The following is a 56,117-nucleotide window of genomic DNA, read 5'->3' on the forward strand; positions in this document are numbered from 1 at the left end:
GCAGCGGCGCCGGCATTCTCGCCCGCCACCAGCACATGCACGTCGCCGCCGCAGGCCAGGGCCGCAGTGACGGTGTTGAGCGTGGCGCTCTTGATGGAAGCGTTGTCGTGTTCTGCAATAACGAGGGATGTCATGTCTGCGAATTCCTTTAGATGACCTTGGCTTCGTTCTTGAGCTTGCTGACCAGGGTCGCCACATCGGGCACCTTCACGCCAGCGCCGCGCTTGGCGGGCTCGGCCACCTTGAGCGTCTTCAGGCGCGGGGCGACATCGACGCCCAGCTCTTCAGGCTTGACCGTGTCCAGCTGCTTTTTCTTGGCCTTCATGATGTTGGGCAGCGTGACGTAGCGCGGCTCGTTCAGGCGCAGGTCGGTGGTGATGACGGCCGGCAGGCTCAGGGCCAGGGTTTCCAGGCCGCCGTCCACTTCACGGGTCACGTTGACCTTGTCGCCAGCGACTTCGACCTTGGAGGCGAAGGTGGCCTGGGGCAGGTCGGCCAGGGCCGCCAGCATCTGGCCGGTCTGGTTGGCATCGTCGTCGATGGCCTGCTTGCCCAGGATGATCAGGCCGGGCTGCTCCTTGTCGACCAGGGCCTTGAGCAGCTTGGCGACGGCCAGGGGCTGCAGTTCCTCGGTGGTCTCCACCAGGATGCCGCGGTCGGCACCGATGGCCATGGCCGTGCGCAGGGTTTCCTGGCACTGGGCCACGCCGCAGGAGACGGCGATGACTTCGGTGGCCACGCCCTTTTCCTTGAGGCGAACGGCTTCTTCGACGGCGATTTCGTCAAAGGGGTTCATGCTCATCTTGACGTTGGCGATGTCCACGCCCGTGCCGTCCGACTTCACGCGGACCTTCACGTTGTAGTCCACGACACGTTTGACGGGTACAAGGATTTTCATGAGAAAGCTCTTTCCTGGTTTTTGAAGTAAGACCTACGCAAGAAGGAACAAGGCAAGCGGCTTGCCATGGGGCGCAGCACGTTGTCGCATCCTGTTTGCGTAAGTCCTGTGAAGATGGGCGGTCAGCGGGCCAGGCCGGCCAACCGCTCGTTGATCAGTGCATGGGCCTGGTCCATGATGCCGGAGATCAGCTGCTGGACCGTGGGCACGTCGTGGATCAGGCCGGCCACCATGCCACAGGACCAGACGCCTGCGTCCATGTCGCCGTCATGCATGATGCGCGGATAGACGCCGGCCACCTCGGGCGCGATGTCGGCAAAGGTGATGGCCGCTCCCAGCTCGCGCTCCTTTTGCAGCAGGCGCTCGGTGGCCGGGTTGGTCAGCACGCGCTCGGTGTTGCGCAGCGGACGCATGACCAGGCGCGTGTCCAGCTCGCTGGCCGCGACGATGGCCTGCTTGACGTTGTCGTGCACGGGCGCTTCCTGGGTGGCGATGAAGCGCGTGCCCATGTTGATGCCCTCGGCGCCCAGCGCCAGCGCAGCCACCAGCGAGCGGCCGTCGGCCATGCCGCCCGAGGCGACGAAGGGAATCTTCAGTTCTTCGGCCGCGCGCGGCAGCAGGATGAAATTGGGGATGTCGTCCTCGCCCGGATGGCCGCCGCATTCGAAGCCGTCCACGCTGATGGCGTCGCAGCCGATGGCCTCGGCCTTGAGCGCATGGCGCACCGAGGTGCACTTGTGGATGACCTTGATGCCGGCTTCCTTGAGCGCGGGCAGCCATTTCTGCGGGTTGTTGCCCGCCGTCTCCACGACCTTGACGCCGCCTTCGATGATGGCCTTGACGTAGCCCGGGTAGTCGGGCGGGTTGACCGAGGGCAGGAAGGTCAGGTTGACGCCGAAGGGCTTGTCCGTCATCTCGCGGCAGCGCGCGATCTCGCGCGCCAGCAGCTCGGGCGTGCGCTGGGTCAGGCCCGTGATCAGCCCCAGGCCACCCGCGTTGGAGACAGCGGCGGCCAGTTCGGCCAGGCCCACATGGTGCATGCCCCCCTGGATGATGGGGTGCTCTATGCCAAAGAGTTCGGTGATGCGTGTCTTCATGTCGATGTCACTCCACTGCAATGCCCTTGTCGCGGATCAGCTGGCCCCAGCGTGTGTAGTCCTGCTGGATGCGCTGGCCCAGCTGGGCGGGGTTCTGGTAGGCGGCGATGGCGCCTGCGTTGAGCAGCTTGTCCTGGATGTCCTTGTCGGCAAGGATCTGCTGAACTTCGCTGGCGATGCGGTCGACCACGGCCTTGGGGCTACCCTTGGGCGCCAGCAGGCCGCCCCAGGAGACGGCGTCGTAGCCCTTGATGCCCTGCTCGGCAATGGTCTTGGTGTCGGGCAGCATGGCCACGCGCTGGGGCGAGCCCACGGCGATGGCGCGCAGCTTGCCGGCCTGGATGTGGGGCAGCGCGGCCACGAGGTCGGCATACATGATGGGCACCTGGCCGCCGATGGTGTCGGTGATGGCGGGCACGCCGCCCTTGTAGGGCACGTGCTGCATGTCGAAGCCGGCCATCTGCTTGAGCAGCTCCATGCTCAGGTGGCCGAAGCTGCCGGCGCCCGAGCTGGTGTAGTTGAGCGCGACCTTCTGCGCCTTGGCGTGGGCGATCAGGCTCTTGAGGTCGGTGACGTCGGGCAGCAGCGTGGGGTTGACCACGATGACGATGGGCAGGTCATAGACCGTGGCCACGGGCGTGAAGTCCTTGACGGTGTCGTAGCCGGCCTTCTTGTACAGGTGCGGCGCCAGCAGCGTGGGCGTGGCCAGCATCATCAGCGTGTAGCCGTCGGCCGGGCTCTTGGCGACCTGCACGGCCGCGATGGAGCCGGAGGCGCCGGGGCGGTTTTCCACCACCACGGTCTGCTTCAGACGCTCGCCCAGCTTCTGGCCCACGATGCGCGATGCCGTGTCGGTGGGGCCGCCCGCCGGGAAGGGCACGACCAGCCGCAGCATCTTGCTGGGCCAGCCGGTCTCGGCCAGGGCGCCGCCGGCCAGGCCGGCCAGCAGCGGGGCTGCGGCCAGGGCCAGAACGCTGCGCCGCGTGGGGCGTGCCGGGGATGCGGGATTGCGCGTGTACATGAAGTCTCCTCTCAAAGCTGTCTCAGCAGTCGTCGGTGGCGGCCCGCTGCCGCGGGCCGGAAAAATCAATCAAGCTTCGCGCCGGCTTCTTCCACCAGCGCCTTCCAGATCGGCATGTCGCGCTGGTAGTTCTCGCGGAAGGCCTGCGGGCTGTTCATCAGCGGCATGAAACCTGCGCCCACGGTGCGCTCCAGCACCTTGGGGTCCTTGGCGATTTCGCGCAGGTGGCCGTAGAGCTGGTCCACGATCTCCTTGGGCACGCCGGCCGGCGCGCCCATGGCCACCCAGCCGTAGATGGCGTAGGCGTCGTCGGTGACGCCCTGTTCATGGATGGTGGGCAGCTTGGGCAGGATTTCCATGCGCTCCTTGCCGGTGACGCCGATGGCCTTGAGCTTGCCCGAGTCGATGAAGGGCTTGGTGTTGAGCGCGCTGGAAAAGCACATCTGCAGCTGGCCGCCGATCAGCTCCTGGATCATGGGCGCCTCGCCCTTGTAGGCGGCGTGGGTCATGTCGGCGTCCATGGTCTTGCTCATGTAGGCACCGGCCAGGTGGGCATACGAGCCCACGCCCCAGGAGCCGTACGAGAGCTTGCCCTTGTTGGCCTTCACGTAGGCCAGCAGTTCCTTCATGTTGTTGGCCGGCACCGAGGGATGGACCACCAGGGTGACGGGCGCCGCCGCGATCTGGGTGACCAGGGCGATGTCCTTTTGCGGGTTGTAGGGCAGCTTGGTGTAGAGGAACTGGTTGATCAGCATGGAGGTGCTGAGCGAGACCAGCAGGGTGTGGCCGTCGGCGGGCGCCTTGACCACGGCGTCCGTGCCCAGGATGCCGGCCGCGCCCGCGCGGTTGTCGATGACCACGGGCTGGCCCACGCGCCTGGCCAGGGCCTCGCCGATAGTGCGCGCAATGATGTCGGTGGCGCCGCCCGCGTTGAAGGGCACGACCACGCGGATGGGCTTGGTGGGCCACGCGGCCGGCTTGCCGGCCTGTGCGAGGGCGCTGGTGGCGCCCGTGGCCAGCAGGCTGGTGCCGCCGATGGCGGCCAGCCCTTGAAGAATGTCGCGGCGTGTGACTTGGTTGCTCATGGCTTTGTCTCCTGGGTGTTGCTGTCTATGGGTGCCGTCTTGGTGCGGCATGCAAACCTGGCGGGTCGGGAGCCGGGCATCAATGGCCCCCGTGGAATCAGTCGCGTGATCGGTCTTCTTATCCCTGTTGCGCGGGGGTCTCGGGCAGGGTCAGCACGCCCTTGGACTGCAGCTGCTGCAGCTGCTCGTCGCTCATGCTCAGCAGCCGGTGCAGCACCTCGCGCGTGCCCTCGCCCAGCGTGGGCGGTGCATGGCGTATGGGCAGGCGCTGGCCGTCCAGGCGGTAGGGCGGCGCGAACACGGGCGTGGTGCCGACCACGGGGTGGGGCATGTCACGCAGCAGGCCGCCACGGCGCGTGCGCTCGCTGGTCAGGGCCTCGTGCAGGCCGGCCACACGGCCGCAGGGGATGCCGGCGGCCGTCAGGCGCTCCAGCAGCAGATCGCGCGGGAAGGAGCGGATCAGTTCCTTGAGCATGGGGCCCAGCTCCAGGCGGTTCTTGGCGCGGTTGACGTTGGTGGAGAACCGCTCGTCCTCGACGATGTCGGGGCGCATCACCACCTGGCGGCAGAACTTGTCGAACTGGGCGTTGTTGCCCACGGCGATGATCAGCGGGCCGTCGGCCGCCTCGTACATGCCGTAGGGAACGATGGAGGGGTGGGCATTGCCGTAGCGCTCGGGGTCATGGCCCAGCTGCATGGCATCCAGGCCGTAGTAGCCGGTGATCATGATGCCGCTGTCGTACAGCGCCATCTCGATGAGGCGGCCCTTGCCCGTGCGCTCGCGGCGGAACAGCGCGGCCAGGATGGCCTGGGCCGCATACATGCCGGTCATGAGATCGACCACGGCCACGCCGAACTTGAGCGGCGGCGTGCCGGCCTCGCCGTTGAGCGCCATGAGGCCGGCCTCGCCCTGGATGACCAGGTCGTAGCCGGGGCGCTTGGCCTCGGGCCCGCTGCTGTCATAGCCGGCCACGGCGCAGTAGATGATGCCGGGCTTGATGGCCTTGAGCTGTTCGTAGCCCAGGCCCAGCTTCTCGGCGCCGCCGGTCTTGAAGTTGTGGATGACCACGTCGAACTGGGGCAGCAGGTCGTGGACGATCTTCACGCCCTCGGGGGTCTGCAGGTCCAGCGTGATGGACCGCTTGTTGCGGTTCATGCTGTTGTAGTAGGTGGTCTCGGTCTTGCCGATGCGCAGGCCCCAGTCGCGCGTGTCGTCGCCGCGGCCCGGGTGCTCGACCTTGACCACTTCGGCGCCGAAGTCGGCCAGCACCATGCCGCACAGCGGCCCCGCGAACACGCGCGAGAGGTCGAGCACGCGCACACCCTCCAGCGGGAAGTCGATGTCCTGGTTCTGATCGTTGTGGCTGTCGGCCATGTGCGTTGTCTCCTTGGAAAGTCTTTTAGGTCTTGAACGGTGTCAGCTGCGCAATTTCGTGAAGTCGGCGCTGCGCTTTTCGAGGAAGGCACCAATGCCTTCGCGCGATTCCTCGCTCTCCTGCGAGCGCACCATGTACTGCGCCTCCAGCTCCAGCTGCTCTTCCAGCGTGTTGCGCGGCGCCTGGCGGCACAGGTCCTTGATCAGGGCCATGGCCTGGTCGGGGCCGGTGGCCACCTGGGCGGCCAGCGCCACGGCGTCGGCCTGGGCCTGGCCCGGTTCGGACAGGCGGTTGACGGGGCCCAGGGCATGCAGGCGCTCGCCGCTGATGCGCTCGCCGGTCAGGCACAGCTCGGTCAGCACCTGGCGCGAGACGAACTCGGCCAGGAAGGCGGTGGCGCCGCCATCGGGCGTGAGGCCGACCTTGACGTAGGCGACCGAGAACACGGCGTTCTTCGCCGCCACCAGCATGTCGCAGGCCAGGGCCAGCGACAGGCCCGCGCCGGCCGCCGCGCCTTCGACAGCGGCGATCACGGGCTTGGGAAAGTCGCGCACGCTGCGGATCAGGTCATGCAGGCCTTCGAGCTTGGCGCGTCGCTCCTGCACCGGCAGCTCGCGGCGCTTGGCCAGCTGGCGCAGGTCGCCGCCCGCGCAGAAGTGGCCGCCCTCGCCCGTGAGCACCACGGCGCCCACGGTGGGGTCGGTCGCCGCGCTCTTGAGCGCCGCCGAGACGGCCGCGTAGAACTCGGGCGACAGCGCATTGCGCGCGGCCACGTTGTTGTTGGACAGCACCAGCACGGCGCCTTCGCGGCGGGTCAGCAGGACTTGGTTCGCTTCGGTCATGGCGGCTTTCCTTGGCTCAGTGTTGCGAGCCGAGTGCGATGTAACGCGACAGATGGTGGTCCTCGTCGCCGAACTGGTGGTCGATCATGACCAGGCGCTTGGCGTAGTGGGCCAGGGGCAGCTCCCAGGTCATGCCGATGCCGCCATGCATCTGGATGCTTTCCTCGGCCACCAGGGTGCCGATGCGGCCGATGCTGTACTTGGCGGCCGACAGGGCCTTCTCGCGCGCCACGCGGTCTTCGTCCGCAATGGCGGCGGCCGCGTTGATCACGGCCGAGCGCGCCTGCTCCACTTCCAGCAGCAGGTCGGCCATGCGGTGCTGCAGGGCCTGGAAGCTGCCGATGGGCACGCCGAACTGCTTGCGCGTGCGCAGGTACTCCAGCGTCTGGTCCTTGGCCACGTCCATGGCACCCACGGCCTCGGCGGTCAGCGCCAGCACGGCGTAGCCGCTGATGCGTTCCAGCAGGGACAGGCCCTGGCCTTCGGCGCCCAGCAGGGCGTCTGCGCCGACCTGCACCTTGTCCAGCACCAGCTCGGCCGCGCGGCCGCCCTCGATGCGGTTGTAGCCGCGCTTTTGGATGCCTGCGGCATTGCCGGGGACCAGGAACAGGCTGATGCCGGCCTCGTCGTACTGGCTGCCCGAGGTGCGGGCCGAGACCAGCAGCAGGTCGGCCTTCTCGCCGAAGGCGACCACGCCCTTGGCGCCGTTCAGCACCCAGCCGTCGCCGCTGCGCACGGCCGTGGTGGCGACGTTGTTGAGCTCGTAGTGGCTGCCGGGCTCGTCATGGGCCAGGGCCGCAATGGACGTGCCGCCGATGATGGCTGCCAGCTGTTCCTTTTGCGCATCGCTGCCGGCCGCGATCAGGGCCTGGCCCACGACCAGGGCGCCCAGCAGCGGCTCGGCCACCAGGCCGCGGCCCAGGCATTCGAAGACCACGCTGATGTCGAAGCCCTGGCCGCCGAAGCCGCCAGCGTCTTCCGGGAACAGCGCGCCGATGGCGCCGATGTCCGCGAACTGCCCGTACAGCAGCGGGCTGTGGCCTTCCTCGCCATAGGCGACGTGGTTGCGCGCCTCGATGGCGTACTGCTCGGAGACGAAGCGGTTGAGGCTGTCCGCCAGCATGCGGCGGTCTTCGGTGTGTTCGAAGTTCATGTTCCGTTTTCCTTGCCGGATCAGAGGCCCAAGATCATCTTGGAGATGATGTTCTTCTGGATTTCGTTGGAGCCGCCGAAGATCGACAGCTTGCGGTAGTTGAAGTACGCGGCGGCGGCCGTGGCGGCAGCCGCGTCGCCGATGGCGGGCTGGTCGTAGCCGGCCTGCAGGGCCTCTTCGATGAAGGGCGCGGCGTAGGGTCCCATGGCGCGGCGCACCAGGGACAGGATTTCCTGGCGGATCTCGGTGCCGCGGATCTTGAGCATGGAGCTTTCGGCGCCCGGCACGCCGCCGCCGGCCACGGCGGCGATCACGCGCAGGTTGGTGGTCTTCATGTTCTCCAGGTCGATCTCGACCTTGGCCAGGCGGGCCGCGAACAGCGGGTCCTGCGTCAGCGGCTTGCCGTTGCGCAGCATGCGGCCGGCGACGGCCTTGAGCTTTTCCAGGCCGGCCACCGAGAAGCCCACGCCCGCGATGTTGGTGCGCTCGTAGGTCAGCAGGTACTTGGCGTAGGTCCAGCCCTTGTTCTCCTCGCCGACCAGGTTCTCCACGGGCACCTTGACGTCGGTGAAGAAGACTTCGTTGACCTCGTGCTCGCCGTCCAGCGTGATGATGGGGCGCACTTCCACGCCGGGCGAGTTCATGTCCACCAGCAGGAAGCTGATGCCCTGCTGCGCCTTGGCCTCGCGGTTGGTGCGCACCAGGCAGAAGATCATGTTGGCGTGCTGGCCCAGCGTGGTCCAGGTCTTCTGGCCGTTGACGATGTAGTGATCTCCATCGCGCACGGCCGACGTCTTGACCGAGGCCAGGTCCGAACCCGAACCCGGCTCCGAATAGCCCTGGCACCACCAGTCGGCGCCATTGAGGATGCGCGGCAGCCAGTGGGCCTTCTGCGCCTCGTTGCCGTACTTGATCAGGACGGGGCCCAGCATGCTCAGCCCGAAGGGCACGATGCGCGGCGTGCCCGCCAGCGCGCATTCATGCTCGAAGATGAATTTCTGCACCGCGCTCCAGCCCGGGCCGCCGTGCTGCTCGGGCCAGTGGTTGGCCAGCCAGCCGCGCTCGTTGAGGATGGCGTGCCAGCGCTCCATGTCCTGCTTGGTCAGCTGCAGGCCGTTCTTGACCTTGTGCGACAGGTCCTCGGGCAGCTTGTCCTTGAGGAAGCCGCGAACCTCGTCGCGGAAGGCCAGTTCTTCAGTCGTAAATTGCAAATCCATTGCTATTCCTCAGTAATCCTTGGCGTCGTATGCCGTTCGCAGCCCCTGAAATTGGCATGCCCCACGCGGGGGACGCCGAGCAAGGGCCGCCCCGCAGCGAAGGTGTCGTTCCCCTCCCGCGAAGCGAGAGAGGGCGCCGTGCAACGGGGGAAGCGGCGCCAGCCGCTCAGGGGGTGCTTATTCAATAAATTTCGAACAGGCCTGCGGCGCCCATGCCACCAGCGATGCACATGGTGACCACGCCCCACTTGACTGACGCGTCCCGGGCCTTGCGGCGCCGGCCTTCCAGCAGGATGTGGCCGGCCAGGCGCGCACCCGTCATGCCGAAGGGGTGGCCGATGGAGATGGCGCCGCCGTTGACGTTCAGGCGCTCGTTGGGAATGCCCAGCTTGCGCTGGCAGTACAGGGCCTGTGAGGCGAAGGCCTCGTTGAGTTCCCACAGGTCGATGTCCTCGACCTTGAGGCCGTGGCGTGCCAGCAGCTTGGGGACCGCGAAGACGGGGCCGATGCCCATTTCGTCAGGCTCGCAGCCGGCCACGGCAAAGCCGCGGAAGGCGCCCAGCGGGGACAGGCCCAGGCGCTCGGCCTGCCTGGCTTCCATCAGCACACAGGCCGACGATCCATCGGACAGCTGCGAGGCATTGCCGGCCGTGATGAACTGGTCCGGGCCCTTGACGGGTTCCAGCTTGGCCAGGCCTTCCAACGTGGTGGAGGCGCGGTTGCAGTTGTCCTTGGTGGCGACCACGTCGCGGTAGGTGATCTCGCCCGTGTCCTTGTTCTTCTCGGCCATGCGCGTGGCGCAGGCAATGATTTCGTCCTTGAACAGGTCGGCGGCCTGGGCGGCGGCCGTGCGCTGCTGGCTTTGCAGCGAGAAGGCGTCCTGGTCCTCGCGGCTGATGCCGTAGCGGCGCGCCACGATGTCGGCCGTGTCGATCATGGCCATGTACAGCGCGGGCTTGTGCTCGACCAGCCAGGGGTCCATGTCGGTGGGCAGGTTGTTGCCGGGACGGATGCCCGAGATGGTCTCGATGCCGCCGGCCAGCATGGCGTCCACGCCCTCGGCCACGATGCGGCCCGCCGCGATGGCGATGGACTGCAGGCCCGAGGCGCAAAAGCGCGTGATGGTCGTGCCCGCGATGGACAGGGGCAGCTCGGCGCGCAGCACGGTCTGGCGGCCCAGGTTGCGGCCCTGGAAGCCGTCGGGGTTGCCGCAGCCCAGGATCAGGTCCTCGATCATGGCCGGGTCGATGCCCGAGCGCTCGACCGCGGCCTTGACCGAGAAGGCCGCCAGCTGGGCGGCGGGCGTGAGGTTGAACTCGCCGCGGTGCGACTTGGTCAGGGGCGTGCGGGCAGTGGAAACGATGACGGCTTCGCGCATGGTCGGTCCTTGCTTGTCTCTTGGGAATTTCTATTGCTTGTTGTCGGCGCGGCCCAGTCGGGGACACCGAGGAAGGGCCTACGCCGGCCGCGCCGCCCCGCACCGAGGGTGTCGTCCCCCTCCCGCGTAGCGAGAGAGGGCGTCGTGCACACGGGGGAAGCCGCGCAGCGGCTCAGGGGGTGATCAGTTACGCCGCCTTGTTCAGGCTTTCGAAATCGCGGCCTTCGGCGACCAGCTTTTCGAGCAGGGGAGCGGGCTTCCAGAACAGCGCGTCTTCCTTGGCGAATTCGCGGATGTCGGCCAGCACCTTGTCCAGACCTTGCATGTCGGCCCACTTCATGGGGCCGCCACGAAAGCGCGGGAAGCCGTAGCCGGACAGGAAGGTCACGTCCACGTCCAGCGGGCGCAGGGCAATGCCCTCTTCCACCACCTTGGCGCCTTCGTTGACCATGGCGGCCATGTAGCGGCGCATGATTTCCTCAGGGGTGAATTGGCGCGGCGTCACGCCCTTCTTGGCGCGCTCGGCATCGACGATGGCCAGCACTTCGGGGTCGGGCTGGCCGACGCGCGCGCCCTGCGGGTAGAGGTAGAAGCCACGGCCCGTCTTCTGGCCGAACCAGCCGCGCTCGCAGACGCGGTCGGCCACTTCGACGTAGCGGGCCTTGGGATCGCGCGTGGCAGCGCGCCGCTTGCGCGTGGCCCAGCCGATGTCGCCGCCGGCCAGGTCGGTGACCTGGAACGGGCCCATCGGGTAGCCGAAGCCGCGCACGGCCTCGTCGATCTCGTAGGGGCTGGCGCCGTCTTCCATGATGTAGTCGGCCGCCTGCTTGTAGACGGCCAGGATGCGGTTGCCGATGAAGCCGTCGCAGACGCCGGCGCGCACGGGCACCTTCTTCATGCGCTTGGCCAGCTCGAAGGCCGTGGTCACCACGTCGGGCGCCACCTTGGCGGGCACCACGATCTCCAGCAGCTTCATGATGTTGGCGGGGCTGAAGAAGTGCAGGCCGATCACGTCCTGCGGGCGCGAGGTGGCGGCGGCAATGGCGTCGATGTCCAGGTAGGAGGTGTTGGTAGCCAGCACGGCGCCGGGCTTGCAGACGCGGTCCAGTTCCTTGAACACGGCCTTCTTGACTTCGAGGTCCTCGAACACGGCCTCGATCACCAGGTCCACATCGCGGATTGCGTCATAGGAGGTGCTGGGCGTGTAGCGCGCCATGACGGCGGCCTTGGCCTCCTCGGTCATGCGGCCCTTGGCGATCAGGCCGTTGTAGACCTTCTCCACATTGGCCTGGCCGCGCGCGATGGACTCGGCGTCGCGCTCGATCATGGTCACGGTGAGGCCCGCGTCCAGCGCGGACACCGTGATGCCGGCGCCCATGGTGCCGCCGCCGATGACGGCGATCTTGGCAAAGTGGCGCGGCGCAGCGGCCTTGGCTTCGGGAATCTTGGCGGTTTCGCGCTCGGCGAAGAAGGCGTGGATCAGGCCGGCGCGCTGCGGGCTGTTCAGGCACTCCACGAACAGGGCGCGCTCCTTGGCGATGCCTTCGTCGAAGGGCAGCTCCACGGCGGCGCGCACGCATTCCACGATCTTCAGCGGCGAGAACAGGCCGCGGCTCTTCTTGGCGGTGTCGGCGGCCAGCGCGTCGAGTTCGGCCAGCGCGGCGGCCTTGTCGGCAATCTCGATGTCACGCGTGCGGCGCGGCGCGGTATTGGTTGCCAGCAGCTCGTTGGCGTAGGCCAGGCCTGCGGCCGTGGCGTCGGTGCCGTCCACCAGCTTGTCCACCAGGCCGGCAGCGAGCGCGGCCTTGGCCGACAGGTGCTTGCCGCTGAGCATGAGGTCGGCGGCCGCCTTCACGCCCATCAGGCGCGGTGCGCGCTGCGTGCCGCCAGCGCCGGGCAGCAGGCCCAGGTTGACTTCGGGCAGGCCGAGCTTGGCAGCCGGCAAAGCCAGGCGGTAGTGGGCCGACATGGCCACTTCCAGGCCGCCGCCCAGGGCCGGGCCATGGATGGCGGCGACCACGATCTTGTCGGAGGCTTCGAGACGATTGAGCACCTCGGGCAGCGAGGGCGGCATGGCGGGCTTGCCGAATTCGCGGATGTCTGCTCCGGCGATGAAGGCCTTGCCCTCACCCACGATGAGCACGGCCTTGACGGCGGCATCCGATTCGGCCTGCTCCACGGCGGCCAGCAGGCCGGCGCGCACGGCCTGGCCCAGGGCATTCACGGGGGGGTTGTTGATGCTGACCACCAGCACGGCGCCGTCAAGGCGGGTCTGGACCACGGAAGCCTGGGCTTGTTCGCTCATCTGCATGTCTCCGAACTTGGGTTTTCCACTCAAAACATCCATTCTTGCCACGACAATGGTTCTTTACAATCCCATGAATGATTGACAGACTGTAAAAACGTATTTGACAGTGTTGAACACCCCCTGAGGCGCTTGCGCGCCTTCCCCCTCTCTGCTTGCTTCGCAAGGGAGGGGGACGACAGCCTCGGTGCGGGGCGGCGCGGCCGGCGTAGGCCCTTCCTCGCTGCCCCTGGCTTTGGAGCGCGCCAGTTTCATAGGCTGTGGGCGAAGCAAAGTATCTGGACATACCTATGGATCTGAACTCGCTGACCCTGCTGGTGGAAATCATCGATAGCGGCAATCTGAGCCAGGCGGCGCGCAAGCTGAAGATGACGCGGGCCAATGTGAGCTATCACCTGACGCAGCTCGAAAAATCGGTGGGGGTGCAGCTGGTGCGGCGCACCACGCGGCGCGTGGAGCCGACCGAGGTGGGGATGCGGATGTACGAGCATGGCCGCGCAATCCAGAACGAGATGATGTCGGCGCGCGAGACGATCACGTCGCTGGGCCAGGGGATGGCAGGGCGCGTGGGGCTGAGCGTGCCCAGCGGCTATGGACAGATCGTGATGAGCGACTGGCTGATCGAGTTCAAGCGGCTGTATCCGGCCATCGTGCTGGATGTGCTGTTCGAGAACCGGGCCGACCATTTGCGCGACGAGGTGGACATCGCCATCCGCGTGATCCAGGAGCCGCCGCTGTCGGTGATTGCGCGCAGCCTGGGCAATGTGCACTACGTGGCCTGCGCCTCACGCGAGTATGCGCAGCAGCACGGCCTGCCCGCCACGCTCTACGAGCTGCGCAACAGCCCGCTGATCACGGCCGGCGTGATGGGCCGCCAGCTGCGCCTGTCGGCCTACCAGGGAACGGACCGCCAGGAGGTGCTGCTGGCGCCGACCATGATCTCCGAGCACTTCCCCTTCCTGCGTCAGGGCATTCTGGCGGGCCTGGGCGTGGGCCTGGTGCCCGACTACGTGGTGCAGGACAAGGTGGCCAGCGGCGAGGTGGTGCTGACCCTGCAGGAGTACCGCCTGAGCATCTTCGGCACCCACATGTACCTGCTGTACCTGCCCGACCGCCACCAGACGCGGGCCGTGCGCACCTGCATCGACTTCCTGCTGGCCAAGGCCGGCCAGGGTGGCAGCGGCAGCGCCGATGCCGCCGCCACCTGACTCAGCGGCGATACCAGCCGCCGGGACGCTGGTACCAGCCGCGCGGCCCATGGTCCCAGCGGTGCGGGCGCCAGGCATAGCCGGGATGCGGCGGCGCCGCCCAATAACCAGGACGCCAGGCATAACGGCCGCCACCCCAGCCCCAGGAGCCGCCGATCCAGACATGGACCGGCGAGGGAGCGACCGGAATGACCTCGGTCTGCACCGGCGGCGGCGCCATGGGCGCATAGACCACCTCGCCCGAAGGACCTACGGGATAGGCAGGCGCCACCACGCAGCCGGTCAATGCCACCGCGGCGGCAGCCAGGACCAGGGCCGGAACCAGGCGACGGCCCGGCGTTTGAATGAATACAGGCTTCACGATGCACTCCTGGCCGCGCTTAGTACGGCCATGCAGATACAACGAAAAAGCCCCTGCCGGTTGTTGACAGGGGCTTGTGAAGCCTGGGTAAAGATCAAGTCTGGCTGTACGTGGGGTTGAGACGGGCCCTACATCCAAGGGTTCAAGACGCGCACTCCATGAACATGGAAGGGCTCGAAATCCTTGATGTTGCGGGTGACCACGCACAAGCCATGCACCTTCGCCGTGGCCGCGATCAGGCTGTCGGCCAGCGGCCGCGGCGCAGGCACGTGGTAGGCCGCGTTTTCCATGGCCACCATCGCATCCACTGGCAGTACACGCCCCTGAAAGGCCGTGAACACGCGCTCCACCAGCCAGCGGCGCAGCACCTGCCCGGCAATCGGGTCTTGCCGGGCTTTCAACTGCACGCCTTTCTCCAGCTCCATCAGCGTGATCGCGCTGATGAAAAGGGACTCGGCCGCGACCGATTGCGCCCAGGCCACAACGCCATCGTTCGCGCGGCCCGACGATGCCTTGCGCAGTTCGGAAACGACGTTGGAGTCCACCAGATACATCAGGACAGGTCCACGGCGCGCGGCAAATCCTTCGCGCGCTCAATGTCGAAATCGATATCGGCGGCCTCGGGCATGGCCAGCAATTGAAGAATGTTCCGGGTCTGCCCCGACAGTTCACGGAATTTCTCAATGCTCATCAGCACGTGGGCAGGTTGCCCCCGGTCCAGGATGTAGACCACGTCATCACCACTGGCCGCTTTCTTGGCAGCGGAAACATGCTGGTTGAATTCACGGCTGCTGAAGGTCGAAATCTGCATGACGCACCTCCGTCAAAGAAAATGCTTGTACGTTACTACATTCGCAAAAATGGAGTACCGGACAAGCATTTCTGATGGGGCTTCGGGAAGCGGAGCCCAGTCAATGACCGGGCCCCACTGGACAGGCTCCAGCGTGTCGAACCTGATCCTGAATCAGAGGTTCTGCGCGTTTTGCAGCGCGGCAATGCGCTCTTCGATCGGCGGGTGGGTCGAGAACAGCTTGCCGATGCCACCGGCAATGCCCATGGCGGCCACGCTCTTGGGCAGCTCGCCGGGGTGCATGCCGCCCAGGCGGGCCAGGGCGTTCATCATGGGCTGCTTGCGGCCCATGAGCTGGGCGGCGCCCGCGTCGGCGCGGAATTCGCGCTGGCGCGAGAACCAGGCCACGATGATGGCGGCCAGGAAGCCCAGCACGATGTCCAGCACGATGGTGGTCACGTAGTAGCCGATGCCGGGGCCCGAGCTGCTTTCGTCGTTCTTGCGCAGGAAGCTGTCCACGGCATAGCCGATGACGCGCGACAGGAAGACCACGAAGGTGTTCATCACGCCCTGGATCAGGGTCATGGTCACCATGTCGCCATTGGCGATGTGGGCGACCTCGTGGCCGATCACGGCCTCCACCTCTTCGCGCGTCATGCCTTCCAGCAGGCCCGTGGACACGGCCACCAGGGCCGAGTTCTTGAAGGCGCCGGTGGCGAAGGCATTGGGCTCGCCCTCGTAGATGCCGACTTCGGGCATGCCGATGCCGGCACGGTCGGCGAAGCCGCGCACGGTGTTGACGATCCAGGCCTCATCGGCGTTGCGCGGCTCGTTGATCACGTGCACGCCCGAGCTCCACTTGGCCAGCGGCTTGGAGATCAGCAGCGAGATGATGGCGCCGCCAAAGCCCATGATGAAGGCGAAGCCCAGCAGGGCCCCGAGGTTCAGGCCATTGGAGGTCAGGAAGCGGTTGACGCCCAGCAGGCTGGCGACGATGCCCAGCACCACCACGACGGCGACGTTGGTCAATAGAAAAAGTGCGATGCGTTTCATCAGTGGGTTCTCCACAAAGTGGGGAAAGGAGGAAGGATCTGGGCCCTGCAGCGTTGAAAAGTGAGGGCCGCACCGGCTGTTTTCAAGCCGGGTCCTGCGCCGTTGTCATTCCTTGTTGTGATGCTTGTACGGAACGGGGCGCCCGGAACACGAGAGAGTCATCATAGAAGGAAAAGTTCTCGTTTTCGCGCCACCAGCCGGGCACGCCCAGCACCGGCAAGGGCGCAAAAGGCTTGGCCGCCAGCGTGTCCGGCTCCAGCCAGGCGCTGGCGGCCAGCCAGGCGTCGATATCCGCTGCGCCAGAAGCCGGCGTGGCGCCTGCACCATCCGTGTGCACGCACAGCACATGGGCCGTGATGGGCTTGCGCGGCTGCACCAGCTTTTCCAGCAGCGCATGGCCTATGGGCAGCAGCCTGGCCTGGCGCCACAGCGCGCGCCGCTCCACGAAGAGCTGGTGCCAGCGCCGGTGGCGCAGCGCCTCGCACAGCGCGGCCGGCGCCAGCAGCAGGGCGCCGTTCTCGTCCAGCACGGTGACGGCATCGCGCAGCGGCCCGCGCTGCGCGCCCACGCCCGCCTGGGCAATGGCGCGGGCCTGCAGGGCATTGCAGCGCTGCTTGAGCGCGGGCCAGCGCAACCAGATCAGGCCGTTGAAGAAGTCATGCAGGTTGTCGCGCGTGGGGATGCAGCGCGTCTCGAAGATGAACTGCTCGTAGGCCATGCCTTCGGGCAGATCGTGCTGGGGCACAAAGCGCCAGGGCAGCGCCTGCGCATCGGCCAGCGACTGCAGGGCCTGCCAGACCGGCCGGCCCTGCGCCACCTGCAGGCAGGCCGCCCTGCCCTGCGTTTGCAGCCCCTGCAGCCAGGGCGCATTCCAGTCGATGGGGAACGTCAATTGCCGGACGGCCTGGACTGGGCCTTGGCCAGGCGCTTGTCGCGCACGGCCACGCGCGAGGTGCCTTCGTCGCGCATCTCGAACGCCTGCGTGGCGGCCAGCAGCTTGGTGAGCGTGGCATAGCCATAGTTGCGCGCATCGAACGATGCCTTGTTGCCGATCTGCGCGCCCACGGCGCCCACATGGGCCCAGCCGCTTTCATCCTGCGTGGCGTTGACGGCGCTGCGAAGCATGTTCAGCAGGCGCGTGTCCTGGCGCAGCTCCTGCGAAGGAACGCGCAGGCAGGGGCGCTGCGGCTCGGGAGCGGACAAGGAGGCAGGTGCCTGCTCGGCCTGGGCCGGCGCGCGTTCCTTGCCGGCACCGTTGGGGGGCTGGGGCGCGGCGGCGGCGGCGGATGCAGCCACGGGCGGCACCGCCGCCTGGCCCGCCTCATGCGCGGCGTCCTGGCCATTGCCGTTGGCGGGCGCCGCCTCGCCCAGCGCCTCCAGGTACAGGAAGCGCGAGCAGGCATTGACGAAGGGCTGGGGCGTCTGCGCCATGCCGAAGCCGTAGACGGCAGCGCCCTTGGAGCGCAGGTGCATTACCAGCGGGGTGAAGTCGGCGTCGGAGGAGACGATGCCGAAGGCGTCGGGCCGCTCGGTGTAGAGCAGCTCCATGGCGTCCACGGTCATCGCCATGTCGGTGGCGTTCTTGTGCTTGGAGTAGTCGAACTGCTGCATCGGCCGCAGTGCGAAATCCAGCAGCTTGCGCTGCCAGCCGCTGAGCGAATGCTTGGTCCAGTTGCCGTAGGCGCGGCGGATGTCGATGACGCCGAAGGTCGACAGCTCGGTCAGGATCTCGTCGATCATCTCGGCCGGCGCGTTGTCGGCGTCGATCAGCAGGGCGATGCGCGGTTGCGGCTCAGGCATGGCAATCCTCTGGCGGGTGGCAGTCCCGCCAGCTTAAACCAGCTTCCAGGGCAGGGCTTCGCCGGAGCGCAGCGGCTTCAGTTGCGCCTCGCCGAAGGCGAAGCTGTCTGGCGGCGTCCAGCTTTCGCGCACCAGGGTGATCTTGCCGGTGTTGCGCGGCAGGCTGTAGAAGTCCGGGCCGTTGAAGCTGGCGAAGGCTTCGAGCTTGTCCAGCGCGCCGGCATTGTCGAAGGCCTCGGCATACATCTCGATGGCGGCATGGGCGCTGTAGCAGCCCGCGCAGCCGGTGGCGTGTTCCTTGAGATGGGCCGCGTGCGGCGCGCTGTCCGTGCCCAGGAAGAACTTGGGCAGGCCGCTGGTGGCCGCCTCCACCAGTGCCAGGCGGTGCGTCTCGCGCTTGAGCACGGGCAGGCAGTAGTAGTGGGGACGGATGCCGCCCGTGAAGATGGCATTGCGGTTGAACAGCAGATGCTGGGGCGTGATGGTGGCGCCCACGAAACGGTCGGCCTCGGTCACGTACTGGGCGGCTTCGCGCGTGGTGATGTGTTCGAAGACGATCTTGAGTTCGGGGAAGTCGCGGCGCAGCGGGATCAGGTGCTGGTCGATGAAGGCGGCCTCGCGGTCGAACAGGTCGATGTCGCTGCTGGTGACTTCGCCGTGCACCAGCAGCAGCAGGCCTTCGCGCTGCATGGCTTGCAGCGTGGGGTAGATCTTGCGCAGGTCGGTGACGCCGTGGTCGCTGTTGGTGGTGGCGCCAGCCGGGTAGAGCTTGCAGGCCACGACGCCGGCCGCCTTGGCGCGCACGATTTCCTCGGGCGGCAGGTTGTCGGTGAGGTACAGCGTCATCAGCGGCTCGAAGGCCATGCCCTCGGGCACGGCCGAGAGGATGCGCTGCCTGTACTCCAGCGCCTGCTCGGCAGTGGTAACCGGCGGCTTGAGGTTGGGCATGATGATGGCGCGCGCAAACTGCGCGGCCGTATGCGGCACCACGCTGCGCATGGCTTCGCCATCGCGCACGTGCAGGTGCCAGTCATCGGGACGGGTGATCGTGAGGGTGTCGGTGGAGGCGGTCATGGTGCGCTATTGTCCCATTGCCGGGCCGGCTGCGGCCGCGCGCCCCAGGCCGGCAAGATCGACCAGCGTCAGCCGCCCATAGGCGGCCTGCAGCAGGCCGCGCTGCTCCAGCAGGCGCAGCTCCTTGTTGATGGTCTGGCGCGAGACCGACAGCATGGCGGCCAGGTCGCTCTGCGAGATGCGCAGCACCACGCCCTGCCCGTCGGGCGCGGGCTGGCCATGCGTGGGGGCCAGCCGCGCCAGCAGCTCGGCCACGCGGTTGTCGATGTTGCTGAAGGCGTGGCGCTGCTGGACGACGATCAGCTCGTGCATGCGTGCCAGCACCAGCAGGCAGATGTCCTTCCACAGCAGCGGATGGGCATCGAGCAGGGCCAGGAAGGACTCGCCGGGGATCTCCACCAGCACGGTGGGCTGGTGCGCGTGGTAGTCGTAGACGAATTGCGTGTGCTCCAGCAGCCGCGCCAGGCCCACGATGTCGCCCGCGCTGTGCATGGACAGCACGAAGCGCGAGCCCGTGGCGTCCACGCCGCCCACTTCCACGCAGCCCGAAGCCACCACCAGCACCTCGCGCCGCTTGGGGTCGGCGGCGCGCACCTGCTGGTGGCGCTCGTAGCGGCCCAGTCGGGACAGCGCCGTCAGCTCATCGAGCACCTCGGGCGGCCAGTTGCGCAGCATGCGGCACAGGCCCAGGGCGCGGCGGATCAGCGCCGAAGGGTCGGCCACGGGAGCAGGCTTGGAGCGCATGGTTCTCTCACGATGTCGAAGGCCCCGGGTTAGTCCGGTGCCCATGTACCGCCATTTGTCAATGGCTTGACAGAGTGCATCCCCTGTCGCTCGGGATAGTAGCAAGCAAGCCACCGGGCAAAGCATCCGGGGCGCTACCAAGGAGACAAGTTCGTGAAGCACAAGCATTGGCTGGCCGCCGGCGGCATGGCGGCCCTGGGCACGTCCGCGTGGGCCCAGAGCAGCGTGGAGATGTTCGGCATCGTCGATGTCCACATCAACAGCGCAAGGTCGGGCGCCACGCGCCTGAGCCGGCTGGAGGACGGGGGCAGCGCGGCATCGCGCATCGGCTTTCGCGGCAGCGAGGACCTGGGCGGCGGCCTGCGCGCCCAGTTCATGCTGGAGGCCGGCGTGGCGCCGGACACGGGCCAGGGCACCATTCCCGGCCCGGGCCTGGCCTTCACGCGCCAGGCCTGGGTGGGGCTGAACAGCGGCTGGGGCGCCGTGGAGATGGGCCGCATGTACACGCCCATGTTCGGCGCGCTGTTCCGGGCCGATCCGCTGGGCATGAACGCGCTGTTTTCCTCGCTGAACCTGGTGTCGGCCACCGATGCCCAGGCCGGCCTGCGGCCGTTTGCGGCACGGGCCAACAACCTGGTGCGCTACCGCACGCCGGCAGGCCAGCCCTGGCTGGCGGACCTGGCCTATTCCTTCGGCGAAGCGGCTTCGCCGAACAGCAGCAACGGCCGCCTCTACGGCGCCACGCTGGGCTGGAACCAGAAGCCCTGGTTCCTGGCCTACAGCTTCCAGAAGTCCGTGGAAGGCAGCGCCGCCGCACCCGTGGCCGCGCCCGCCACCAGCCAGTACCAGGCGTTGTCGGCCAGCTGGGAAGCCCTGAATGGGCTGCGCCTGACGGGCAACTACGTCATCAACCGCGTGGACCGCGCCGGCACACCCAAGGCGAGGCTGGCCCAGTTGGGCGCCGATTGGAGCGTGGATGCGCGCTCCAAGCTGCTGGTCTCGGTGGCGCGGCGCGAGGTGGGCGGCACGGACCGCGCCCAGAACACCTGGACGCTGGGCTACGACTACGCGCTGAGCAAGCGCACCGTGCTCTACGCACGCTGGCTGCAGCTGGGCAACGCGGCCAATGCATCGGCCGCCATCGCCAACGTGCCGGTGGCCGCCAACAGCGGCGACGGCGTGCGGTCCCTGGCGCTGGGCGTGCGCCACAACTTCTGAGGGACACCCATGACCGACAGCCATTGCTTCGACACTTCCCGGCTCGACGCGCTGTTCGCGCCGCGCTCCATCGCCGTGGTCGGCGCCTCGGACCAGGCCAGCAAGATCGGCGGCATTCCGCTGGACTACCTGCTGCGCTTCGGCTACGGCGGCGCGCTGTATGCGGTGAACCCGCGCGCCAGCCGCGTGCAGGGCCTGCCCGCGCACGAGCGGCTGGCCGCCATCGGCGCGCCGGTGGACCTGGCCATCGTCGCCGTGCCGCAGTCGCAGGTGGCCGGCGTGCTGGAGGATGCGGCCGCCGCGCGCGTGCAGTCCATGGTGCTGTTTTCCTCGGGCTATGCCGAGACCGGCTCCGACGGCACGGCCGCCCAGCAGGCGCTGGCGCGGCGCGCGCAGGAGGCGGGCATACGCCTCATCGGCCCGAACTGCCTGGGCTTCATGCGGCCCGGCCACCAGGTCTACGCCACGTTCTCGCCCGCGCCGGGCGGCGGGCTGGTGCGGCCCGGGCGCATCGGCATGGTCAGCCAGTCGGGCGCCTTCGGTGCCTATGCCTACAGCCTGGCGCGCGAGCGCGGGCTGGGCCTGTCGCTGTGGGCCACCACGGGCAACGAGGCAGATGTGCAGCTGGCCGATGGCCTGGCCTGGCTGGCCCAGGACCCCGAGACCGACGTGATCATGGCCTACATGGAAGGCTGCCGCGACGGCCCCCGGCTGCGCGCGGCCCTGGCCCTGGCGCAGGAGCGTGGCAAGCCCGTGGTCATGTGCAAGGTGGGCACCAGCGCCCTGGGCGCGGCCGCCGCCGCATCGCACACCGCCTCGCTGGCGGGCAACGATGCCGTCTATGACGCGGTGTTCCGCCGCTACGGCGTGCTGCGCGCGCATTCCATCACGGACTTCTTCGCGCTGGCGGCCAGTGCCTCCATCGCGCGGGCTCCCAAGGGGCGGTCCATCGGACTGTTCACGGTCTCGGGCGGCGTGGGCGCCATGATGGCCGACGACGCCAGCGCAGCCGGCCTGGACGTGGCACCGCTGTCCGATGCGGCCCAGCGCCAGCTGCGCGAATGGGTGCCGTTTGCCGCGCCGCGCAACCCCGTGGACATCACGGGCCAGGTCACCAACGACATGACGCTGTTGGAGCGCAGTGCCCGCCTGATGCTGGCCGACCGGCAGTTCGACAGCTGGCTGGGCTTCTTCGCGGCAGGCGGCCTGTCCGACGCCTTCTGGCCCGTGCTGCAAAGCCTGGTGCAGACGCTGCGCACCCACCATCCGGACACCCTGCTGGCCGTCAGCACGCTGTGCCCGCCCGAGCGCCGCGATGCGCTTGAGGCGCTGGGCTGCCTGGTGTTCGCCGACCCGGGCGCGGCCATACGCTGCATTGGCGCGCTGGCCCGCCTGCATGAAACACCGCAGGCGCTGCCCTCGATGGCCGATGCAGGCAGTGCGCTGCACCTGGCGGCGGGCACGCTGTCGGAGCAGCGCAGCATGGCCCTGCTGGCCGAGGCCGGCGTGCCCGTGGTGCCGCACCGGCTGGTGCGCACGGCGGCCGAGGCAGCGCAGGCCGTGCAGGCCGTGCAGGAGATGGGCGGACGCATTGCCCTCAAGGTCTGCAGCGATGCCATCGCCCACAAGTCCGACGTGGGCGGCGTGGCACTGAACCTGGCGGATGCGGCCGGCGCCCAGGCCGCCTTCGACCGCATCCTGGCCAATGCGCGCCAGGCCCGGCCCGATGCGCACATCGACGGCGCGCTGGCCGCCCCCATGGTGCAGGGCGGCGTGGAGTGCATCGCCGGCGTGCACCGCGACCCGGTGTTCGGCCCGGTGCTGATGTTCGGGCTGGGCGGCATCCATGCCGAGATCCTGCGCGATGTCTCGCTGCGCCTGCTGCCCATCACGCGCGACGACGCTGTGGCCATGGTGCGCGAGCTGCGGGCCTTTGCCGTGCTGGACGGCGCGCGCGGCCGCCCCCGCGTGGACCTGGACAGCATTGCCGACACGCTGTGCGCCCTGGCCGGCTTTGCGCAGCGCGCAGGCGCCACGCTGGAAAGCGCCGAGATCAACCCCCTGATCGCCCGCCCGCGCGAGGACGGCGGCTGCGTGGCCGTCGATGCGCTGGTCATCGGCAGGGAGGCTGCATGAAAGCCAATGCCCATTCCATCTCCCGCCCGGAGGCCACCATGAACACACCCCTGCTGCGCACCGCCGCACTGACCTGTCTTGCCCTGGCCTGCAGCGCCGCGCCGGCCCAGGACGGCTATCCCGCCCGGCCCGTGCGCATCGTCGTGCAATACCAGGCCGGCGGCTCCACCGACACCGTGGCGCGCATCCTGGCCGAGGGCCTGGCCAAGCGCCTGGGCCAGCCCGTGGTGGTGGACAACCGCAGCGGCGCGGGCGGCATCATCGGCACCGAGCATGTGGCCAAGAGCGTGCCCGACGGCCACACCCTGCTGCTGACCGTGCCCGGGCCCATCACGGCCAACCTGGTGCTCTACAAGAAGCTGCCCTACGACCCGCGCACCGAGCTGCGCATGGTCTCGGACGTGGTCTCGCCCTCCATGGTGATGGCCGTCAACCCGGCCGTGCCGGCCAAGGACTTCAAGGGCCTGGTCGAGGCCGTGCGCCAGTCGCCGGGCAAGTACGCCATGGGTTCCTGGGGGGCGGGCACGCAGCCGCACCAGGTCCAGGTCTTCATGGACAAGGCCTACGGCCTGCAGTCGCTGCACGTGGCCTACAAGGGCGAGGGGCCCATGTCCATCGACCTGATCAGCGGCGTGATCCAGATGACGCTGGGCTCGGCCGCCACGCTCAAGCCCTTCATCGACGCCGGCAAGCTGCGCGCCCTGGCCGTGGCCGGACCGCGCCGCAGCAAGGCCCTGCCCGATGTGCCCACCTTTGCCGAGCAGGGCTACCGCGAGCCCGTGTATGCCATCACGGGATCGATCTCGCTGATGGCGCCCGCGCGCACGCCCGACGCCATCGTCGAACGCCTGGGCCGCGAGGTCGCCGCCGTGATGCGCGAGCCCCAGGTGCGCCAGCGTGTCGAGGCGCTGGGCCTGGAGGCCCAGGGCAACAGCCCGGCCGAGGCCAGCGCCGCCTACGCCGCCTTTTTGCCCGTGGCGCTGGACCTGGCGCGCTCCACGGGCGTGACCCTCGACTGACCCCCCTCCTGCCCTGAAGAAAACAATGGACATGAACCCGACCCCTCCCTCCCTGCCCGAAGTCCGCCGCGCCCTGGCGCGCTCCATCGGCCTGGCCGCCTTTGTCTACGGCTATCCGCTGATAGAGACCTACCGCACCTGCCGCCTGCAGACCGATGCCGGCGCCGCACGCGCCACCGGTTTGGGCCTGGACATGCGCGGCGACTTCGACACGCTGCACCACAGCCAGCGCCCCTCCACCCATGAGGACCGCGACGTGGTCACGCCCGCCAACGACCTGCTGTACTCGCTGGCCTGGATCCACCTGGCCGACGGCCCGCGCCTGCTGACCGTGCCCTCCAGCGCCGCGCATCCGGGCCGCTATTTCGTGCTGGCCCTGTACGACGCCTATACCGAGAATTTCGAGAACCTGGGACCGCGCAACTGCGCGCCCGAAGGCGAGACCGTGGTCCTGGTCGGGCCGGGCGGCCAGGTGCCGGAACACCTGGCCGGCCACCGTCTGGTGCACTGCCCCAGCAACCTGGTCTGGCTGATCGGCCGCACCGTGGTGGGCGATGCGCCCGACTGGCCTGCAGCCCGCGCACTGCAGGCCGACATCCGGCTGGAGCCCGCGCCGGGCGTGCCGAAAGGAGGCCGCCCGGCCGCCGTCACGAACTGGGTCGGCCCGCCCGTGGACGCCATGGCGGCCGCCTTCGAGAACCAGGAGCCTGCGGCCGAGGTTGCGCCGCGCTTTTTCACCAACCTCTGCCATGCGCTGGCCGAGGCGCCCGGACGCAAGGAGGACCAGGGACTGCTGGCCTGGTTCGGCCAGGCCGGCCTGGTGGCCAGCGCCCACATGGCGTGGGAGCAGCTGGAGGAGCCCGTGCGCGAAGGCCTGACCGAGGGCTTTGCCGACGGCGTGCGCACCGTGGCCGCCATGGGGCGCAACCGCCGTCCCCGGCCCTGGACCATGACGCCGTCCACCGGCCGCTACGGCAGCGAGTACCTGGGCCGCGCACGCACCGCCTACCTGGGCCTGGGCGCGCTGGCCACCAGCGAGGCCATCTACGCGGCCGCCCACCACGACGCAGGCCTGCAGCCGCTGGACGGCAGCCAGCGCTATGTGCTGCGCTTCAATGCCGCCGACATGCCGCCGGCCGACGCCTTCTGGTCCGTCACGCTGTACGACGCCGACCGCTTTCTCTACGGCAACGAGATCGGCCGCCACTCCATCGGCGACCGCACGCCGGGCTTGCTGCGCGAGGCCGACGGCAGCCTGCAGATCGACCTGGGCCATGCCCGGCCGGCACAGGGCGCCGCCAACTGGCTGCCCACGCCGCACGGGCGCTTCTACCTCATCCTGCGCATGTACCACCCGCAGGCAGGCGCGCACCAATGGCCTGTTCCGCCCCTGCAGCCCGTGGCCGCATGAGACACGCCATGGACCTGAGCACCCTGGCCGAGGAGGCCGTCATCCACACCTGCCCGCTGTACGAGATGCGACGCATGCGCGCGGCCACCTCGCCCCGGCGCAATGCGGCGGGCGAGGCTGCGCCCGCACCGCTGCGCTGGTGCAACCAGTTCGTGCATGCGCGCCAGCTGCTGCGCGCCGGCACCAGCCGCGTGGTCACGCCCAACAACGACACGCTCTACACCAACGCCTGGCTGGACCTGGGCGCCGGGCCGCTGGTGATCGACGTGCCCGACACGGCGGGCCGCTACTACGTGCTGGGCCTGCTGGACTTCTTCACCAACCCCTTCGCCCACCTGGGCCAGCGCCTGACGGGCACGGCGGCGCGCTCCTTCCTTGTCACGCCGCCGGGCTGGCAGGGGACGCTGCCGCCACCGTTCGATGCGCCCGGCGCACACATTGCCGCGCCCACGCCCTGGCTGTGGGTGATAGGCCGCATCCTGGTCGATGGCGAGCACGACCTGCCCGCCGTGCACGCGCTGCAGGACGGCTTTGCGGTGCGCCCGCTGGCCGACTGGCAGGCGGGCACGCCCTCGCAGGCCCGTGCCTTCGACCCGGACTGCGATCCCCAGGCCCCGCCAAATGCCGAGCACTATGCAGCCCAGGTGAATGCCGCCTTGCGCGACAACCCGCCGCCAGCAGGGCATGCCGCACGGGTCGCGCGCTTTGCGGCCGTGGGCCTGGGCGCCGGGCTGGGCGCACCCGATGCGCAACAGCAAGCCGCACTGCAGCGCGCCCTGGACAGCGTGCTGCCCCGGCTGCGCGCGGCCAGCACGGGCCGGCGCCTGGACTCGGGCTGGGAACTCCCCGCCCTGGTCGAAGGCGGTTTTGGCGACGACTTCCAGGCCCGCGCCGAAATTGCGCTCAAGTACATCGGCATGCTGGAAAGCCACGAGGCCATCTACCCGCTGGCCTGGCATGACGCCCAGGGCCTGCCCCTGCACGGCAGCCGCCGCTACCGGCTTCGCTTTGCCCCAGGCGCGCTGCCACCCGTGCAGGCCTTCTGGTCCCTGACCCTCTACGGCGCCCACGACTGCATGCTGGTGGACAACCCCATCGACCGCTATGCCATCGGCGACCGCACGCCGGGCCTGCGCCCCGACGCTGATGGCGATGGCGATGGCGGGTTGACTATCCACATCAGCCACGAGCCGCCGGCCAGCGAAGACCAGCGCGCCAACTGGCTGCCCGCGCCGCGCGAAGGCTTCTACCTGTGCCTGCGCGCCTACATGCCCCAACCCGAACTGCTGGACGGCCGCTACGCCCTGCCCCCCATCGAACCAGACCCGGAAACCCCATGAACGCCAGAGACGACGACAAGCCCTTCTTGCTGGTGGGCACCGGCAGCGAAACCGTGGCGCCGGGCCTGCACATACTGCGCGGCCAGGGCCAGTCCTTCGTGGCCGAGACCGACGCGGGCCTGGTGGTGATCGACGCCGGCCCCGGCGGCAAGGTCAGCCAGGACATGATCGCCAGCCTGCGCCAGCTCAGTGATGCGCCCGTGCATGCGCTGTGCTACAGCCACGGCCACATCGGCTACAACGCGGGAGTGCCCGCCTGGCTGGAGCATGCGGCCGCGCGCGGAGAGCCCGTGCCGCGCCTGATCGCGCACCGCAACCTGCCGCGCCGCCAGGCACGCTACCGCGAGACCCGGGCGCTGCAGCACCGCATGGCCGAGATCCAGTTCAACCGCAGCGCGGGCTTTTTCGAGCACCGGCTGGACATGCACGAGCCCACCGAAACCTTCGACACGCGGCTGGAGATAGGCAGCGGGGACAGCCGCATCGAGCTGTTCTGGGCGCCGTCCGAGACCGACGACGCCATCGCGCTGTGGAGCCCCGGCCAGCGCGTGCTGTACGGCGGCGCGGCGCTGCTGGACTCCATCCCCAACATCGGCACGCCCTTTCGCACGCTGCGCGACACCGTGCGCTGGGCCGACACGCTGCAGGCCATGGCCGCGCTGCGCCCGCTCAAGGCCGTGCGCGAGTTCGGTCCCGTGATCGAGGGCGAGCAGGCCGTGCAGCAGGTGCTGCTGCACACCGCACAGGCGCTGCGCTGGCTGCGCGCCGAAGTCGTGCGCCTGATGAACGAGGGCCTGAACGAGCAGCAGGTGCTCGCGGCCATGGACTATCCGCAGGAACTGTTCGGCGTGGAGTGGATGAAGCCCACCTATGGCGACCCCAGCTACATCGTGCGCGACATCTACCGTTCGGAAAACGGCTGGTGGGACCGCAACCCGACCACGCTGCACCCGGCCCCGCCCGAGGCCGCAGGCGCCGCCATCGCCGATGCCATCACCGACAAGCCCGGCCTGGTGGCCAGCGCCCAGGCGCTGGCGGACGCGGGCCAGTGGCAGCTGGCCCTGCATGTGATCGACGTGCTGGCCACCGCGGCCGGCGACGCGCCCGAGATCGGCCAGGCCCGCAGCCTCAAGGCCGCCTGGCTGCGCGAGCGTGCGCGCGAGGTGGACAGCTATGTCTCGCGCAACCTCTACCGCGTGGGGGCCGACATGATCGAGCAGGGCCGGCAGGCGCGCCTGGGGCTGCGCTGACGGGGCCGCGCACAGGCAAGGCGACACACGGCGACACAAGGAGACAAGTGCATGAAGACGATGAAGAAGCACGGCATGGCCCTGGCACTGCTGCTGGCCATGGCCTGCACGGGCCACGCCCAGCCGGCGCAGGATGCCGGCAACTACCCCGCCCGCCCCGTCACGCTGATCGTGCCCACAGCCGCCGCCGGCGGCACGGACACCATCGCGCGGGTGTTTGCCGAAGGCCTGACCCGGCTGCTCAGGCAGCCCTTCGTGGTGGACAACCGGCCCGGCGCCAACGGCCTGGTCGGCGTGGAGCAGGCCGCGCGCAGTGCGCCGGACGGCTACCGGCTGCTGTTCACCTACACGGCGTCCATGGCCGTGAACCCCAGCCTCTACCGCAAGGTTCCGTATGACCCGATCAAGGACTTCGCACCCATTGCGCAGATAGGGCGCGCCGGCAATCTGCTGCTGGTCTCGCGCGATCTGCCCGTGCATTCGCTCAAGGAGTTCGTGGCCTATGCAAGCGCACGGCCCGGCCAGCTCAGCTACTGCTCCTGGGGCCAGGGCTCAGGCGGGCACCTGACCATGGAATTCCTGCTCAAGCAGGCCGGCCTGCAGATGCAGCATGTGCCCTACAAGGGCAGCAGCCCCTGCGTGCAGGGCCTGCTGGGCGGGCAGGTGCAGGCCGCGTTTGCGGACACCTCTTCCACCGTGGAGCTGGTGCGTGCGGGCCGCGTGCGCGCCATTGCGCACAGCGGCGACAAGCGCATTCCCAGCCAGCCGGACCTGCCCAGCCTGACCGAGGCGGGCTACCCGTTCCACAACTATTCCTGGTACGGCGTCTTCGCGCCCGCCAAAACGCCGCAGCCCATCGTGGACAAGCTCAACGCCGCCATCAACCAGTTGCTGCAGGACCCGGCCACGGCCAAAAAGCTGGGCGAGCTCAACCTGACCGACCTGCCCCGGACCACGCCCGCGCAATTCGCCGACACGCTGCGCCAGGACCTGGCGGACTGGGGGCGGCTGGTGCGCGAGGTGGGTGTGCAGTTGGACTAGCAGCTCACTCGGCGACGATGCCCGTCCTGCGCACCACCTCGCCAAAGCGCTTCAGGCGCTCGGACATCATGGCCTCGAAGGCGGCGGGGCTCATTTCCTCGGGCGGGGTCACGCCACGGTCCTGCAGGCTGGCCACCATGGCCGGCGCCGTGGCGGCCTGGCGCACGGCCTTGAAGAGGGCCTGCACCACGGGCGCGGGCGTGCCGGCCGGCGCGGCCAGGCCGGTCCAGGAGCTCATGTTCAGCTGCGGGTAGCCCACCTCGGCCAGGGTGGGCACATCGGGCAGCTGCGCCACGCGCTGCTCGGAGGCCACGGCCAGGGCGCGCACCTTGCCCGCCTGGATGTGGGGCAGCATGGAGATGAGGTTGTCGAAGAACACCTGCACCTCGCCCGCCAGCACCGAGGTGACCAGCAGCGTGCCGCCCCGGTAGGGAACATGGGTGATGTCCAGGCCTGCATCGGCCTTGAACATCTCCATGTTGAGCTGGCCCATGCTGCCCGTGCCGCCGCTGCCGTAGTTGAGCTGGCCAGGGTGCTTTCTGGCATAGGCGATGAACTCCGCAAAGCTGCGGATGGGCAGGCTGGCGGGCACGACCAGCACATTGGGCAGGCGGCCCAGGATGGCGATGTTCTCGAAATCCTTGATGGGGTCGTAGCCCACCTTGGGCTGGGTCAGAGGATTGGCCAGGTGGCTGCTCTGCGAGGACACGACCAGGGTGTAGCCGTCCGGCTTGGCGCGCGCCACGGCCAGCGCGGCCACCGAGCCGCCCGCGCCGGGCCGGTTCTCCACGACGATGGGCACGCCCAGGATGCGTGCCATGGGCTCGGCGTACTGGCGTGCCATGGCATCCACCGAACCGCCCGGAGGGAACGGCACGATGAAGCTGATCTGGCGCGAGGGGTAGCCGGCGGCCTTGCCTTCGGCGGCCAGCGCCGCAAGCGGCGCCAGCATACCCAGGCCCAGCCCCGCGCCAAGCACACGGCGGCGGGAAGGGTGGCTGGCAGCCTGGCGGGCGATAGGGGTCATGCTCATGTCTCCTCCTTATGGAAATACGTCGGCTGCGCCCGGCCATCCGGGGCGCCCTGGGGGCGCCCTGGGCGTGCCCTGCTTACTCGGCCACGATATGGGCCTTGCGCACCACCTCGCCGAAGAGCTTCAGGCGCTCGGCCATCATCTTCTCGAACGCGGCGGGGCTCATCTCCTCGGGCGCGACCACGCCGCGCTCCTTGAGGCTGGCCACCATGGCAGGCGCGGTGGCGGCCTGGCGCACGGCCTTGTGCAGCGTCTGCACGATGGCGTCGGGCGTGCCCGCAGGCGCCGCGATGCCGGTCCAGGAGCTCATGTTGAGCTGGGGATAGCCGACCTCGGCCATGGTGGGCACGTCGGGCAGCATGGGCAGGCGCTGCTCCGAGGCCACGACCAGGGCGCGCACCTTGCCCGACTGCACATGGGGCAGCATGAAGACCAGGTTGTCGAGGATGAACTGCACCTCGTTGCCGATGGCCGCCGTGACCAGCGGCGAGCCGCCGCGGTAGGGAATGTGGGTGGCGAAGATGCCCGTGGCGGCCTTGAGCATTTCCACGTTGAGCTGGCCCATGCTGCCGATGCCGGCGCTGCCGTAGTTGACCTGGCCGGGGCGCTTTTTCACGTACTCGATGAACTCCTGGAAGTTCTTCACGGGCAGGCTGGAATGCACCATCAGCGCATTGGGCTGGCGGCCCAGGATGGCGATGTTCTCGAAGTCCTTGATGGGGTCGTAGCCGATCTTGGGCTGGGTCAGCGGATTGGCCAGGTGGCTGCTTTGCGAGGACACGACCAGGGTGTAGCCGTCCGGCTTGGCGCGCGACACGTACTGCGTGGCGACCGAGCCGCCCGCGCCGGGACGGTTCTCCACCACGATGGGCACGCCCAAGATGCGCGACAGGGGCTCGGCGTACTGGCGGCCCATGATGTCCACCGAGCCGCCGGGCGGAAACGGCACGACCAGCGTGATCGGGCGCGAGGGGTACTTGTCATCGGCGCGTGCGGCCAGCGGCGCCAGCGCGGACAGGCCCGCCAGGCCAAGGCCTGCGCCCAGCAGCTTGCGGCGGGTGGGGAAGGATGCATTCACGGACAGGTTTTTCATGGGTATCAGCGGAGTCAAGGATGGTCGAAGATGGCGAGGGCCACGGCCTGGGCGCGCGGCACGAAGGTGGCCAGCTCGCAGTACTCGCGCTCGGTATGGGGATGGCCGCCCACGGGGCCGGTGGCGCACAGCGTGGGCACGCCCACCGAGGCCGTGAGGCCGCTGTCGGCCGCGCCGCCCGTGAACTCGCCCTGCACGTCGAAGCCCAGCGACTGCGCGCCGCGCCGGTACAGCTGCAGCAGCGCATCGGGCGTGGGCGCCATGGGCAGGGTGCGGCGCACGGCGGTGACGCGGCCCTGGGTGCGGGGCACGGATTCTTCCTCCACGATGGCGCGGATGCGCTCCATCAGCGCATCGGGATCGGTCTGGGCCGTGTAGCGCACATCGAGCTCGGCCTTGGCGTGGGGCGCCACCATGTTCGGCACGATGCCGCCCTGCAGCACGCCCACATTGGTGGTCGTGCCCGTGGCGGGATCGGTCAGCGCATGCAGGGCCAGCAGCTTGCGCGCCATGGCTTCCAGCGCGCTGGCGCCGGCCGCGTGGTTGATGCCGGCGTGGGCGGCCACGCCCTGTACCTCGAACTCCACGGCCATCGATCCCTTGCGGCTGGTCACCAGGTTGCCGCTGACGCGGCCCGGCTCGGCGTTGAAGACGGCGCGCGCACCGCGCACCGTATCCATGATGGTCTGGCGCGTGGCGGGCGAGCCGATCTCCTCGTCGCACGAGAAGAACAGCTTGAGCGGCGCGCCCAGGCCGCCGCAGCGCGCAAAGGCCTCGGCCACGAAGACGTTGAGCACCAGGCCCGACTTCATGTCGGCCACGCCGGGACCGTAGGCCCGGCCTTCTTCCACGCGGAAGGGGCGGCGCGCCACGGTGCCGGCCGGAAAGACCGTGTCCATGTGGCCCATCAGATAGATGGGCGCGCCCTCGCCGGGCCCGGGCACGTCGGCATGCAGCAGCACGCCGTAGCCTGGAACGTCCTCGAAGCGCACGGCCACGCCGGCCGCCTCCAGCCGCTCGCGCAGGGCCTGGGCCACGGCCAGGATGCCGGCTTCATCGCGGCTGCCGCTGTCGATATCGACAATCCTGTGCAACAGATCTTGCATGGCCTGCTGCTGGCCGCCCAGCCAGTCCAGCAGTCTCGCGCGCTGCTGCACGCGGCTTTGTTCGAGGGTATCGTGCATGGTGGAATCTCCAGAGTGCATGCAGTGTTGCACGCGACCCCCTATTTTGCAACACACGTTGCATATACAAGAAAAACATGAAATCACCATTGCAAAAAGCCGCGCTGCTGCTGCCGCAGCGCCTGGCGCAGCAGGGCGCGGAACTGACGGCCAGCGAGCAGACGCTGGCCCAGACCCTGGGCAGCGACTATCCGCATGCGCTGCTGGAATCGGCCACCGCCCTGGCAGCGCGCACAGGCACCAGCGCCTCGACCGTGGTGCGCCTGTTCGCCAAGCTCGGCTATGCCAGCTATGCCGAGGCCCAGCGCGAGGCGCGCGGCGAGGTGACGGCGCTGCTGCAGACGGCTGCCCAGCGCGCGCCCGTGCTGCTGGGCGCGCAGCGCAGCCTGAGCGAGTGCGTGGACGATGCACTGCTGCACGACCAGCACAACATCCAGTCCACGCGCGAGGGGCTGGACATGGCGGCCTTCGAGGCCATGGCCCGGCAGCTCGCGCAGGACGAGGGCCGGGTATTCGTGCTGGCCCAGCTCAACAGCTCGCCGGTCTCCGCCTGGCTGGCCCTGCACCTGAACATGTGCCGCCCCGGCGTGCAGCAGCTGGATGCAGGCGCCATCGCCCCGGCCGACCAGCTGCTGTGGGTAGGCCCCACCGACACGCTGCTGGCCTTCAGCGTGAGCCAGTATTCACGCGGCACCTACGAGGTGGCGCAGCGATTTTCGGAAGCCGGCGCCCGGGTGCTGGCCATCACCGACAGCCCCACGGCCCCCCTGGCCACCGTGGCCCACCACTGGCTGCAGGTGCGCACGGCCAATGCCTCGCCCTTTCACTCCTACACGGCAGCCTTCTACCTGTGCAATGCCCTGGTCTCGGCCGTGGCCCAGTTGCGCCATGCCGATGTGTCCGAGGCGCTTGCCCGGCGCGACGCGCTGTGGAGGGAGTTCAACCACCAGCTGATCAGGACGCCCGAGCCGCGCGGGCCGGCTCGCGCCGCGCGCAAGCCCACCGCGCGCAGGTCTTCTACATAGACCAGTAGTACTTGAAGCTCAGCGTGGCCTCGCGATCCACGCCGCGGAAGATGCCTGCGAAGTACCTGCGGTTGAACAGGTTGTTGATGTTCAGCGCGATGCGGTACTGCGGCGTCTCGTAGGCCAGCGCCAGGTCGGCCAGCGTGGCGGAGTCGTTGATGTTCAGCGTGCCGTCCGCCGCCACGTTGTAGGGAGAGCGACCCTTGTAGCGCAGGCCGCCGGCCACCATCAGGCCCGGCACCGCGCGCGGGCGGTAGTCCAGCCACAGGCTGGCCATGTGGCGTGTGGTCTGTATGGTCTGGCGGCCGATTTCGGCGGGCCGGTTGCTCTGCGTGGTGCGCGGGTCCAGGTAGGTGTAGCTGGCCAGCGCGTTCAGCTCGCGCGTGAGCGCGAAGCGGCCTTCCAGCTCCAGCCCCGTGGAGCGCACCTCGCCCGTCTGGATGCTGAAGCGCGGGTGGTCGGGGTCCAGCGTGGTGACGTTGGTCTGGCGCAGGTCGAAGACCGAGGCCGTGATCAGCGAGGTGCTTCCCGGAGGCTGGTACTTCACGCCCGCCTCGTACTGCTTGCCGCGCCGGGGCTCGAACGGATTGCCGTCGTACTGCAGGCCCGTGACCGGATCGAAGGAGGTCGCATAGCTCGCATAGGGCGCCCAGCCGCTGTCGAACAGGTAGAGCAGGCCCGCGCTGCCGGTGGTGGCGCTGTCGCTCATGTGCGGCTGGGTGCTGCTGTTCTGCGTGGTGCGCGCCTGGTCATGGCGCAGGCTGAGATTGGCCACCCAGCGGTCCCACTTGAACTGGTTGAGGGTGTAGATGCCGGTCTGGCGCAGGTCCGTGCGGCTGTCCTCCAGCTCTGGATAGGCGATGGACTGGCCATAGGCAGGGTCGAGCATGTCCAGGTCGGGCACATCCCAGCCAAAGCCCAGGCCGCCGCGCTCCCTGTACTTCACATGGTCCATGCCAAAGGCCAGCCGGTGCTGCAGCCCGCCCCATCGCAGGTCCTTGTGCAGGCGGGTGTCCAGCGCCAGCGTGCGGCCCTTGGTGCGCTGGGCCAGGCTGGCGCGCGAGACGCTTCGGCCGTCGGCCAGCACGTCCATGGCGTAGATATGGCGGTAATCGATGTCGATGGTGGAGTAGCGCAGGTTCTGCGTGAGCTGCCAGCCGCTGTCGGTCTGGTGCGAGAACTCGTAGCCCAGCGATCGCGTGTCGCGGTCGAAGCGGTCGAAGGACGGGTCGCCGGCGGTCAGGTGCGCAGGCAGGTCCTTGATCTGCGGGTAGGTGAACAGGCTGGGCCACCAGGACTTGGGCGTGCCGCGCTCGCGCGAGTAGCTGCCCAACACGGTCAGGTGGGTGCGGCCGGAGAGGTTCCAGCGCAGCGAGGGCGCGATGGAGATGCGGTCATCGCGCGAGCCCACGGTGCGTCCGTCGCTGTCACGCGCCTTGAGGTTGAGCCGGTACAGCAGGTCGCCCGAGGCATCCAGCGCGCCGCCCAGATCGGCCGTGGCCTGGGCGCGCTGGTAGCGGCCATAGGACAGGCCCACGCTGTTCACATGGTCGGCCTCGGGTTTCTTGGAGACCACGTTGATCACGCCGCCCGGCCGCCCCTGGCCAAAGAGCACGGAGGCCGGGCCCTTGATGACCTCGATGCTGTCCAGCTCGTCGATCTCGTCGTTCCACGAACCATAGGTGCCGGCCGAGAACTGCCGCAGCCCGTCCTTGTAGTAGGAGCTGCCATCGCTGAAACCCCGGATGATGGCGCCCGTCATGCGCAGGTCCGCGCCCGTGACTTCGGTGGACACGCCGGCCGTGTACGACAGGGCCTGCTCGATGCTCTTGGGCGCCTGGTTCTGCAGCTGCTCCTGGGTGACGATGGAGATGGAGCGCGGCGTCTCGATCAGCGGCGTGTCCAGCTTGGTGCTGGCGCTCCTGCCGCTGCCCACGTAGCTGCCCGGCGCGGCCATGCGCTGCGAGGTCACGTTGACCGTGGACAGCGTGGTGCCCGCCGACGCCTGCGGCGCAGGCTCAGGCGCAGGCGCCTTTCGCAGCGTGAACGTGCCCTGCTCGGTGCTGTGCGCGGTCACGCCGGTGCCGGCCAACAGCCGGTCCATGGCCTCCTGCGGCGTGAAGCTGCCCCGGAGGGCCGGCGCCTGGCGGCCGCCCAGCACGGCTTCGTCGTACAGCACCTGGAACTGGGTCTGGCGGCCAAAGGCGCGCAGCGCGTTGATCAGCGGCTGGGCCGGCTGGTCAAAGGCCAGCCGCTGTCCGGATGACGGCATCGGTGAAGAGGCGGCCGGCTGCTGAAGCTGTTGCGCACGGGCGGACGGCGCGGCGCCCATGCCGGCCACGGCACCGGCCACCAGCCACGCCAGCAGGCGCGGACTGGCCTGCGGGCCGGCGCCCTGCTCCTTCATGTTCCTGCGTCGGGCATGTGTGCCCCTGCCTGCGAATTCCCTGCCTGCTGCTTCTTGCGCTCTCATTGCCACTCCGTTGCTGTGCCGTTGCACGGGCACGCGACGGGCAGGCCGCAGGCAGCCGTCGCGGGCGATCAGGAACCGCGTCGGACAAGCCATGCCAGCCCACCCGCGCATGCGCGTCAGGTGTTGCGGCCGTTGGCTGGGGCGTGAGGGACGAGCGCCCTCGGTGGTCCTTGGCTGGCAGCCGTGCGGGCCTGGAAAATCCACGCCCCTGCCCCTATAGAAGCCAAAACCGGTGCAAAGCTGGAACCTGGGGTTGGCCACCAATTTGAAACAAATTGTTTCACGTCCTTCGATTCATCCCCGCACGATCAGCCAACCTCCGCCGTTGCGCGGCTGCACGCGCACCGCAATCAAGGCCGGCAGCGCGCGCACAAAGCGCTCGGGCGCGGCCGTGGCCAGCAGGCCCGAGACACGCAGGCGGCCCAGCGACTCGTCGCCCAGCTCCACGGGCGCACCCAGATAGCGCGACAGCTCCTGCGCCACCTCCGCCAGCGGCGTGCCGCTGAAGCGCACCTGGCCCGTGCGCCAGTCGCCCACGCTGTCCGCATCGGCCACCACGGTGCTGTGCCGGCCGGCGCCGTCCACAGCCACGCCCGCGCCTGCCGCCAGCAGCAGGACATCGCCACCGGCCCGGTCACGCTCGGGCCGCAGCTGCACCTTGCCCTCCAGCACCTTCACCACCAGCCGCGGCGGCCCGGCGCGCACATTGAACGCGGTGCCCACCACCCGGACGCGGCTGGCGCCGGAGTCCACGGTGAAGGGCCTGTCCGGGCCGGGCGTGACCTCGAAGAAGGCCTCGCCCCGATCCAGCACCACCTCGCGGCGGCGCGGGTAGTAGCGCACCTGGAGTTCGCTGTCCACGTTGAGGGCCACGCGCGAGCCATCGGGCAGCTCGATGCTCTGCGTCTGCCCGGGCGCCGTGCGGGCCTGCAGCGTATAGCCTGGCGTGTGGTCCCAGCGGTACCAGCCACCCCCGGCCAGCAGCGAGACCACCGCCAGCACGGACAGGGCCGCCGCAGGGCGGCCGGGCCAGCGGGCAAGAACGCGCTGGCGCGGCGGCGCGGCCGCTGGTGCAGCGCAGACGGCAGGCGCGGCGGGCGGCACCGCTGCGCCGAACTCATCGGGAAACAATTCCCTGAGCTGTGGCGCGCCATGCCAGTGGCGCGACATGCCTTCGAAGATGCTGCGGTGCAGCGGGTGGGCGCCCAGCCACGCATCCAGCGCGCGCTCATCGGCGCCCGTCCAGTCCGGCTGCTGGCGGCGCACGAACCAGTCGGCCGCCCTGTCATGCAGCCCCACCAGCTCCTGCGGCGAAACGCCCGGGGGAAGTTCGTTGCTCATCGTGTGTTCTCTGCGGCGCCCGGCCGCTGCTCGTCTGCGCGCAGCAGGGCACGCATTTGCTCGGCGCTGGCGTAGCGTACGCGGATCTCGCAATAGGACAGTGCCCGGCTCAGGTGGCGCGAGACCATGCGCACGGTGATGTCCATGCGCTCGGCCGTCTGCTCCAGCGTCAGTTCCTGCACGCGGTGCAGCACGAAGGCCTGGCGCTGGCGCTCGGGCAGCTCGTTCAGGGCATCGCGCAGCCGGGCCAGGCGCTGGCGGCGCTCATCGTCCAGCGCATGGTCGGCTCCGTCGCGGGCCGGCAGGGCCTCGACCTCGTCGCAGCAATCCTCCACGGACACCAGCCGCACACCGGCCTGCTGCGGCGCCGTGCGGTGCGCGAAGGCCGCCACGCTGCGCACGACCTGATGCAGATAGGGCCGCTCTTCGTCCACAGGCAGGCGCTTGTCGGCCGACAGCATGCGCACGAAGACTTCCTGGGAGGCATCCTCGATATCGGCCGGGCTCTTGAAGTACCGCGCCAGCATGCGCTGCAGCGGCTTGCGCCAGCGGGTGTAGAGACTGCGGGAATGGCCACCGGGCTCTCCCGGGGCGTCGTCGCGCTTCATGGCAGGCATGGCACGGCGGATGTGGAAATTGTCCGGTGGCGGGGAAATGGGGGCGGGATCTGGAGCACGGTGCAAACAGCTGAGCCGGCGATTGTATCGAGAACGATTCTCATCATCGTCTCGCCGCGGCCACAAAAAAGGGGCGCCGAAGCGCCCCCTTGATTGTCGTGCCCGCAAGGGCCGCACCGGTTCAGTGCTGCAGGATCTTGTTGAGGAATTCCTTGGTCCGGGGCTGGCGCGCTTCCGGGTTGCCGAAGAATTCGTCCTTGGAGCAGTCCTCCAGGATCTTGCCGCCCACGTCCATGAAGATCACGCGGCTGGCCACCTTGCGCGCAAAGCCCATTTCGTGGGTCACGCACATCATGGTCATGCCTTCGTTGGCCAGGCCAATCATCACGTCCAGCACTTCGCCGACCATTTCGGGGTCCAGCGCGGAGGTGGGTTCGTCGAACAGCATCACGATGGGGTCCATGGACAGCGCGCGCGCAATGGCCACGCGCTGCTGCTGGCCGCCCGACAGCTGGCCCGGGAACTTGTCCTTGTGCGCCGTCAGGCCCACGCGGTCCAGCATCTTGAGGCCGCGCTTCCTGGCGTCGTCCGCGCTGCGGCCCAGCACCTTGACCTGGGCGATCGTCAGGTTCTCGGTCACCGACAGGTGCGGGAACAGCTCGAAGTGCTGGAACACCATGCCCACGCGGCTGCGCAGCTTGGGCAGGTTGGTCTTGGGATCGTGCACGGCCACGCCGTCCACGAAGATCTCGCCCTTCTGGAAGGGCTCCAGCGCGTTGATGGTCTTGATCAGCGTGGACTTGCCCGAGCCCGACGGGCCGCAGACCACCACGACCTCACCCTTCTGGATGTTGGTGGAGCAGTCGGTCAGCACTTGAAAGCTGCCGTACCACTTGGAAACGTTCTTGAGTTCAATCATTGCAATTCCTCAATGGGGTGCTGGCTCATCGAATGATGGCAATTTTCTTGTGCAGGCGCTTCACTGCCCAGGACAGCGAATAGCACAGCACGAAGTAGGTCACGCCAGCGGCCAGATAGGATTCGATGGGACGGCCGTAGTTCTTGCCGGCCACTTCGAAGCCCTTGAGCATGTCGTAGGCACCGATGGCGTAGACCAGCGAGGTGTCCTGGAACAGGATGATGGTCTGCGTCAGCAGCACGGGCAGCATGTTGCGGAAGGCCTGGGGCAGCACCACGAGGCGCATGTTCTGCCCATAGGTCATGCCCATGGCCTGGCCCGCGAAGACCTGGCCGCGCGGGATGGACTGGATGCCCGCGCGCATGATCTCGCTGAAGTAGGCCGCCTCGAAGGCGATGAAGGTGATGATGGCCGAGACCTCGGCGCCGATGGGCCGCCCGATGATCAGCGGCATCAGCAGGAAGAACCACAGGATCACCATCACCAGCGGCACGGAGCGCATGCCGTTGACGTAGAGCGTGGCGGGCACATCGAGCCATTTCTTGCCCGACAGGCGCATCAGCGCCAGCAGCGTGCCGAAGAGCACACCGCCGATGGTGGCGATGACGGTCAGCGTCAGGCTGAAGTACAGGCCCTTCAGCACGAAGTTGCTGAACAGGTCCCAGGTGAAGAACGACCAGTCGATTTGCAGGTTCATGTCAGTGTCCTCCGCCGCTGGCAGCGATCAGGCCCGGGACGCGCGAGCGCTTCTCGATGAAGGCCATGATGCGGTTGATGGCAAAGGCGGAGACCACATACAGGCCGGTGACGGCCAGGTAGATCTCGATGCCGCGCGAAGTCTCTTCCTGCGCCTGCATGGCGAACATGGTCAGTTCGGCCACGGACACGGCAAACGCCACGGACGAGTTCTTGAACACGTTCATGGTCTCGCTGGTCAGCGGCGGAATGATGATGCGAAACGCCATGGGCAGCAGCACGTAGCGGTAGTACTGGAACGTGGTGAAACCCAGCGCCATGCCCGCATAGCGCTGGCCGCGCGGCAGCGCCTGGATGCCGGAACGCACCTGCTCGGCGATACGGGCCGAGGTGAAGAAGCCCAGCGCCAGCACCACGAGCACGAAGCCCGGCAGGGACTTCAGCGCGGGGAAGATGGACGGCACCACGTGGTACCACATGAAGATGTGGACCAGCAGCGGAATATTGCGGAACAGTTCGACCCAGGCATTGCCCAGCCGCACGATCCACGGCCGGTCGGGCAGCGTGCGCAGCGTGCCGATCAGCGAGCCGACGATCAATGCGATCAACAGCGACAGCAGCGACACGGAAATGGTCCAGCCCCAGGCCGACAGCATCCAGTCGAGGTAGGTGATGTCGCCGTTCTTGCCGAAGCAGCTTTGACCGACCTCTTGGGTAATGGTGTCCTGGCAGAACACCTGCCAATCCCAACTCATAGGAGCACCTCTTTATTCAGATTCTTGAAAAATGCACTACCGGCAAAAACGGCGCCGCAACAAAAAACGCCCCTTCCAACCGCATGGCAGAAGGGGCGGCATTCAGCTGGTGCTTACTTGACTTCGTACGACTCCATGGGCTTGTCGTTGGGGTTGGCCCATGCGTCCTTGGTGGCGTCGGACAGCGGCAGGCCGACCTTCACGTTGGCCGGGGGAATCGGCTGCATGAACCACTTGTCATAGAGCTTGGCCAGGGAGCCGTCGGCGATCTGGCGCTTGATGGAGTCGTCCACGGCCTTCTTGAAGGCGGGGTCGTCCTTGCGCAGCATGCAGGCGATGGGCTCGACCGACAGGGTTTCGCCGACGATCTTGTAGTCGGCAGGTGCCTTGGACTTGGAGATGTTGGCGGCCAGGATGGAGCCGTCCATGATGAAGGCGTCGGCACGGCCGGTTTCCAGCATCAGGAAGCTGTCGGCGTGGTCCTTGCCCATGACTTCCTTGAAGGTCAGGCCGTCGGCGCGCTTGTTCTTGCGCAGGGTCTGCACCGAGGTGGTGCCCGTCGTCGTGACGATGGTCTTGCCGTTCAGGTCCTTGATGCCGGTGATGCCGGAGTTGCCCTTGACGGCGATGCGCACTTCTTCCACATAGGTGGTCACGGCGAAGGCCACATCCTTTTGGCGGGCCTGGCTGTTGGTGGTGGAGCCGCACTCGATGTCCACGGTGCCATTGGTCACCAGGGGGATACGGTTCTGCGAGGTGACGGGCTGGTACTTGATGTCCAGCTTGGCCAGGCCCAGCTGCTTCTGGATGTCGGCCAGCACGCGCTCGCCCATCTCGGTGTGGAAGCCCACGTACTTGCCATTGCCCAGCGTATAGCCCAGGCCGGAGGATTCACGCACGCCCAGCGTCACGGCGCCGGAGGACTTGATCTTGGCCAGGGTGTCGCCAGCCTGCGCAAAAGCGCTGCCTGCAGCCAGGGCGGTCACGGCGATGGCCAACAAATGCTTCTTCATACGGGTCTCCTGAGATGAGAACGAAAACGGTCTTGATGAGAACGGTCGAGTCGCCTTGTGGGCTGGCTCGAACTATCAACGATGTGACACATATTGTGCAATCACGCACGGTGCTGGAGCACCGACACGTGCTAGGGCTTTCCAGCACGTCAGCCAGATTCAGGTAAGCAACTGCCGTGCCATGGCACGCGTTTTTTGCCCGATCCAGCGCGCCTGCGGGCCTGCACACGGCGTGGCTGCTGTGCGCGCACTCTAATGCCAGGCGTGGCAGCACAGCCAATGCCGTTTGCAGAAACCCTTATGCATGCCATGCATAATAGGTGTTTACCCTAGGCATAACCCATGCACCAAGTCGGTCTCTTGACGGGCTTTGCCGTGCACCAGCGTGCAGCAAAAAGGGGCTCGAGAGCCCCTTTGTCTTCATGTGTGCCGCCTGGCGTGTCAGCCGATGGTCTCGCCCTGCTCCAGCAGGAAGTTCCACAGCGCGCCGGCCACGCCCTGGGGCGCATCCTTGCTGGTGGGTTTTTCGCGGTAGGCACGCACTTCCATGTCCATGCGGAAACCGTCGTCACCGGCAGGTGCCGCGCTGACCAGGCGGCCGGCCTCCAGCTCGTTGCGCACGGCGCTGAATGGCAAAAAGGCCACGCCATGGCCTTCCAGCGCCATGGCCTTGAGGCCTTCGGCCATGTCGGTCTCGTAGACGCGCTCCAGGTGCACGGCCTCGGCCGCTTCCTTGAGGATGAGTTCCGTCACGCGGCCCAGGTAGGCGCCCGGCGCATAGCCCAGGTAGGGCAGCGGCTGGCCCTGGCGGCCCGGCAGCTGGTGCAGCGGCAGGCCGTCGGCGTCGGGCCTGGCGTAGGGGGCGAGCACCTCATGGCCCAGGCTGACCATCTCGTAGCGCGCCGGGTCAAGCTGGAAGGGCTGGGACGGATGGAAGTAGGCGATCAGCAGGTCGCAGCCGCCCTCGACCAGGCGCATCACGGCGTCGTGCACGTTGAGCGCGAACAGCCGGCTGCGGAACGGCCCGAACTTGGCCTGCACGCTGGAGACCCAGTTCGGGAAGAAGGTGAAGGCCAGCGTGTGCGGCACGGCAAACCCCACCATGCCCTTGCCCGCGCTGACATGGGCCCGCAGCATGGTGCGCGTGCTCTGCAGCGACTGCAGCATTTCCAGCGCCTGGTCATACATGGTCTTGCCGGCCGGCGTGAGCCGGGTCGGGTAGGAGCTGCGGTCCACAAGGTCGGTGCCGGCCCAGGCCTCCAGTGCCTGGATGCGGCGCGAGAACGCAGGTTGCGTCACATGCCGCAGTTGGGCGGAGCGGCTGAAACTGCGTGTTTCAGCCAGGCTGACGAAATCTTCTAGCCATTTGGTTTCCATGCCCGCCATTATCCGCTGTGATGGAAGGCACCCCCTGAGCGGCTACGCCGCTTCCCCCTCTCTCTCCGGGAGGGGGACGACACCCTCGGTGCGGGGCGGCGCGGCCGGCGTAGGCCCTTCCTCGGTGCCTCCACGCCGGGCATGCCCGTATCATCGTCCCGCATGGGCCGCCACACTGAGGAAACCGCCATCTGATGCGGCGCTCGTATGCGCACATAATGGCGCTGCGCCGCATTTACCCAATGTGACATTTTTTCCTCACGGCCCCCGGCACACGACGCCGAGGAAGCTCAGTGACTGCATCTGCCCCGCCATGTGTAATTTTCTGACTCCCCGCGTCCATGTCATCCCCTCCCACCGAAAACGGCGCCGCTGAGACGCCTTCCCAGCCGGACGAGCCGCGTTCGCTGCGCATCGAGGACTGGCTCACCGTGGTCATCATGGCCCTGCTGGCCCTGATCACCTTCGCCAATGTGCTGGTGCGCTACTTCACCTCCTCGTCCTTCGCGTGGACCGAGGAAATCTCGGTCTTCCTGATGATCCTGCTGGCCATGGTCGCGGGCTCGGCGGCCGTGGCGCGCAACGCCCACATCCGCATCGAATACTTCGCCGAAGGCGGCAGCGCCCTGCGCAGGAAGCGCCTGGCGCGCTTCGGCACGCTGATGGTGGCCCTGCTGTTCGCGGTGATCGCCGCACTGAGCGTGCGCGTGGTCTGGGACGACTACCGTTTCGAGGAAACCTCGCCCGGCATCGGCGTGCCGCAGTGGTGGTATTCGATGTGGCTGCCCATCTGCTCGGCGCTGATCACGCTGCGCGCGCTGCAACTGTTCCTGCGCCAGGGGCGCCCCGGCGCATTCGTGGACGAGGAGAAGGCGCCATGATCGCGACCCTGCTCTTCATCGCCTTCCTGGGCCTGATGCTCCTGGGCGTGCCCATCGGCGCGGCCCTGGGCCTGGCAGGTGCGGCCGCCATCGCGCTGGCCAGCCCCGACACGCAGTGGTTCGGCCTGCTGGCAGTGCCGCAGAACTTCTATGCCGGCCTGGGCAAGTACCCGCTGCTGGCGATTCCGATGTTCGTGCTCGTGGGCTCGATCTTCGACCGCTCGGGCGTGGCGCTGCGCCTGGTGAACTTCGCCGTGGCCATCGTGGGCCGCGGCCCCGGCATGCTGCCCCTGGTGGCGATTGCCGTGGCCATGTTCCTGGGCGGCATCTCGGGCTCGGGCCCGGCCAATGCCGCTGCCGTGGGCGGCGTGATGATCGCGGCCATGAGCCGCGCCGGCTATCCCGGCAGCTTCTCGGCCAGCGTGGTGGGCGCGGCTGCGGCCACCGACATCCTGATCCCGCCGTCCGTGGCCTTCATCATCTACTCGGTGCTGGTGCCCGGCGCCTCGGTGCCGGCGCTGTTTGCGGCCGGCATGATCCCCGGCATCCTGGCCGGCGTGGCGCTGATCGTTCCGGCCGTGTGGATGTCGCGCAGGCACAGGATGGGTGCGCTGGAATCGTCCATGCCGCGCCCGCCGTTCTGGCGCAGCCTGCGCGAGGCCTCCTGGGGCCTGGCCGCCCCGGTGCTGATCCTGGGCGGCATGCGCGCCGGCTGGTTCACCCCTACCGAGGCCGCCGTGGTGGCCGTGTTCTACGGCCTGTTCGTGGGCATGGTGATCCACCGCACCATCACGCTGCGCGACCTGTATCCCATCCTGCGCGAGGCCGGCGAGCTGTCGGCCGTGATCCTGCTGGTGGTGTCGCTGGCCGGCATATTCGCGTTCTCGCTGTCCACGCTGGGCGTGATCGATCCGGTGGCCAAGGCCATCGTGGAATCGGGCCTGGGCGAGTACGGCGTGATGGCGCTGCTGATCCTGCTGCTGATCACCGTGGGCATGTTCCTGGACGGCATCTCCATCTTCCTGATCTTCGTGCCGCTGCTGCTGCCGATCATGCAGCACTACCACTGGGACCCGGTGTGGTTCGGCGTCATCCTCACGCTCAAGGTGGCGCTGGGCCAGTTCACGCCGCCGCTGGCCGTGAACCTGATGGTGTCCTGCCGCATCGCGGGCGTGCGCATGGAGTCCACCGTGCGCTGGGTCGGCCCCATGCTGCTGGCCATGTTCCTGGTGATGATCGCCGTGATCGCCTTCCCGCAGCTGGCTCTCTGGCTCCCAGCACGCCTGGGCTACTGATTTCCCAAAAATTCAACAAGGAGACCTTCGCAATGAAACTTCGCACTTTCCTCGCCAGCGGCCTGGCCGCAGCGGCGGCCCTGGCCCTTTCGTCCGCTCCCGCAGTGGCGCAAACACCGGCCAAGTACAAGAGCGAGTACCGCATGTCGCTGGTGCTGGGCACGGCCTTTCCCTGGGGCAAGGGCGGCGAGATCTGGGCCAACAAGGTGCGCGAGCGCACCAACGGCCGCATCAACATCAAGCTCTACCCAGGCGTGTCCCTGATCCAGGGCGACCAGACGCGCGAATTCAGCGCGCTGCGCCAGGGCGTGATCGACATGGCCGTGGGCTCCACGCTGAACTGGTCGCCCCAGATCAAGGAGCTGAACCTGTTCGCCCTGCCCTTCCTGATGCCCGACTACGCGGCCGCCGACGCGCTCACGCATGGCGAGCCCGGCAAGCGCCTGTTCCAGCGCCTGGACAAGGCCGGCGTGGTGCCGCTGGCCTGGGGCGAGAACGGCTACCGCGAGATCAGCAACTCCAAGCACGCCATCAAGACCCCTGCCGACCTCAAGGGCCTGAAGATCCGCGTCGTGGGCTCGCCGCTGTTCCTGGACACCTTCACCGCGCTGGGCGCCAACCCCACGCAGATGAGCTGGGCCGATGCCCAGCCCGCCATGGCCAGCGGCGCCGTGGACGGCCAGGAAAACCCCGTCTCGGTCTACATGGCCGCCAAGCTGCAGTCTGTGGGCCAGAAGCATCTGACGCTGTGGGGCTACATCAACGATCCGCTGATCTTCGTGGTCAACAAGGACATCTGGGCCACCTGGACCAAGGAAGACCAGGACATCGTGCGCCAGGCCGCCGTGGACGCGGCCAAGGAGCAGGTCGTGATCGCGCGCAAGGGCATGATCGAGGCCGACAAGCCCCTGCTCAAGGACCTGGCCGCCAACGGCGTGACCGTGACCCAGCTCACGCCGGCCGAGCGCGAAGCCTTCGTCAAGGCCACGCGCCCCGTCTACGACAAGTGGAAGCAGCAGGTCGGCGCCGACCTGGTGGATGTGGCGGAGAAAGCCATTGCCGCGCGAACTCGTTAGAATGCTATCGGTTGATCGCACACTCCGGTAGAAGCAAAAGGCCCCGCTCTGCGGGGCCTTTTTTTTTCGCCATCCTGCTGCGCAGGAACAGCCCGGGCCTCCGGCACGCCATCAACGAACGCCATGCCCCATGATGGCCTCGGCGAATGGAACAGCCTCTATGAGGCAGCAGCGCCGGCGCCCTGCACGCCACCCAGCAACATGTCTGTCCCCATCTCGCACAGCAGCTCCTCCAGTGCACCCGAGGCGATCAGCGGCGAGGCCTCCAGCGAGGCGAAGCGCACCGTGCCCAGCACGGCCCGCGTGGCCACGTAAAGGCGCGCATAGGACAGCGAGGGGCCGCCCCAGCGCTGCAGGTGGGCGGCCATGCGCTCGGCGGTCTCGCGCATGGACAGGGCAATGCGCTCGTCACCATCCTGGCGCCAGGCAAAGCGCGCCAGCTTGCGCCGCGCAGGCGTGCGGCCCGCAAAGCCCTCGACGATGCAGGCGACCACGCCGCGCGCCACGGCCTCGCGCGGCAGGCGCTGTTCCGACGCCTGCTCCAGCCAGGTCTCGATGGCCGCGACGGCCGCAAGGCGCTGGCCATCGACCATGGCGCGCAAGACGACCTGCTTGTCGGGGAAGTACTGGTAGAGCGTGCCGATGGAGACGCCTGCGCGCTCGGCAATGCGATTGGTGGTGAGCGCGGCTTCGCCCTCCTTGACCAGAATCTGAGCTGCTGCCTGAAGAATGGCCTCCAGCGTGCGCTGCGCACGGGCCTGCACGGGCTGTCTTCTTCTCTGGGATTCAGTGGTAGCGGAGGTATGGGAGGGCATGCGGCAAAACCTGAGCACAAGGCGAGTTTTCTGCCCGGAGTTTAAGCACTACAGTGGCCGACCATTGCAGCAAATCCCAAGGAATACACCATGAAGAAGCATCAGCACACCGGCGCGTGGGAAGCCCTGCCGTGAAGGGCGTGCAACTGCTGGCCCTGGCCGCCGCCCTGTTCGACACGGCGGCCGCGCTGGCCCACTTCGCCTGCATCGTTTGGGGGGGACGTGGGCTGCGGCTCATGGGTGCCGGCGAGCGCATGGCGCGCATGGCCGAGGCCGGGCACTGGTATCCGCCGCTGGTGTCGGCGGCCATCGGCGTGGTTCTGTCGCTGCTGGCGGGGTATGCGCTGGCAGGCGCGGGCCTGCTGGGCCCCCTGCCCTTCATGCGCCCGGTGCTGGCCGGGGCCGGCCTGGTGCTGGTGGCGCGGGCCGTGGCCTATCCGTGGTTGAAACCACGCTTTCCGGACAACAGCGACCGCTTCTGGCATGTGTCCTCAGCCATCTGCCTGGTCATGGGACTGCTGCACCTGGCAGCAGCTCTTGGGAGGTAAAGGGCTGAATCCGGCCTCAGGCCGTGACGGGCGAGACCAGCGGGCGGCCTTCCAGGTGGCAGCGCATGTTGGCGATGAAGCGGTCCACCGAGGCCTGCACGGCTTCGGGCGACCAGCCGCCCACATGGGGGGTGAGCACCACGGCGTCCAGGTCCAGCAGTTCGGCTGGGGGCGCGGGTTCGCTTTCGTAGACATCCAGGCCCGCTCCGGCAAGGCGGCCTTCGCGCACGGCGGCGGCCAGGGCGGCGGTATCGACCACGCTGCCGCGCGCGATATTGACCAGATGGCCCTGCGGGCCCAGTGCGTCCAGCACCTGGGCGTTGACGAGATGGCGCGTACCCGGGCCGCCCGGCGTGGCGACCACCAGCACATCGGCCCATTGCGCCAGGGACAGCAGGTCGCCGAAGTAGCGGTGGGGTAGCCCGCTGCGCGGGCTGCGGTTGTGGTAGCCGATTTCCATCTCGAAGCCCAGCGCGCGCTGGGCGATCTTGGCGCCGATGGCGCCCATGCCCAGGATGCCCAGGCGCTTGTGCGAGACATTGGGCGGCAGCGGCATGGCGGTGCGCCAGACGCCGTCGCGCGTGGCGCGGTCCAGGCGCACCAGGCCGCGCACGGAGGCGATCAGCAGGCCCATGGCATGGTCGGCCACGCAGTCGTCATTGGTGCCTGCGCCGTTGCCCACGGCAATGCCGTGGGCCTGCGCATGGGCGACATCGATGTTCTCGTAGCCCGCGCCCAGCGCGCAGACCAGCCTGAGGGCGGGCATGCGCTGCATCTGCGCGGCCGACAGGCCGATGGAGCCTATGGTCAGCACGGCCTGTATGCGCGTGCCGTGCTCGGCGATGGCGGCCTCGCACTGGGCGGCGTCGGGCGCGTAGAGCAGGTCGAAGGAGGGAAAGGCCTGGGCCATCTGGCGCAGATGGGCCTCGGTATTGAAGTTGAGCACGAGCAGGGCAGGTTGCATGGCAGGAAGGCGGCGCCCGCCGCCACAGGGCGGGCCTTGGGGAAAACCTCATTGTGCGCCGGCCGGCCGGATCCAGCGCTACAGGTCCAGCACCAGCCGGGCGGATTTCGCGCGCGAGCAGCAGGGCAGGAACTGGTCGCAGGCGGCCTGCTCGTCGTCGGTCAGGTACATGTCGCGGTGCTCGGGCTCGCCCGAGAGCACACGCGTGAGGCAGGTGCCGCACACGCCCTGCTCGCACGAGGTCTGCACCTCCACGCCGATACCGGCCAGGGCCTGGACCACGGTCTGCTCCGGCGCCACGCGCACCACCTGGCCGGTGCTGGCGATCTCGATCTCGAACCCGGCATCGCCCTCGCGCTGCACGGCCTCGCCTGCAAAGAATTCGTAGTGCAGGCGGTCCTCGCTCCAGCCCGATGCGCGAGCCATGCCCAGGGCCGCGTCCATGAAGCCGCGTGGGCCGCAGACATACAGGTGCAGGCCCGCCTGCGGGGCGCCGAGGAGCTGCGCCATGTCGAGCGCACCCTCGCAATCCACATGCAGGTGCACGCGGTCGGCCCAGGGCATGGACTGCAGCAGGGCCGTGAAGGCCATGCGCTCGCGCGAACGCGCGCAGTAGTGCAGTTCGAAGTCGGCACCCTCGCGCGCCAGCTGGCGCGCCATGGCCAGCACGGGCGTGATGCCTATGCCGCCGGCCAGCAGCAGATGCCGCGCAGGGCCACCCGCATGCAGCGCGAAGTGGTTGCGCGGCGCGCCGATGGCGATCTGCTGGCCTTCCTGCACCTGTTCGTGCACGGCGGCCGAGCCGCCGCGCGAGGCGGCCTCGCGCAGCACGCCGACCACGTAGCGGCCGGTGTCCTGCGGGTCGTTGCACAGCGAGTACTGGCGCACCAGGCCGCCGGGCAGGTGCAGGTCGATGTGCGAGCCGGCCGTGAAGGCGGGCAGGCTCTGGCCGTCCAGCGGCACGAGTTCAAGGCTGCAGATGTCCTGCGCCTCGGCGCATTTGCGCGCGACGCGCACCTGGAGGATGGGGTTGGCTTGCATGGGAAGAAATCGCGGAAAGGGATGGGTTCGGAAAAATCAGGCCGCCGCCAGCGCCCGGGCGCTGGCCTCGCGCAGCCGGCTGATCACGCGGCGCGCGCGGTTGGGGCCGGCGTCCACGTGGATATCGATGACGGGGCGTGCGCCAAAGCGCTGCTGGTTGCGGAACTGGGCCTCGATGACGACCTTGTCCTCCTCGAAGGTGGCAGCCGTCTGGTCGATCACCAGGCGCGTGGTGTCCTGCATGTCGGGATGCGGGTTGGTGGCAATGGTCCAGAAGTAGTGGGCCGAATGCTCGGTCTCCGGCGTCACGCCGTGAAATCCCCGCATGTGAAAGCCCTCGCGCTGCGGATCGTCGAGCCGGCCGCTGCCTGCGTCCATGGCGCCGGTCCAGATGCACACGTGCGAGGGGTGGAACTCCACCTCCTGCCAGCGGTCGATGCGGCCCGCGAACGGCCAGGCCGCCGCATAGGTGGGCGGCGGGTCGGAGTCGGGCATCCAGCGCAGCACGGTGACGCTGTCCCCGTCCTGGCGGACCTGCAGCTCCGCATTCATGTGGATGCCGGCATTGCCGCCAATGGTCTTGAGGTGCACATAGCCCAGGTGGCTGAGGTCCAGCAGGTTGTCGTGGATGAGCTGGTAGGGCGCGTCGTAGTGGTAGACATCGCCGCCGAAGCGGTAGCGCGCATCGCCGTGCACGGGATAGGCGGGCGGCTCCTGCGCGGGCACGGAATCGGGCGTGGCGCCCATCCAGATCCAGAGGATCTGGTCACGCTCGCGCAGGTCGAAGGACTTGACGCAGGCCTTGGGCGGTATGCGCTGCTGGCCCGGAATCTCCAGGCACTGGCCGGCGCGGTCGAACAGCAGGCCGTGGTAGCCGCAGCGCAGGCCCCGCGCCTCCACCGTGCCGCAGGACAGCGGCAGCTCGCGGTGGCAGCAGCGGTCCTCCAGCGCGGCGACGCTGCCATCGGGCGTGCGAAACAGCACGACGGGCCGGCCCAGCAGGGTGCGTGCCAGTGGCGCGTCCTGCAGCTCCCAGGCAAAGCCGGCGACATACCACTGGTCCAGCGGGAAGGCAGGCGTGGAGGCAGGCGTGGAGGCGGGTGCAATGGTGGTGCATTCGGTCATGGGGTTCTCCTTCTTGTCTGCAAGTCGCGCTCAATGCGCCGACAGCGTGCGGCCCGTGGCTGCGGGCCTGCCGGCTTCGGGCCCCTGCAGCCGGTGCAGCGACACGATGCAGGCCGCGAACACGAAGGCCAGGCCATAGCCCACATAGAGCTGGCTGGGCGACCACGCGGCGTCCAGCAGCGAGCCCGCGACCATGGGCGAGACGATGGCGCCGATGCGCCCTATGCCTATGCCCCAGCCCACGCCGGTCACGCGCACCTCGCCGCCATAGACCATGGGCGCGATGGCATAGAGCCCGGCCACGCAGCCGTTGACGAAGACGCCGATCAGGAAGGCCAGCGCATACGACAGCAACAGCGAGCCCGGATTGCTCACGATGAAGCACAGCAGCACGGCCGTGGCCAGCATGAAGCCGGCCAGTGCGCGGTGCACGGGATAGCGCGCCGCCAGCAGGCCCAGCAAGGTGGCGCCCAGGATGCCGCCCAGGCTCAGCAGCACGCCGCCGGTCACGCCCTGCTCGGGCGTGAGGCCCGAGGCGGCCAGCAGCTTGGGCGTCCAGCTCATGACGAAGTAAAAGCCGAACATCACCGCGAAGAACGACAGCCAGACCAGCAGCGTGGGCCGGCGCAGGCCCGGTGCGAACAGCTGCAGCGGGCCCCGCCGCGCCGGCCCCGCCGATGCGGGCGCGGCAGGCGGCAGCGCAGCCAATGCGGGCAGGCCCAGCCGCCCGACCAGGGCGTTGAGCCGCTGCAGCGCGCCGGCCGGGCGCCGCGCCAGCAGGAAGTCCATGGACTCGGGCAGTCGCCACCAGGCCAGGACCAGCACGCCCAGCGTCACGCAGCCGCCGAACAGGAAGACCGCGCGCCAGTCATGGCGCCCCAGCAGCCACACCGCGATGGAGCCGCCAATGCTGGCGCCCAGCGCGTAGCCCGTGGACTGCAGCGTGACGGCCAGGCTGCGCCAGCGCTGCGAGGCGTATTCGCTGGCGATCACGTTGCTGCAGGCCAGGATGCCGCCCACGCCCAGGCCCGTGAGCACGCGCAGCGCCGCCAGCTGCGTGGCGCTTTGGCTGAAGGCCGAGCCCAGCATGCCCACGCCCGAGAGGGCCAGGCACGCCAGGATCAGCGGCCGGCGGCCCAGCCGGTCGGCCCAGGGCGCGATCAGCAGCGATCCGCCCGCCATGCCGAACAGGCCCGCACTGAGCAGAAAGCCCAGCTGGGCGCCGCTGAGCTGCCAGTGCGCCGACACGGCAGAGGCCGTGAACGCCATGACCAGGACGTCGAAGCCGTCGATCATGTTGAGCACCATGCACAGGGCTATGACCGACCACTGGAAGCGCGCCATGGGCCGCTGGTCGACGCTTGCACGCAGGTCGGCGCTCATGGCCGCAGCTCCCGCAACGGGCAGTTGGACGATGCGGCGGCGCAGGGCCGCTGCAGCCATGGGACAGGGGTAGAGGCAGTCATCGTGGGTCTCCTTGGGTTGAAGCTCTGTGGAAGCTTTCTTGTGTTCTCAGCACATCATTACGTATGCTGAATGTGATTCAGTTTACTGAATGAAAATCGGCGCCAGATACCGGGATTTCCCCGGTCAGGCGGGGCCGCGCAGTCTCGGACGCGGCGGCGGCCGGGCCGCTGTCAGTCGGATGAGGAAGCGTCGAGGGCGTCGCGTGCGTCGTGCAACTGCACGAACTTGCGCAGCAGGCGCTTGAACTCGGCCTGCTCCTCGGGCTCCAGCGCGGCCAGCATGCGGTTGTGCAGTTCGTGCACATTCGGCACGAAGCCGCCCAGCATGGCCTCGCCCTCGGCCGTGAGCGTCAGGCGCCGCTGGCGCCGGGGCAGGATCTCGCGCAGCACCCAGCCCTTGGCCTCCAGTCGCGCCGCGATGTCGGCCGTGGTGGAGTTGTCCAGCGCAACCAGCCGCGCCAGCGTCACCTGGTCGATGCCCGGCTTTTCCTGCAGCATGCGCAGGATGGCGTACTGCACGGGCGTCACGTCCGGCCCCAGCACGTCGCGGAACAGCTGCGCCGCGATCTGCTGCGCGCGCCGGATCAGGTGGCCCGGCTGGTCGTAGAGGTCGATGGAAAGCGGATCGGAGGCGGAGTGGACCATCGGTGGCGGCAGGCCTTGCGGCCCTGGGGTTGAAGCCCGCCGAGATTACCCCATCCCCGGCGCCGATCCTGGATGCGCGCCGGGCCATGGCCGGCCTCAGGCCACCGCGGCGGCAGGCTGGGCCGCTGCTGCGGCCACCGCCGCCGCCTGCTGTTCCTGCGCAATCCATTTGTCGATGACCTTGCGCGACTGCACGCCGCCCGCATCGATGTTGAGCTTGAGCAGCTTGCGGTCGGGGTGGGCACTGAGGTTGCGCTGCTGCAGCTCCAGCATCTGCAGGTCTTCGCTGAAGATCTTGTGCTGGCCCTCGCGTATGCGGTCGGTGACTTCGGCATCGCCCGGATTGAAGCGGCGCGCCATGCCCCAGAAGTACCACATGGATTCCTCGGTCTCCGGCGTGATGAAGTCCACCACCATGCTGTAGACCTTGTGCTCGTCGGGCGCGTCGTAGCCGCCGTGGCCTGCGTGGGCCACGCCGACCTCGATCAGCACATGGCTGGGCGGGGTGAAGCGGCAGACCTGCCAACGGTCCACGGGCACATCGTCGGCCAGGCCGTTGCTGCGCAGCGCCATCTTCCAGAACGGGGGCGCGGGAATGTCGTTCATGAAGCGGCTGGTGACCACCTCGACATCGGCGCCCTCGCCGCGCGTCTCGGTCTTGCAGGGCGTCTCGTCGATCTCGGCCTGGCCGATGGAGCTGGCGTGCACATAGGTCTCGTGCGTCAGGTCCATGAGGTTGTCGATCATCAGCCGGTAGTCGGCCTGGATGTGGAACATGCCGCCGCCATAGGCCCATTCGGGGTTGTCGTGCCAGGGCAGCTTCGGGATGAGCGCGGCATCGGCCAGCGCCTTGTCGCCGGGCCAGACCCAGATGAAGCCATGGCGCTCCTCGACGGGATAGCTGCGGATCTCGGGGAAGCCGCGCACGCGCTGGCCCGGCATGGCAATGGTCTTGCCGTCGCAGCCCATCTCCAGCCCGTGGTAGCCGCAGACCAGCTTGCCTTCGCAGACAAAGCCCAGCGACAGGGGCGCGCCGCGGTGCGGGCAGAAATCCTCCACGGCGGCAACGCCGTGCTGCGCGCGGTAGAAGGCGATGCGCTCGCCGCAGATGCGACGGCCCAGCGGCTTGTCCTGGATCTCATCGGACGTGGCGGCCACGTACCAGGTGTTCTTGGGAAATGTGCTCATGGGGGTCTCCTTTATGGGTGGGGTCCGCAGTCCTTGGCGCTGCGGTGGCTGGGGCGCAGGCGGCCGAGGCCGCCGGCGCACATCAAGGGCAGATCAAGCGCAGATCAAGCGCGGGTCAGACTCGAATCAGGCTCGGATCAACTGCACGCCAGGAACCGCATGGCTGCCGGGCTCGCTCACGGCCTCGCGCAGGTTGCGGCGCGCAATGCGCGAGTGCTCCTTCATCAGCGCCTCGGCCCGCGCGCCCTCGCGCGCGGCAATGGCGTCCAGCACCTGGCGGTGCTGGTCCTGGGCCACCATCAGGCTGTGGCGCGCACGCGGGGATTCGGCCCGCGCCAGCACAAAGCCCGAAGGCGAGGCGAAGGGCATGCGCACCACGCGCTCCAGCTCGCGCTGCATGACGCTGCTGCCGGCCATGGAATGCAGCAGGTCGTGGAACTCGGAGTTCAGCGCCACATAGCGCGAGAAGGCCTCATCGCCCCAGTCGGGCGTCTCCAGCACGCGGTCGATGGCATCCAGGCAGCGGCCGGCCTGGGCCAGCAGCGGCTCGGCCACGCCGCGCTCGGCCGCCCAGCGCGCGGCCAGGCCTTCCAGCGTGCCGCGCAGTTCGATGGCATCGGCCACATCGGCTTCGGAGAACAGCCGCACGCGGTAGCCGCGCCCGCCGGCCATGGCTTCGAGCAGGCCTTCCTGCTCCAGCCGCATCAGCGCGGCGCGCACCGGCGTGCGGGAGATGCCCAGGCGCTGCACCACGGTCAGCTCGGCAATGCGCTCGCCTGCGGGCAGTTCGCCCGCAAGAATCATCTCGCGCAGTTGCAGCTGGGCCTTGATGACCTGGGAATGGCTTTCCGCTTCGGAGGCGGCGGGGGCAAGCTGGGGGCTCATGGGGCTTTGTCTGGATGGAATGGCGTGAATGTATACATCCAAGGAGATTCATGGTGCATTTTTCCGCAAAAACACGGGAAAACACCAATCAAATGTATACAATCAATCCCATCAAAGACAGTGTCCCGCTTGTTTGTATACAGCGCCATGGCATCATGGCCGGCTCCCTTTTTCCCCTGCCGCTGCAACCCAGGAGGTCACCCTTGCCGACGTTTTCCCGACACCCCGCCATGGCCGCCCACATCCTCAACCTGGCACGGGATGCCAGCGCCGATGTGCAGGCTCCGCAGGCCTATCCGATCAAGGACTTCTTCCGCAATCCGGAGCGCGGCTTCTTCCGCCTGGCCGATGACGGAAGCATGCTGGGCTTCATGCAGCCCGTCAGCGTGGACGGCCATCCGGCGCGCATGAACATCCATGTGCAGGCGCTGGAGGGCAGCACCCCTGTGGGCGAGCCGCGCCGCATCACGGCCGAGACCGAGCGCGACATCAGCAACTTCTTCTGGAAGGGCCCGGATGTAGTGCTCTACCAGAAGGACTTCGGCGGCGACGAGAACTTCCATGTGCTGGCAGTCAACGCGCGCAGCGGCGAAGCCACCGACCTGACGCCCTGGGAAGGCGTGCGCGCCAGCATCGAGGACGACCTGGAAGACGACCCCGACCATGTGCTGATCAGCCACAACCGGCGCGATGCCGAGGTCTTCGACGTGTACCGCGTGAACGTGCACACGGGGGCGGCGCAACTGGTGGCGCAGAACCCCGGCAACATCGTCGGCTGGCAGACCGACCACGCAGGCCGCGTGCGGGCCGCCGTGGCCAGCGACGGCCTGAACAGCGCCCTGCTCTACCGCGACGACGAGGCCGGCGAGTTCCAGACCCTGATCACCACCGATTACCGCACCAGCGTCAGCCCGGCCTTCTTCACCTTCGACGACCAAAAGCTCTACGCCCTGTCCAACCGGGGCCGCGACAAGCTGGCCCTGGTGGTCATCGACCCGGCCCGGCCCGATGAGGAAGAGGAAATCTTCGTGCCCGAGGAAGTCGATCTGGGCGCGGCGGCCTATTCGCGCAAGCGCCGCGTGCTCACCCTGGCCGCCTACCAGACCGACAAGCCGCAGTACCGTTTCTTCGATGCCGAGACCGAAGCCCTGTACGGCCGGCTGGCTGCGCAGTTGCCCGGCTACGACTTCGCCATCCAGGGCGCCAACCGCGCCGAGGACAAGTTCATCGTCGCCGCCTTCAACGACCGCACGCCGGGCGCGCGCTACATCTACGACGCGGCCGCCGACGCGCTGACCAAGCTGGCCGACATCAACCCTGCCATCCCCGAGTCCGCCATGTCGCGCGTGCAGCCCGTCAGCTACACCAGCCGCGACGGCCTGACCATCCACGGCTACCTGACCCTGCCGGCCGGCCGCGAGCCCAGGAACCTGGCCTGCATCATCAACCCGCACGGCGGCCCCTGGGCCCGCGACGGCTGGGGCTACAACCCCGAGGTGCAGTTCCTGGCCAACCGGGGCTTTTGCGTGCTGCAGGTGAACTTCCGGGGCTCCACGGGCTATGGCCGCGCGTTCTGGGAAGCGGGATTCGGCCAGTGGGGCCTGAAGATGCAGGACGACATCACCGACGGCGTGCACTGGCTGATCGACCAGGGCATTGCCGACCCTGCGCGCATCGGCATCTACGGCGGCAGCTATGGCGGCTATGCCACGCTGGCCGGCGTGGCCTTCACGCCCGACCTGTATGCGGCGGCCGTGGACTATGTGGGCGTGTCCAACCTGTTCACCTTCATGAAGACCATTCCACCCTACTGGAAGCCGCTGCTGGACCAGATGCACGCCATGG

General features: G+C 68.4%; 51 protein-coding genes and 1 pseudogene (1 of these 52 running past the window's edge). 14 read left to right on the forward strand and 38 right to left on the reverse strand.

Annotated elements, in window-relative coordinates; genetic code table 11:
* From PO605_RS02535 to PO605_RS02585, 11 genes and pseudogenes are all read right to left on the reverse strand, one after another.
* Nucleotides 1-134: pseudogene (locus tag PO605_RS02535) on the reverse strand (electron transfer flavoprotein subunit alpha/FixB family protein); the annotation flags it as partial.
* 14 nt (nt 135-148) lie between these two features.
* Nucleotides 149-898, reverse strand: a complete 750-nt coding sequence (locus PO605_RS02540) for an electron transfer flavoprotein subunit beta/FixA family protein (RefSeq protein ID WP_012203332.1) — start codon at nt 896-898, stop codon at nt 149-151.
* A gap of 122 nt (nt 899-1,020) precedes the next feature.
* Nucleotides 1,021-1,995, reverse strand: coding sequence for an NAD(P)H-dependent flavin oxidoreductase (locus PO605_RS02545; protein WP_013804143.1), 975 nt, complete (start codon nt 1,993-1,995; stop codon nt 1,021-1,023).
* 7 nt (nt 1,996-2,002) lie between these two features.
* Nucleotides 2,003-3,016 (reverse strand): Bug family tripartite tricarboxylate transporter substrate binding protein, encoded by a 1,014-nt coding sequence (locus PO605_RS02550; protein WP_017407911.1) that lies wholly within the window; start codon nt 3,014-3,016, stop codon nt 2,003-2,005.
* 65 nt (nt 3,017-3,081) lie between these two features.
* The gene (locus tag PO605_RS02555; RefSeq protein WP_016450303.1) at nt 3,082-4,101 is read right to left on the reverse strand and encodes a Bug family tripartite tricarboxylate transporter substrate binding protein; all 1,020 of its coding nucleotides are present in this window, start codon (nt 4,099-4,101) and stop codon (nt 3,082-3,084) included.
* Between the two features lie 118 nt (nt 4,102-4,219).
* Nucleotides 4,220-5,476: a CaiB/BaiF CoA transferase family protein gene (locus PO605_RS02560; RefSeq protein ID WP_043789948.1), complete on the reverse strand. Its 1,257-nt coding sequence runs from the start codon at nt 5,474-5,476 to the stop codon at nt 4,220-4,222.
* Between the two features lie 42 nt (nt 5,477-5,518).
* Nucleotides 5,519-6,319 (reverse strand): oxepin-CoA hydrolase, alternative type, encoded by an 801-nt coding sequence (locus PO605_RS02565; RefSeq protein ID WP_012203327.1) that lies wholly within the window; start codon nt 6,317-6,319, stop codon nt 5,519-5,521.
* Between the two features lie 16 nt (nt 6,320-6,335).
* Entirely contained in the window at nt 6,336-7,472 is a 1,137-nt protein-coding gene (locus PO605_RS02570; protein ID WP_047468653.1) for an acyl-CoA dehydrogenase family protein, read from the reverse strand.
* Between the two features lie 20 nt (nt 7,473-7,492).
* Nucleotides 7,493-8,689 carry an acyl-CoA dehydrogenase family protein gene (locus PO605_RS02575; protein WP_016451776.1) on the reverse strand — a complete coding sequence of 399 codons (1,197 nt, stop codon included), beginning with the start codon at nt 8,687-8,689 and terminating at the stop codon, nt 7,493-7,495.
* A 181-nt stretch (nt 8,690-8,870) separates the two neighbouring features.
* The gene (locus PO605_RS02580; protein ID WP_047468650.1) at nt 8,871-10,067 is read right to left on the reverse strand and encodes an acetyl-CoA C-acyltransferase; all 1,197 of its coding nucleotides are present in this window, start codon (nt 10,065-10,067) and stop codon (nt 8,871-8,873) included.
* A gap of 187 nt (nt 10,068-10,254) precedes the next feature.
* Nucleotides 10,255-12,372, reverse strand: a complete 2,118-nt coding sequence (locus tag PO605_RS02585; RefSeq protein WP_047468656.1) for a 3-hydroxyacyl-CoA dehydrogenase NAD-binding domain-containing protein — start codon at nt 12,370-12,372, stop codon at nt 10,255-10,257.
* 290 nt (nt 12,373-12,662) lie between these two features.
* Here PO605_RS02585 and PO605_RS02590 point away from each other — a divergent pair, with 290 nt between their 5' ends.
* Nucleotides 12,663-13,580 carry a LysR family transcriptional regulator gene (locus PO605_RS02590; RefSeq protein ID WP_047468647.1) on the forward strand — a complete coding sequence of 306 codons (918 nt, stop codon included), beginning with the start codon at nt 12,663-12,665 and terminating at the stop codon, nt 13,578-13,580.
* 1 nt (nt 13,581) lies between these two features.
* On the opposite strand, the gene PO605_RS02595 is transcribed toward PO605_RS02590, so the two are convergent.
* From PO605_RS02595 to PO605_RS02630, 8 genes are all read right to left on the reverse strand, one after another.
* Nucleotides 13,582-13,941 (reverse strand): YXWGXW repeat-containing protein, encoded by a 360-nt coding sequence (locus tag PO605_RS02595; RefSeq protein ID WP_026062496.1) that lies wholly within the window; start codon nt 13,939-13,941, stop codon nt 13,582-13,584.
* A 128-nt stretch (nt 13,942-14,069) separates the two neighbouring features.
* Nucleotides 14,070-14,495, reverse strand: coding sequence for a type II toxin-antitoxin system VapC family toxin (locus tag PO605_RS02600; protein ID WP_047468644.1), 426 nt, complete (start codon nt 14,493-14,495; stop codon nt 14,070-14,072).
* Nucleotides 14,495-14,752: a type II toxin-antitoxin system Phd/YefM family antitoxin gene (locus PO605_RS02605; protein WP_016450294.1), complete on the reverse strand. Its 258-nt coding sequence runs from the start codon at nt 14,750-14,752 to the stop codon at nt 14,495-14,497. Before PO605_RS02605 ends, PO605_RS02600 begins: the two co-directional genes overlap by 1 nt.
* 153 nt (nt 14,753-14,905) lie before the next feature.
* Complete coding sequence (gene htpX / locus PO605_RS02610) at nt 14,906-15,784, reverse strand: protease HtpX (protein WP_013804154.1); 879 nt, start codon at nt 15,782-15,784, stop codon at nt 14,906-14,908.
* 82 nt (nt 15,785-15,866) lie between these two features.
* A complete protein-coding gene (locus tag PO605_RS02615) occupies nt 15,867-16,676 on the reverse strand; it encodes a DUF3025 domain-containing protein (RefSeq protein ID WP_272206016.1) in 810 nt (269 codons plus the stop codon).
* Entirely contained in the window at nt 16,673-17,584 is a 912-nt protein-coding gene (locus tag PO605_RS02620; protein ID WP_216293914.1) for an NYN domain-containing protein, read from the reverse strand. Before PO605_RS02620 ends, PO605_RS02615 begins: the two co-directional genes overlap by 4 nt.
* Before the next feature lie 33 nt (nt 17,585-17,617).
* Complete coding sequence (gene pyrC, locus PO605_RS02625) at nt 17,618-18,658, reverse strand: dihydroorotase (protein ID WP_047469741.1); 1,041 nt, start codon at nt 18,656-18,658, stop codon at nt 17,618-17,620.
* A 6-nt stretch (nt 18,659-18,664) separates the two neighbouring features.
* A complete protein-coding gene (locus PO605_RS02630) occupies nt 18,665-19,402 on the reverse strand; it encodes a Crp/Fnr family transcriptional regulator (RefSeq protein WP_016451782.1) in 738 nt (245 codons plus the stop codon).
* A gap of 153 nt (nt 19,403-19,555) precedes the next feature.
* Here PO605_RS02630 and PO605_RS02635 point away from each other — a divergent pair, with 153 nt between their 5' ends.
* From PO605_RS02635 to PO605_RS02665, 7 genes are read left to right on the forward strand one after another with little or no spacing between them, the layout of a single operon-like run.
* Nucleotides 19,556-20,620, forward strand: a complete 1,065-nt coding sequence (locus PO605_RS02635; protein WP_047469738.1) for a porin — start codon at nt 19,556-19,558, stop codon at nt 20,618-20,620.
* 9 nt (nt 20,621-20,629) lie between these two features.
* Nucleotides 20,630-22,756, forward strand: coding sequence for an acetate--CoA ligase family protein (locus tag PO605_RS02640; protein ID WP_272206022.1), 2,127 nt, complete (start codon nt 20,630-20,632; stop codon nt 22,754-22,756).
* The gene (locus PO605_RS02645; RefSeq protein WP_047472822.1) at nt 22,753-23,775 is read left to right on the forward strand and encodes a Bug family tripartite tricarboxylate transporter substrate binding protein; all 1,023 of its coding nucleotides are present in this window, start codon (nt 22,753-22,755) and stop codon (nt 23,773-23,775) included. Before PO605_RS02640 ends, PO605_RS02645 begins: the two co-directional genes overlap by 4 nt.
* Nucleotides 23,776-23,800: 25 nt before the next feature.
* Nucleotides 23,801-25,186 carry a DUF1254 domain-containing protein gene (locus PO605_RS02650; protein WP_047472823.1) on the forward strand — a complete coding sequence of 462 codons (1,386 nt, stop codon included), beginning with the start codon at nt 23,801-23,803 and terminating at the stop codon, nt 25,184-25,186.
* Nucleotides 25,187-25,194: 8 nt separating this feature from the next.
* Nucleotides 25,195-26,526: a DUF1254 domain-containing protein gene (locus PO605_RS02655; RefSeq protein WP_272206025.1), complete on the forward strand. Its 1,332-nt coding sequence runs from the start codon at nt 25,195-25,197 to the stop codon at nt 26,524-26,526.
* A complete protein-coding gene (locus tag PO605_RS02660) occupies nt 26,523-27,776 on the forward strand; it encodes an alkyl sulfatase dimerization domain-containing protein (protein WP_016450284.1) in 1,254 nt (417 codons plus the stop codon). The genes PO605_RS02655 and PO605_RS02660 overlap by 4 nt, the downstream gene beginning before the upstream one ends.
* A 51-nt stretch (nt 27,777-27,827) precedes the next feature.
* On the forward strand, nt 27,828-28,817 hold the full coding sequence (locus PO605_RS02665) for a Bug family tripartite tricarboxylate transporter substrate binding protein (RefSeq protein ID WP_207443963.1): 990 nt from the start codon (nt 27,828-27,830) through the stop codon (nt 28,815-28,817).
* Nucleotides 28,818-28,821: 4 nt separating this feature from the next.
* Here the strand turns inward: PO605_RS02665 and PO605_RS02670 are convergent, their stop codons facing one another.
* From PO605_RS02670 to PO605_RS02680, 3 genes are all read right to left on the reverse strand, one after another.
* The gene (locus PO605_RS02670) at nt 28,822-29,850 is read right to left on the reverse strand and encodes a Bug family tripartite tricarboxylate transporter substrate binding protein (protein WP_272206029.1); all 1,029 of its coding nucleotides are present in this window, start codon (nt 29,848-29,850) and stop codon (nt 28,822-28,824) included.
* Nucleotides 29,851-29,926: 76 nt separating this feature from the next.
* Complete coding sequence (locus tag PO605_RS02675) at nt 29,927-30,943, reverse strand: Bug family tripartite tricarboxylate transporter substrate binding protein (RefSeq protein ID WP_016450281.1); 1,017 nt, start codon at nt 30,941-30,943, stop codon at nt 29,927-29,929.
* A 14-nt stretch (nt 30,944-30,957) separates the two neighbouring features.
* A complete protein-coding gene (locus PO605_RS02680; RefSeq protein ID WP_016451791.1) occupies nt 30,958-32,127 on the reverse strand; it encodes a M20 family metallopeptidase in 1,170 nt (389 codons plus the stop codon).
* A gap of 77 nt (nt 32,128-32,204) precedes the next feature.
* Between PO605_RS02680 and PO605_RS02685 the strand changes: the two genes are divergently transcribed.
* Nucleotides 32,205-33,152, forward strand: coding sequence for a MurR/RpiR family transcriptional regulator (locus PO605_RS02685; RefSeq protein ID WP_047326181.1), 948 nt, complete (start codon nt 32,205-32,207; stop codon nt 33,150-33,152).
* On the opposite strand, the gene PO605_RS02690 is transcribed toward PO605_RS02685, so the two are convergent.
* From PO605_RS02690 to PO605_RS02725, 8 genes are all read right to left on the reverse strand, one after another.
* Nucleotides 33,145-35,559, reverse strand: coding sequence for a TonB-dependent siderophore receptor (locus PO605_RS02690; RefSeq protein WP_272206031.1), 2,415 nt, complete (start codon nt 35,557-35,559; stop codon nt 33,145-33,147). The two genes, PO605_RS02685 and PO605_RS02690, sit on opposite strands and share 8 nt — an antisense overlap.
* A gap of 360 nt (nt 35,560-35,919) precedes the next feature.
* The gene (locus tag PO605_RS02695; RefSeq protein ID WP_272206032.1) at nt 35,920-36,966 is read right to left on the reverse strand and encodes a FecR family protein; all 1,047 of its coding nucleotides are present in this window, start codon (nt 36,964-36,966) and stop codon (nt 35,920-35,922) included.
* Complete coding sequence (locus PO605_RS02700) at nt 36,963-37,583, reverse strand: RNA polymerase sigma factor (protein ID WP_272206033.1); 621 nt, start codon at nt 37,581-37,583, stop codon at nt 36,963-36,965. The genes PO605_RS02695 and PO605_RS02700 overlap by 4 nt, the downstream gene beginning before the upstream one ends.
* A gap of 181 nt (nt 37,584-37,764) precedes the next feature.
* Nucleotides 37,765-38,502, reverse strand: a complete 738-nt coding sequence (locus PO605_RS02705) for an amino acid ABC transporter ATP-binding protein (protein ID WP_016450275.1) — start codon at nt 38,500-38,502, stop codon at nt 37,765-37,767.
* 25 nt (nt 38,503-38,527) lie between these two features.
* The gene (locus PO605_RS02710; RefSeq protein WP_016450274.1) at nt 38,528-39,199 is read right to left on the reverse strand and encodes an amino acid ABC transporter permease; all 672 of its coding nucleotides are present in this window, start codon (nt 39,197-39,199) and stop codon (nt 38,528-38,530) included.
* Between the two features lies 1 nt (nt 39,200).
* A complete protein-coding gene (locus tag PO605_RS02715; RefSeq protein WP_016450273.1) occupies nt 39,201-39,953 on the reverse strand; it encodes an amino acid ABC transporter permease in 753 nt (250 codons plus the stop codon).
* 113 nt (nt 39,954-40,066) lie between these two features.
* Nucleotides 40,067-40,966: a transporter substrate-binding domain-containing protein gene (locus PO605_RS02720; protein ID WP_016450272.1), complete on the reverse strand. Its 900-nt coding sequence runs from the start codon at nt 40,964-40,966 to the stop codon at nt 40,067-40,069.
* A gap of 441 nt (nt 40,967-41,407) precedes the next feature.
* Complete coding sequence (locus PO605_RS02725) at nt 41,408-42,343, reverse strand: LysR substrate-binding domain-containing protein (protein WP_016450271.1); 936 nt, start codon at nt 42,341-42,343, stop codon at nt 41,408-41,410.
* A gap of 341 nt (nt 42,344-42,684) precedes the next feature.
* Here PO605_RS02725 and PO605_RS02730 point away from each other — a divergent pair, with 341 nt between their 5' ends.
* Genes PO605_RS02730 through PO605_RS02740 form a run of 3 tightly spaced genes read left to right on the forward strand, consistent with a single transcriptional unit; the run spans nt 42,685 to nt 45,595 of the window.
* The gene (locus PO605_RS02730; protein WP_016450270.1) at nt 42,685-43,224 is read left to right on the forward strand and encodes a TRAP transporter small permease; all 540 of its coding nucleotides are present in this window, start codon (nt 42,685-42,687) and stop codon (nt 43,222-43,224) included.
* The gene (locus PO605_RS02735) at nt 43,221-44,519 is read left to right on the forward strand and encodes a TRAP transporter large permease (RefSeq protein WP_016451794.1); all 1,299 of its coding nucleotides are present in this window, start codon (nt 43,221-43,223) and stop codon (nt 44,517-44,519) included. The genes PO605_RS02730 and PO605_RS02735 overlap by 4 nt, the downstream gene beginning before the upstream one ends.
* Before the next feature lie 32 nt (nt 44,520-44,551).
* Nucleotides 44,552-45,595, forward strand: coding sequence for a DctP family TRAP transporter solute-binding subunit (locus PO605_RS02740; RefSeq protein WP_016451795.1), 1,044 nt, complete (start codon nt 44,552-44,554; stop codon nt 45,593-45,595).
* A gap of 158 nt (nt 45,596-45,753) precedes the next feature.
* Here PO605_RS02740 and PO605_RS02745 read toward each other — a convergent pair whose 3' ends face one another.
* Nucleotides 45,754-46,410 (reverse strand): TetR/AcrR family transcriptional regulator, encoded by a 657-nt coding sequence (locus PO605_RS02745; protein WP_272206034.1) that lies wholly within the window; start codon nt 46,408-46,410, stop codon nt 45,754-45,756.
* Between the two features lie 116 nt (nt 46,411-46,526).
* Here PO605_RS02745 and PO605_RS02750 point away from each other — a divergent pair, with 116 nt between their 5' ends.
* Nucleotides 46,527-46,958 (forward strand): hypothetical protein, encoded by a 432-nt coding sequence (locus PO605_RS02750; protein ID WP_231574448.1) that lies wholly within the window; start codon nt 46,527-46,529, stop codon nt 46,956-46,958.
* Between the two features lie 16 nt (nt 46,959-46,974).
* Here the strand turns inward: PO605_RS02750 and PO605_RS02755 are convergent, their stop codons facing one another.
* The 7 genes from PO605_RS02755 to PO605_RS02785 form a co-directional block, all read right to left on the reverse strand.
* A complete protein-coding gene (locus PO605_RS02755) occupies nt 46,975-47,922 on the reverse strand; it encodes a 2-hydroxyacid dehydrogenase (protein ID WP_016451798.1) in 948 nt (315 codons plus the stop codon).
* Between the two features lie 78 nt (nt 47,923-48,000).
* Nucleotides 48,001-48,963 (reverse strand): PDR/VanB family oxidoreductase, encoded by a 963-nt coding sequence (locus PO605_RS02760; protein ID WP_047472585.1) that lies wholly within the window; start codon nt 48,961-48,963, stop codon nt 48,001-48,003.
* A gap of 36 nt (nt 48,964-48,999) precedes the next feature.
* Nucleotides 49,000-50,088 carry an aromatic ring-hydroxylating dioxygenase subunit alpha gene (locus tag PO605_RS02765; RefSeq protein ID WP_272206035.1) on the reverse strand — a complete coding sequence of 363 codons (1,089 nt, stop codon included), beginning with the start codon at nt 50,086-50,088 and terminating at the stop codon, nt 49,000-49,002.
* Between the two features lie 30 nt (nt 50,089-50,118).
* Nucleotides 50,119-51,471 carry an MFS transporter gene (locus PO605_RS02770; RefSeq protein ID WP_334313799.1) on the reverse strand — a complete coding sequence of 451 codons (1,353 nt, stop codon included), beginning with the start codon at nt 51,469-51,471 and terminating at the stop codon, nt 50,119-50,121.
* A 254-nt stretch (nt 51,472-51,725) separates the two neighbouring features.
* Nucleotides 51,726-52,199 carry a MarR family winged helix-turn-helix transcriptional regulator gene (locus tag PO605_RS02775; RefSeq protein WP_016446419.1) on the reverse strand — a complete coding sequence of 158 codons (474 nt, stop codon included), beginning with the start codon at nt 52,197-52,199 and terminating at the stop codon, nt 51,726-51,728.
* 96 nt (nt 52,200-52,295) lie between these two features.
* Complete coding sequence (locus PO605_RS02780; protein WP_047472851.1) at nt 52,296-53,387, reverse strand: aromatic ring-hydroxylating oxygenase subunit alpha; 1,092 nt, start codon at nt 53,385-53,387, stop codon at nt 52,296-52,298.
* Between the two features lie 126 nt (nt 53,388-53,513).
* Nucleotides 53,514-54,272, reverse strand: coding sequence for a GntR family transcriptional regulator (locus PO605_RS02785; RefSeq protein WP_016451803.1), 759 nt, complete (start codon nt 54,270-54,272; stop codon nt 53,514-53,516).
* A gap of 230 nt (nt 54,273-54,502) precedes the next feature.
* Here PO605_RS02785 and PO605_RS02790 point away from each other — a divergent pair, with 230 nt between their 5' ends.
* On the forward strand, nt 54,503-56,117 hold the 5' portion of the coding sequence (locus PO605_RS02790; protein ID WP_156136052.1) for a S9 family peptidase. It continues 278 nt past the right edge of the window; only the first 1,615 of its 1,893 coding nucleotides appear in the window; its start codon is at nt 54,503-54,505; the stop codon falls past the right edge of the window.

This window comes from Delftia sp. DT-2 (assembly GCF_028401915.1).
GTDB lineage: Bacteria > Pseudomonadota > Gammaproteobacteria > Burkholderiales > Burkholderiaceae_C > Comamonas > Comamonas tsuruhatensis.

Coding starts and splice junctions, on each gene's coding strand:
- PO605_RS02540 (WP_012203332.1), bottom strand. CDS start 898: ATGAAAATCCTTGTACCCGTCAAACGTGTCGTGGACTACAACGTGAAG.
- PO605_RS02545 (WP_013804143.1), bottom strand. CDS start 1,995: ATGAAGACACGCATCACCGAACTCTTTGGCATAGAGCACCCCATCATC.
- PO605_RS02550 (WP_017407911.1), bottom strand. CDS start 3,016: ATGTACACGCGCAATCCCGCATCCCCGGCACGCCCCACGCGGCGCAGC.
- PO605_RS02555 (WP_016450303.1), bottom strand. CDS start 4,101: ATGAGCAACCAAGTCACACGCCGCGACATTCTTCAAGGGCTGGCCGCC.
- PO605_RS02560 (WP_043789948.1), bottom strand. CDS start 5,476: ATGGCCGACAGCCACAACGATCAGAACCAGGACATCGACTTCCCGCTG.
- PO605_RS02565 (WP_012203327.1), bottom strand. CDS start 6,319: ATGACCGAAGCGAACCAAGTCCTGCTGACCCGCCGCGAAGGCGCCGTG.
- PO605_RS02570 (WP_047468653.1), bottom strand. CDS start 7,472: ATGAACTTCGAACACACCGAAGACCGCCGCATGCTGGCGGACAGCCTC.
- PO605_RS02575 (WP_016451776.1), bottom strand. CDS start 8,689: ATGGATTTGCAATTTACGACTGAAGAACTGGCCTTCCGCGACGAGGTT.
- PO605_RS02580 (WP_047468650.1), bottom strand. CDS start 10,067: ATGCGCGAAGCCGTCATCGTTTCCACTGCCCGCACGCCCCTGACCAAG.
- PO605_RS02585 (WP_047468656.1), bottom strand. CDS start 12,372: ATGAGCGAACAAGCCCAGGCTTCCGTGGTCCAGACCCGCCTTGACGGC.
- PO605_RS02590 (WP_047468647.1), top strand. CDS start 12,663: ATGGATCTGAACTCGCTGACCCTGCTGGTGGAAATCATCGATAGCGGC.
- PO605_RS02600 (WP_047468644.1), bottom strand. CDS start 14,495: ATGTATCTGGTGGACTCCAACGTCGTTTCCGAACTGCGCAAGGCATCG.
- PO605_RS02605 (WP_016450294.1), bottom strand. CDS start 14,752: ATGCAGATTTCGACCTTCAGCAGCCGTGAATTCAACCAGCATGTTTCC.
- htpX (WP_013804154.1), bottom strand. CDS start 15,784: ATGAAACGCATCGCACTTTTTCTATTGACCAACGTCGCCGTCGTGGTG.
- PO605_RS02620 (WP_216293914.1), bottom strand. CDS start 17,584: ATGCCTGAGCCGCAACCGCGCATCGCCCTGCTGATCGACGCCGACAAC.
- pyrC (WP_047469741.1), bottom strand. CDS start 18,658: ATGACCGCCTCCACCGACACCCTCACGATCACCCGTCCCGATGACTGG.
- PO605_RS02630 (WP_016451782.1), bottom strand. CDS start 19,402: ATGCGCTCCAAGCCTGCTCCCGTGGCCGACCCTTCGGCGCTGATCCGC.
- PO605_RS02640 (WP_272206022.1), top strand. CDS start 20,630: ATGACCGACAGCCATTGCTTCGACACTTCCCGGCTCGACGCGCTGTTC.
- PO605_RS02645 (WP_047472822.1), top strand. CDS start 22,753: ATGAAAGCCAATGCCCATTCCATCTCCCGCCCGGAGGCCACCATGAAC.
- PO605_RS02650 (WP_047472823.1), top strand. CDS start 23,801: ATGGACATGAACCCGACCCCTCCCTCCCTGCCCGAAGTCCGCCGCGCC.
- PO605_RS02655 (WP_272206025.1), top strand. CDS start 25,195: ATGGACCTGAGCACCCTGGCCGAGGAGGCCGTCATCCACACCTGCCCG.
- PO605_RS02660 (WP_016450284.1), top strand. CDS start 26,523: ATGAACGCCAGAGACGACGACAAGCCCTTCTTGCTGGTGGGCACCGGC.
- PO605_RS02665 (WP_207443963.1), top strand. CDS start 27,828: ATGAAGACGATGAAGAAGCACGGCATGGCCCTGGCACTGCTGCTGGCC.
- PO605_RS02670 (WP_272206029.1), bottom strand. CDS start 29,850: ATGAGCATGACCCCTATCGCCCGCCAGGCTGCCAGCCACCCTTCCCGC.
- PO605_RS02675 (WP_016450281.1), bottom strand. CDS start 30,943: ATGAAAAACCTGTCCGTGAATGCATCCTTCCCCACCCGCCGCAAGCTG.
- PO605_RS02680 (WP_016451791.1), bottom strand. CDS start 32,127: ATGCACGATACCCTCGAACAAAGCCGCGTGCAGCAGCGCGCGAGACTG.
- PO605_RS02685 (WP_047326181.1), top strand. CDS start 32,205: ATGAAATCACCATTGCAAAAAGCCGCGCTGCTGCTGCCGCAGCGCCTG.
- PO605_RS02690 (WP_272206031.1), bottom strand. CDS start 35,559: ATGAAGGAGCAGGGCGCCGGCCCGCAGGCCAGTCCGCGCCTGCTGGCG.
- PO605_RS02695 (WP_272206032.1), bottom strand. CDS start 36,966: ATGAGCAACGAACTTCCCCCGGGCGTTTCGCCGCAGGAGCTGGTGGGG.
- PO605_RS02700 (WP_272206033.1), bottom strand. CDS start 37,583: ATGCCTGCCATGAAGCGCGACGACGCCCCGGGAGAGCCCGGTGGCCAT.
- PO605_RS02705 (WP_016450275.1), bottom strand. CDS start 38,502: ATGATTGAACTCAAGAACGTTTCCAAGTGGTACGGCAGCTTTCAAGTG.
- PO605_RS02710 (WP_016450274.1), bottom strand. CDS start 39,199: ATGAACCTGCAAATCGACTGGTCGTTCTTCACCTGGGACCTGTTCAGC.
- PO605_RS02715 (WP_016450273.1), bottom strand. CDS start 39,953: ATGAGTTGGGATTGGCAGGTGTTCTGCCAGGACACCATTACCCAAGAG.
- PO605_RS02720 (WP_016450272.1), bottom strand. CDS start 40,966: ATGAAGAAGCATTTGTTGGCCATCGCCGTGACCGCCCTGGCTGCAGGC.
- PO605_RS02725 (WP_016450271.1), bottom strand. CDS start 42,343: ATGGAAACCAAATGGCTAGAAGATTTCGTCAGCCTGGCTGAAACACGC.
- PO605_RS02730 (WP_016450270.1), top strand. CDS start 42,685: ATGTCATCCCCTCCCACCGAAAACGGCGCCGCTGAGACGCCTTCCCAG.
- PO605_RS02735 (WP_016451794.1), top strand. CDS start 43,221: ATGATCGCGACCCTGCTCTTCATCGCCTTCCTGGGCCTGATGCTCCTG.
- PO605_RS02740 (WP_016451795.1), top strand. CDS start 44,552: ATGAAACTTCGCACTTTCCTCGCCAGCGGCCTGGCCGCAGCGGCGGCC.
- PO605_RS02745 (WP_272206034.1), bottom strand. CDS start 46,410: ATGCCCTCCCATACCTCCGCTACCACTGAATCCCAGAGAAGAAGACAG.
- PO605_RS02755 (WP_016451798.1), bottom strand. CDS start 47,922: ATGCAACCTGCCCTGCTCGTGCTCAACTTCAATACCGAGGCCCATCTG.
- PO605_RS02760 (WP_047472585.1), bottom strand. CDS start 48,963: ATGCAAGCCAACCCCATCCTCCAGGTGCGCGTCGCGCGCAAATGCGCC.
- PO605_RS02765 (WP_272206035.1), bottom strand. CDS start 50,088: ATGACCGAATGCACCACCATTGCACCCGCCTCCACGCCTGCCTCCACG.
- PO605_RS02770 (WP_334313799.1), bottom strand. CDS start 51,471: ATGAGCGCCGACCTGCGTGCAAGCGTCGACCAGCGGCCCATGGCGCGC.
- PO605_RS02775 (WP_016446419.1), bottom strand. CDS start 52,199: ATGGTCCACTCCGCCTCCGATCCGCTTTCCATCGACCTCTACGACCAG.
- PO605_RS02780 (WP_047472851.1), bottom strand. CDS start 53,387: ATGAGCACATTTCCCAAGAACACCTGGTACGTGGCCGCCACGTCCGAT.
- PO605_RS02785 (WP_016451803.1), bottom strand. CDS start 54,272: ATGAGCCCCCAGCTTGCCCCCGCCGCCTCCGAAGCGGAAAGCCATTCC.